The sequence below is a fragment of the Marinobacter sp. AL4B genome (assembly GCF_019916045.1).
Taxonomy (GTDB): Bacteria; Pseudomonadota; Gammaproteobacteria; order Pseudomonadales; family Oleiphilaceae; genus Marinobacter.
On record NZ_JAILWZ010000011.1, the window covers coordinates 1,153,429 to 1,211,099 of the forward strand.

51 protein-coding genes and 1 tRNA gene (2 of these 52 only partly in view) are annotated in these 57,671 nt (G+C 53.0%); 18 read left to right on the top strand and 34 right to left on the bottom strand.

Going from position 1 to position 57,671, the window contains the following annotated elements:
• From alr to rnr, 8 genes are all read right to left on the bottom strand, one after another.
• Positions 1–886: the 5' portion of an alanine racemase gene (alr, locus tag K5L82_RS09375; RefSeq protein ID WP_223133912.1), read on the bottom strand. Its footprint begins 188 nt before the window's first position; only the first 886 of its 1,074 coding nucleotides appear in the window; its start codon is at positions 884–886; the stop codon falls past the left edge of the window.
• Positions 886–2,292, bottom strand: a complete 1,407-nt coding sequence (gene dnaB / locus K5L82_RS09380) for a replicative DNA helicase (RefSeq protein ID WP_133007610.1) — start codon at positions 2,290–2,292, stop codon at positions 886–888. The genes alr and dnaB overlap by 1 nt, the downstream gene beginning before the upstream one ends.
• A 147-nt stretch (positions 2,293–2,439) precedes the next feature.
• A complete protein-coding gene (gene rplI, locus K5L82_RS09385) occupies positions 2,440–2,886 on the bottom strand; it encodes a 50S ribosomal protein L9 (protein ID WP_133006345.1) in 447 nt (148 codons plus the stop codon).
• Between the two features lie 20 nt (positions 2,887–2,906).
• Positions 2,907–3,773: a hypothetical protein gene (locus tag K5L82_RS09390; protein ID WP_223133913.1), complete on the bottom strand. Its 867-nt coding sequence runs from the start codon at positions 3,771–3,773 to the stop codon at positions 2,907–2,909.
• A gap of 25 nt (positions 3,774–3,798) precedes the next feature.
• Positions 3,799–4,029, bottom strand: coding sequence for a 30S ribosomal protein S18 (gene rpsR / locus K5L82_RS09395; RefSeq protein WP_008937282.1), 231 nt, complete (start codon positions 4,027–4,029; stop codon positions 3,799–3,801).
• A gap of 24 nt (positions 4,030–4,053) precedes the next feature.
• Positions 4,054–4,476, bottom strand: a complete 423-nt coding sequence (gene rpsF / locus K5L82_RS09400) for a 30S ribosomal protein S6 (RefSeq protein ID WP_223133914.1) — start codon at positions 4,474–4,476, stop codon at positions 4,054–4,056.
• A 242-nt stretch (positions 4,477–4,718) separates the two neighbouring features.
• The gene (gene rlmB / locus K5L82_RS09405; protein ID WP_223133915.1) at positions 4,719–5,456 is read right to left on the bottom strand and encodes a 23S rRNA (guanosine(2251)-2'-O)-methyltransferase RlmB; all 738 of its coding nucleotides are present in this window, start codon (positions 5,454–5,456) and stop codon (positions 4,719–4,721) included.
• Positions 5,457–5,481: 25 nt separating this feature from the next.
• Positions 5,482–7,932: a ribonuclease R gene (gene rnr, locus K5L82_RS09410; RefSeq protein WP_223133916.1), complete on the bottom strand. Its 2,451-nt coding sequence runs from the start codon at positions 7,930–7,932 to the stop codon at positions 5,482–5,484.
• Positions 7,933–8,186: 254 nt separating this feature from the next.
• Here rnr and K5L82_RS09415 point away from each other — a divergent pair.
• A tRNA-Leu gene (locus K5L82_RS09415) sits at positions 8,187–8,273 on the top strand.
• Between the two features lie 116 nt (positions 8,274–8,389).
• Here the strand turns inward: K5L82_RS09415 and K5L82_RS09420 are convergent.
• The 8 genes from K5L82_RS09420 to K5L82_RS09455 all read right to left on the bottom strand — a co-directional run bounded on the left by K5L82_RS09420 (position 8,390) and on the right by K5L82_RS09455 (position 15,363).
• Positions 8,390–8,791, bottom strand: a complete 402-nt coding sequence (locus tag K5L82_RS09420; protein ID WP_223133917.1) for a GFA family protein — start codon at positions 8,789–8,791, stop codon at positions 8,390–8,392.
• Positions 8,792–9,093: 302 nt separating this feature from the next.
• Positions 9,094–9,546, bottom strand: a complete 453-nt coding sequence (locus K5L82_RS09425; RefSeq protein ID WP_223133918.1) for a hypothetical protein — start codon at positions 9,544–9,546, stop codon at positions 9,094–9,096.
• A 76-nt stretch (positions 9,547–9,622) separates the two neighbouring features.
• Positions 9,623–10,894: a hypothetical protein gene (locus tag K5L82_RS09430; protein WP_223133919.1), complete on the bottom strand. Its 1,272-nt coding sequence runs from the start codon at positions 10,892–10,894 to the stop codon at positions 9,623–9,625.
• Between the two features lie 176 nt (positions 10,895–11,070).
• A complete protein-coding gene (locus K5L82_RS09435; RefSeq protein ID WP_223133920.1) occupies positions 11,071–11,973 on the bottom strand; it encodes a hypothetical protein in 903 nt (300 codons plus the stop codon).
• 82 nt (positions 11,974–12,055) lie between these two features.
• Positions 12,056–12,787, bottom strand: coding sequence for a hypothetical protein (locus K5L82_RS09440; RefSeq protein ID WP_223133921.1), 732 nt, complete (start codon positions 12,785–12,787; stop codon positions 12,056–12,058).
• Between the two features lie 39 nt (positions 12,788–12,826).
• Entirely contained in the window at positions 12,827–13,849 is a 1,023-nt protein-coding gene (locus K5L82_RS09445) for a hypothetical protein (RefSeq protein WP_223133922.1), read from the bottom strand.
• A 124-nt stretch (positions 13,850–13,973) separates the two neighbouring features.
• The gene (locus K5L82_RS09450) at positions 13,974–14,483 is read right to left on the bottom strand and encodes a hypothetical protein (RefSeq protein ID WP_223133923.1); all 510 of its coding nucleotides are present in this window, start codon (positions 14,481–14,483) and stop codon (positions 13,974–13,976) included.
• Between the two features lie 202 nt (positions 14,484–14,685).
• A complete protein-coding gene (locus K5L82_RS09455) occupies positions 14,686–15,363 on the bottom strand; it encodes an SAM-dependent methyltransferase (protein WP_223133924.1) in 678 nt (225 codons plus the stop codon).
• A 298-nt stretch (positions 15,364–15,661) separates the two neighbouring features.
• Here K5L82_RS09455 and K5L82_RS09460 point away from each other — a divergent pair, with 298 nt between their 5' ends.
• The gene (locus K5L82_RS09460) at positions 15,662–16,615 is read left to right on the top strand and encodes an IS110 family transposase (protein ID WP_223133925.1); all 954 of its coding nucleotides are present in this window, start codon (positions 15,662–15,664) and stop codon (positions 16,613–16,615) included.
• A 28-nt stretch (positions 16,616–16,643) separates the two neighbouring features.
• Here the strand turns inward: K5L82_RS09460 and K5L82_RS09465 are convergent, their stop codons facing one another.
• The 5 genes from K5L82_RS09465 to K5L82_RS09485 form a co-directional block, all read right to left on the bottom strand.
• Entirely contained in the window at positions 16,644–17,156 is a 513-nt protein-coding gene (locus K5L82_RS09465; protein ID WP_223133926.1) for a hypothetical protein, read from the bottom strand.
• A 1-nt stretch (position 17,157) separates the two neighbouring features.
• Positions 17,158–17,493: a hypothetical protein gene (locus K5L82_RS09470; protein WP_071266080.1), complete on the bottom strand. Its 336-nt coding sequence runs from the start codon at positions 17,491–17,493 to the stop codon at positions 17,158–17,160.
• A gap of 617 nt (positions 17,494–18,110) precedes the next feature.
• Entirely contained in the window at positions 18,111–18,536 is a 426-nt protein-coding gene (locus tag K5L82_RS09475; protein ID WP_223133927.1) for a GNAT family N-acetyltransferase, read from the bottom strand.
• A 100-nt stretch (positions 18,537–18,636) separates the two neighbouring features.
• On the bottom strand, positions 18,637–19,425 hold the full coding sequence (locus tag K5L82_RS09480) for an FRG domain-containing protein (protein WP_223133928.1): 789 nt from the start codon (positions 19,423–19,425) through the stop codon (positions 18,637–18,639).
• Positions 19,426–19,513: 88 nt separating this feature from the next.
• Positions 19,514–20,719, bottom strand: coding sequence for a hypothetical protein (locus K5L82_RS09485; RefSeq protein ID WP_223133929.1), 1,206 nt, complete (start codon positions 20,717–20,719; stop codon positions 19,514–19,516).
• Positions 20,720–21,117: 398 nt separating this feature from the next.
• On the opposite strand from K5L82_RS09485, the gene K5L82_RS09490 reads away from it, so the two are divergent.
• On the top strand, positions 21,118–22,080 hold the full coding sequence (locus K5L82_RS09490; RefSeq protein WP_316933383.1) for an integron integrase: 963 nt from the start codon (positions 21,118–21,120) through the stop codon (positions 22,078–22,080).
• Between the two features lie 232 nt (positions 22,081–22,312).
• On the opposite strand, the gene K5L82_RS09495 is transcribed toward K5L82_RS09490, so the two are convergent.
• The 3 genes from K5L82_RS09495 to K5L82_RS09505 all read right to left on the bottom strand — a co-directional run bounded on the left by K5L82_RS09495 (position 22,313) and on the right by K5L82_RS09505 (position 24,764).
• Positions 22,313–23,014: a glutathione binding-like protein gene (locus tag K5L82_RS09495; RefSeq protein WP_223133930.1), complete on the bottom strand. Its 702-nt coding sequence runs from the start codon at positions 23,012–23,014 to the stop codon at positions 22,313–22,315.
• Positions 23,011–23,625 carry a 2-hydroxychromene-2-carboxylate isomerase gene (locus K5L82_RS09500; RefSeq protein WP_223133931.1) on the bottom strand — a complete coding sequence of 205 codons (615 nt, stop codon included), beginning with the start codon at positions 23,623–23,625 and terminating at the stop codon, positions 23,011–23,013. Before K5L82_RS09500 ends, K5L82_RS09495 begins: the two co-directional genes overlap by 4 nt.
• A gap of 101 nt (positions 23,626–23,726) precedes the next feature.
• Entirely contained in the window at positions 23,727–24,764 is a 1,038-nt protein-coding gene (locus K5L82_RS09505; RefSeq protein ID WP_223133932.1) for an AraC family transcriptional regulator, read from the bottom strand.
• Positions 24,765–24,889: 125 nt separating this feature from the next.
• Between K5L82_RS09505 and K5L82_RS09510 the strand changes: the two genes are divergently transcribed.
• Both K5L82_RS09510 and K5L82_RS09515 read left to right on the top strand, forming a co-directional pair.
• On the top strand, positions 24,890–26,392 hold the full coding sequence (locus tag K5L82_RS09510) for an NAD(P)/FAD-dependent oxidoreductase (RefSeq protein ID WP_316933384.1): 1,503 nt from the start codon (positions 24,890–24,892) through the stop codon (positions 26,390–26,392).
• A gap of 2 nt (positions 26,393–26,394) precedes the next feature.
• On the top strand, positions 26,395–27,342 hold the full coding sequence (locus K5L82_RS09515) for an alpha/beta hydrolase (RefSeq protein WP_223133933.1): 948 nt from the start codon (positions 26,395–26,397) through the stop codon (positions 27,340–27,342).
• Between the two features lie 9 nt (positions 27,343–27,351).
• Here the strand turns inward: K5L82_RS09515 and K5L82_RS09520 are convergent, their stop codons facing one another.
• The gene (locus K5L82_RS09520; protein ID WP_223133934.1) at positions 27,352–28,266 is read right to left on the bottom strand and encodes a LysR family transcriptional regulator; all 915 of its coding nucleotides are present in this window, start codon (positions 28,264–28,266) and stop codon (positions 27,352–27,354) included.
• Positions 28,267–28,392: 126 nt separating this feature from the next.
• On the opposite strand from K5L82_RS09520, the gene K5L82_RS09525 reads away from it, so the two are divergent.
• From K5L82_RS09525 to K5L82_RS09575, 11 genes are all read left to right on the top strand, one after another.
• Positions 28,393–29,646, top strand: a complete 1,254-nt coding sequence (locus K5L82_RS09525) for an MFS transporter (protein ID WP_262492558.1) — start codon at positions 28,393–28,395, stop codon at positions 29,644–29,646.
• Positions 29,639–30,835, top strand: coding sequence for an MFS transporter (locus K5L82_RS09530; protein ID WP_223133935.1), 1,197 nt, complete (start codon positions 29,639–29,641; stop codon positions 30,833–30,835). The genes K5L82_RS09525 and K5L82_RS09530 overlap by 8 nt, the downstream gene beginning before the upstream one ends.
• 57 nt (positions 30,836–30,892) lie before the next feature.
• Entirely contained in the window at positions 30,893–32,122 is a 1,230-nt protein-coding gene (locus K5L82_RS09535; RefSeq protein ID WP_223133936.1) for an efflux RND transporter periplasmic adaptor subunit, read from the top strand.
• A 9-nt stretch (positions 32,123–32,131) separates the two neighbouring features.
• Positions 32,132–35,287 (top strand): efflux RND transporter permease subunit, encoded by a 3,156-nt coding sequence (locus tag K5L82_RS09540; protein ID WP_223133937.1) that lies wholly within the window; start codon positions 32,132–32,134, stop codon positions 35,285–35,287.
• Entirely contained in the window at positions 35,284–36,690 is a 1,407-nt protein-coding gene (locus K5L82_RS09545; protein ID WP_223133938.1) for an efflux transporter outer membrane subunit, read from the top strand. The genes K5L82_RS09540 and K5L82_RS09545 overlap by 4 nt, the downstream gene beginning before the upstream one ends.
• 76 nt (positions 36,691–36,766) lie before the next feature.
• A complete protein-coding gene (locus K5L82_RS09550) occupies positions 36,767–37,558 on the top strand; it encodes a DUF1499 domain-containing protein (RefSeq protein WP_223133939.1) in 792 nt (263 codons plus the stop codon).
• A gap of 211 nt (positions 37,559–37,769) precedes the next feature.
• Positions 37,770–39,110 (top strand): TolC family protein, encoded by a 1,341-nt coding sequence (locus K5L82_RS09555; protein ID WP_262492559.1) that lies wholly within the window; start codon positions 37,770–37,772, stop codon positions 39,108–39,110.
• Complete coding sequence (locus K5L82_RS09560; RefSeq protein ID WP_223133941.1) at positions 39,107–40,273, top strand: efflux RND transporter periplasmic adaptor subunit; 1,167 nt, start codon at positions 39,107–39,109, stop codon at positions 40,271–40,273. The genes K5L82_RS09555 and K5L82_RS09560 overlap by 4 nt, the downstream gene beginning before the upstream one ends.
• The gene (locus K5L82_RS09565; RefSeq protein ID WP_223133942.1) at positions 40,266–43,433 is read left to right on the top strand and encodes an efflux RND transporter permease subunit; all 3,168 of its coding nucleotides are present in this window, start codon (positions 40,266–40,268) and stop codon (positions 43,431–43,433) included. Before K5L82_RS09560 ends, K5L82_RS09565 begins: the two co-directional genes overlap by 8 nt.
• Positions 43,427–44,116: a response regulator transcription factor gene (locus K5L82_RS09570; RefSeq protein ID WP_223133943.1), complete on the top strand. Its 690-nt coding sequence runs from the start codon at positions 43,427–43,429 to the stop codon at positions 44,114–44,116. The genes K5L82_RS09565 and K5L82_RS09570 overlap by 7 nt, the downstream gene beginning before the upstream one ends.
• On the top strand, positions 44,109–45,410 hold the full coding sequence (locus tag K5L82_RS09575; RefSeq protein ID WP_223133944.1) for a sensor histidine kinase: 1,302 nt from the start codon (positions 44,109–44,111) through the stop codon (positions 45,408–45,410). The genes K5L82_RS09570 and K5L82_RS09575 overlap by 8 nt, the downstream gene beginning before the upstream one ends.
• Before the next feature lie 25 nt (positions 45,411–45,435).
• On the opposite strand, the gene K5L82_RS09580 is transcribed toward K5L82_RS09575, so the two are convergent.
• The 4 genes from K5L82_RS09580 to mpl form a co-directional block, all read right to left on the bottom strand.
• Complete coding sequence (locus K5L82_RS09580; RefSeq protein ID WP_223134038.1) at positions 45,436–47,379, bottom strand: hypothetical protein; 1,944 nt, start codon at positions 47,377–47,379, stop codon at positions 45,436–45,438.
• A gap of 142 nt (positions 47,380–47,521) precedes the next feature.
• The gene (locus tag K5L82_RS09585; RefSeq protein ID WP_223133945.1) at positions 47,522–48,661 is read right to left on the bottom strand and encodes an acyl-CoA dehydrogenase family protein; all 1,140 of its coding nucleotides are present in this window, start codon (positions 48,659–48,661) and stop codon (positions 47,522–47,524) included.
• Between the two features lie 136 nt (positions 48,662–48,797).
• Entirely contained in the window at positions 48,798–49,409 is a 612-nt protein-coding gene (locus K5L82_RS09590; RefSeq protein WP_223133946.1) for a flavin prenyltransferase UbiX, read from the bottom strand.
• Entirely contained in the window at positions 49,402–50,796 is a 1,395-nt protein-coding gene (gene mpl, locus K5L82_RS09595) for a UDP-N-acetylmuramate:L-alanyl-gamma-D-glutamyl-meso-diaminopimelate ligase (protein ID WP_223133947.1), read from the bottom strand. Before mpl ends, K5L82_RS09590 begins: the two co-directional genes overlap by 8 nt.
• A gap of 144 nt (positions 50,797–50,940) precedes the next feature.
• Here mpl and K5L82_RS09600 point away from each other — a divergent pair, with 144 nt between their 5' ends.
• Complete coding sequence (locus K5L82_RS09600) at positions 50,941–52,203, top strand: 6-phosphofructokinase (RefSeq protein ID WP_133006363.1); 1,263 nt, start codon at positions 50,941–50,943, stop codon at positions 52,201–52,203.
• Between the two features lie 89 nt (positions 52,204–52,292).
• On the opposite strand, the gene K5L82_RS09605 is transcribed toward K5L82_RS09600, so the two are convergent.
• Positions 52,293–52,535: a GrxA family glutaredoxin gene (locus K5L82_RS09605; RefSeq protein WP_133006364.1), complete on the bottom strand. Its 243-nt coding sequence runs from the start codon at positions 52,533–52,535 to the stop codon at positions 52,293–52,295.
• Positions 52,536–52,686: 151 nt separating this feature from the next.
• Positions 52,687–54,813 (bottom strand): methyl-accepting chemotaxis protein, encoded by a 2,127-nt coding sequence (locus K5L82_RS09610; protein ID WP_223133948.1) that lies wholly within the window; start codon positions 54,811–54,813, stop codon positions 52,687–52,689.
• A gap of 57 nt (positions 54,814–54,870) precedes the next feature.
• On the opposite strand from K5L82_RS09610, the gene K5L82_RS09615 reads away from it, so the two are divergent.
• Positions 54,871–55,296 (top strand): YqaA family protein, encoded by a 426-nt coding sequence (locus K5L82_RS09615; RefSeq protein ID WP_133006366.1) that lies wholly within the window; start codon positions 54,871–54,873, stop codon positions 55,294–55,296.
• Between the two features lie 2 nt (positions 55,297–55,298).
• On the opposite strand, the gene K5L82_RS09620 is transcribed toward K5L82_RS09615, so the two are convergent.
• From K5L82_RS09620 to K5L82_RS09630, 3 genes are all read right to left on the bottom strand, one after another.
• Positions 55,299–56,696: an ABC1 kinase family protein gene (locus K5L82_RS09620; protein WP_133006367.1), complete on the bottom strand. Its 1,398-nt coding sequence runs from the start codon at positions 56,694–56,696 to the stop codon at positions 55,299–55,301.
• 151 nt (positions 56,697–56,847) lie between these two features.
• Positions 56,848–57,486: a lipoyl(octanoyl) transferase LipB gene (gene lipB / locus K5L82_RS09625; protein ID WP_223133949.1), complete on the bottom strand. Its 639-nt coding sequence runs from the start codon at positions 57,484–57,486 to the stop codon at positions 56,848–56,850.
• Positions 57,486–57,671 carry the 3' portion of a YbeD family protein gene (locus K5L82_RS09630; RefSeq protein WP_133006369.1) on the bottom strand. 84 nt of this gene lie beyond the right edge of the window, so the window shows 186 of its 270 coding nt (coding positions 85–270); the start codon falls outside the window, past its right edge; the stop codon is at positions 57,486–57,488. The genes lipB and K5L82_RS09630 overlap by 1 nt, the downstream gene beginning before the upstream one ends.

The window sequence follows — 57,671 nt, forward strand, 5'->3', positions numbered from 1 at the left end:
GCCCAATGCGCAGCCCTAGAACGGCCGCAGGCGTTCCTGTGCCAGCATGGCGCGGATATCCATCGCCATACCCGACAGCCACCATACCCATTCGCGTTTCCGATTCCGCCACCCAAGCTGAACCGTAGCCTATCGATTCCCCCGGTTTGACGACTCGCGTTGTAATCAAAGGCGCCTCAAGCGTCATGACCGGCTTTAGCCCCAAGTCAGGTCCGGTTTTACCCATTATGGGAGACCCACCGTAAAGCATGATGCCCGGCCGGCTCCAATCGTAAAGCGGCTGCCCAGGCAGAAAATGCGCTGCGGAATTACCCACACTGCGCATCAGCGACGGCCAAGCCTGTGTAGCCTGCTCAAATATACGGGTCTGCTCCTGCGTCATGGAGCTCGAGGTGTCGTCGGCGCATGCAAAATGAGTCACGAAGCCTTGCAGTTCAGCTCGCTGCCCCTTCTCATCAAGTGTTGCCATGACGCCAGACAGCTCCGAAGGCCTGAAGCCTAACCGATTCATGCCGGTATTCACTTTCAACCAATACGCTGGCGCGGGACTTGTGGCTAACCACTCCAGTTGCTGACTGTTGTGCAATACCGGCTCGAAACCTTGCTGAAAACACAGCTCCAGATCTTCTCGCCGGTGCACCCCCTGCAGCATGACAACTGGCTGATGTAAACCAGCGGCACGTATCTCCAGCGCTTCTTCAAGACAAGCCACTGCATATTTTCGGGCATCGCTGGCCAGCGCCCGCGCGACCGCCTGAATGCCATGGCCATAGCCGTCAGCTTTGACCACCGCCATCGCCTGCGCTGAACCTGCTTTGGCTCGCGCCAGTTGGTAGTTGAACTTCAGTGCATCCAGATCAATTCTGGCAACAGTTGCGCGCGGCATTAATAGTCACCACCGTAATCGCCGTAATCCCCGTGGGCCAAGTCTTCGAACTTGGTGTACTTACCAATAAAGGCCAGCCGGAGAGTACCGATCGGACCGTTCCGCTGCTTACCAATGATAATTTCTGCGATGCCTTTATCCTGAGTGTCTTCGTTATAGACCTCATCCCGATACACAAACATGATCACGTCGGCGTCCTGCTCGATCGCACCGGATTCCCGAAGGTCAGAGTTCACGGGCCGCTTGTTGGGGCGCTGCTCAAGACTCCGGTTAAGCTGAGATAGCGCCACCACAGGGCAGCTTAGCTCTTTCGCAATGCCTTTCAGAGATCGAGAAATCTCAGAGATTTCCGCAGTTCGGCCTTCTGTGTTTCCGGGCACCCGCATCAACTGGAGGTAATCGACCATGATCAAGCCAATTTTACCGCCGTTTTCCCGGGCTATCCGGCGCGCTCGAGAACGCATTTCTGTGGGGCTCAGGCCCGGGGTGTCATCAATATACAGAGGCTTATCTTTCAGAAGGCTGACCGCCGATGTCAGGCGCGGCCAGTCGTCTTCTTCGAGCTTACCACCACGAACCTTGGTCTGGTCAATCCGCCCCAGAGAAGAGAGCATACGCATGGCCAGAGCATCCGCGGGCATCTCCATGCTGAACACCAGAATCGGCGTACCCGAACTGATCAGGGCATTTTCCACGATATTCATGGCAAAAGTGGTTTTACCCATGGATGGACGACCAGCAACAATAATCAAGTCTGCGGGCTGCATACCCGAGGTCTGGTCATCCAGATCCCGGAACCCTGTCGTCAAGCCAGTGGTTTGCTCACCCGATTCGAACAATTCCTCGATGCGGCTAAGCGTTGTCGCCAAAATCGGGTTAATGGCTTTGGGGCCTGACCCTTCTTTGGTGCGCGCCTCAGCTATCTGGAAGACACTGCGTTCTGCCTCATCCAGTATTTCACTACTTTTTCGGCCTAGCGGATTAAAGGCAGAATCGGAAATCTTACCGGACACCTCAACCAGTTGGCGCAGAACAGAGCGTTCGCGCACGATATCCGCATAGGCTGCGATGTTAGCAGCACCGGGGGTTTTCTCTGCCAATTCGGCGAGGTAAGAAAGGCCGCCCGCGTCTTCAATATCTCCGGCCCGCTCGAGAAATTCAGCCAGGGTAACGACATCCAAAGGTTCGCTTTCACTGGCGAGCCGCTCGACGGCACCAAATATCAAACGGTGATCCTGGCGATAGAAATCAGAGGCCGAAATCATTTCTGATATTTCGTCGAAACGTCGATTATCCAGCATCAGGCCACCCAATACGGCCTGTTCTGCTTCCACCGAATGGGGTGGAACTTTGATACGACTGGTTTCTGAATCAAGAGATGCAGGTTTAGGAGAAGGAGTTGCCATAGACACCAGACACGTAAGGAATGAAAACAGGACTACAAGAATACCAGAAACAAACAAGCCCGAAACCGTTTCCGGCTCGGGCTTGTTGTAGACCACTAAAAGCCTAGGCTTCCGCGGTCGCTGAACTTACCTGCTGAGATTAACCGATTACTCGGCAACAACCGCCAGCTTGATGGTAACTTCAACGTCAGAGTGCAGCTGCAGCTCAATGTCGTACTCGCCGGTGGTCCGCAGTGGGCCTTCTGGCAGACGAACTTCACTCTTCTCGACTTCGGTGCCGCCAGCAGAAACAACGTCTGCAATATCACGAACACCGATAGAGCCGAACAGCTTACCTTCGTCACCAGCCTTGGAGCTGATGGTGAAGGATCCGCCTTCCAGAGCTTCCGCACGGGACTGGGCAGCAGACAGCTTGTCAGCAGCGGTTTTTTCCAGCTCAGCGCGACGCTCTTCGAACGCCTTTACGTTTGCTTCCGTAGCAGGTACAGCCTTGCCGTACGGTAGCAGGAAATTACGACCGTAACCGGCCTTTACATTTACCTTGTCGCCCAAAGTGCCAAGGTTTGCAACTTTCTCGAGCAGAATAACTTCCATCTCGTTAACCTCTTCGTGCTTTATTCAGCCGGTCCGGTTGGCGCTATGCGCTCCCGAATATCCAGCCAGCTATCCACAAAAGCCAGAACCAACAACAGCATCATTAGATTCAGACCCAACAGCCCCAACACAATGTAAAACGCGAACAGCGCCTGACCGCCCCACTGCTTACGACCAACCACACCATGAACCAAGGCTAAACCTGCCACCAGTAGTGGCATGCCTGCAGCCCAGGCCACAAGTACCGGATTCAGTTCCAACAACGAGCCCGACACCATGGTTACAGCGCATACCACCGCGATGGCTGGCGACAATCTGAAGGCATGAAATTCTCGCTGGAAACCACCGGGGTTATCCAACCCTGCCTGCCAGGATCTCGCCAACAGGGCCATGGCAATCGCTATGGCGAAAGCCGAGCCCGCGATGCTGGCGCTCATCGCGCTTCGGATGATTCCCTCCAGATCGCTACCCAGAGACTGAACCACTTCAGCGTTGTATTGGTCGTAAAAATCGACACCTATCTGAACGAGTTCATTCAAAAGTGCCGAATACATCACAGGCATCATCAGCCCGCTCAGTATTGTCAGAAAGGCGCCGGATAACAGCGCGTTTTCCCAAGACAGCGATGCTCGGAAGACCGATGCAATCAACATCGTTTGCAGCAACACAAACAGTGCGGTTGGGTTCTGGCCATAAACGGCCCAACCCAATGCAGGCAAAAGTGCCCAGAGGCCAATAGTAAGCCCCTGCCGAATCCCCTGTCGCATTATGACAAGGGCCGTAACTGCTGCGCCTATCCAGAACAACAAAGGAACAATAGTAGAAACTACTGCAACTCCGCCGGCCTGCATGGGACCGCGCATTACATACTGTGCCAGTGCACGCATGGTCCCGGGTCCTGTCTATCTGTGCTTAGTGGTCGTGACTATCCGTATACGGCAGCAGTGCCAGGTAGCGGGCACGCTTGATAGCGGTAGCCAGCTGACGCTGATAACGTGCTTTGGTGCCGGTGATACGGCTGGGCACGATTTTGCCGGTTTCAGTGATGTAGCCTTTCAGGGTGTCCAGATCCTTGTAATCGATCTCTTTAACACCTTCTGCCGTGAATCGGCAGAATTTACGACGTCTGAAAAAACGAGCCATAACTTAACTCCTAACTCCGATGAATTACTCTTCTTCGCCTTTGGACTCAGTGCTCTGGCTTTCGCCAGACTCAGCCTCAGCCGAACGGCGTGGACGATCTTCTCCGCCGGAACGACGGTCCTCACGGGACTCAGCGGCTTTCATCGGAGACAGATCAGTAACGGCCTCGTCGCGACGCAGAATCAGCTCACGGATGATGGCGTCGTTGAAGCGGAAGTTATGAGTCAGCTCGTCCATCGCAGCCTGTGAACATTCAATGTTCATCAGCACGTAGTGAGCTTTGTGAATCTTGTTGATCGGGTATGCCAGGTGACGACGGCCCCAATCTTCCAAGCGATGTACCTGACCGCCATCTTCAGTGATGAGGCCGGTATAACGCTCGATCATCGCGGGCACTTGCTCGCTCTGATCCGGATGTACCATAAATACGATTTCGTAGTGACGCATGAGTTCTCCCTACGGGTTAAACAGCTTTCGGCTCAGATGATTCCTTTCGGAACCACTCCAAAGCATGGAAAGCAAGGAGGTGACAGCTAAGCTGCCGGCTTCTTTTTGCTTTGCTGACAAGGCTTTGTATGAAATTGCCTGATCAAAAGCGAGATTCTGATCCCCTGAATCCAGGCAATACAAAACCACCCCTTCTAAAAGGGGTGACGTATTCTATGCCCGCAAGGGTTATCGTGCAAGGATTAACCGGTTCGTTGGCGCAGCGCTTCGTAAAGACACACGCCCGTCGCCACCGAGACATTCAGACTATCAACATGGCCGTGCATCGGAATGTTCACCAACTGATCACAGTGCTCACGAGTAAGGCGACGCATCCCCTTACCTTCCGCTCCCATCACCAGCGCCACCGGCCCCTTAAAGTCAGCCTGAAACAAATTGGCATCTGACTCGCCTGCCGTGCCAATGAGCCAAACACCCTGATCTTTCAATTCGCGCAGAAAGCGCGCCAGATTGGTGACTCGTACAAACGGTACAGTTTCAGCGGCGCCACAGGCCACTTTCCTGGCCACAGGCGTCAAACTTGCCGACTTATCTTTCGGCACGATAACGGCCTGCACACCGACAGCGTCTGCAGTGCGCATACACGCGCCCAAATTATGAGGATCGGTTACACCATCCAGCACCAACAGGAACGGCGGCTTGTTGCTCGATGCCAGCTGCGCCAGCAAATCTGCCTCGGTCCATTCGCGACTTTCCGAGACTTTAGCTACCACGCCCTGATGCACACCAGACACTCGCTCGTCTAATTCACGGCGATGCACAACACTCCAGCGCACACCCAAGCCATCCAGCGCCTCGGTGACCGATTTCACACGTTTGTCCTGCCGGCCGGTTTGGATCCAAACGCGCAACAAACGCTCTGGCTCCCGCTTCAGCACTGCGTCCACGGCATGCCAGCCAAATACATATTCCTGAGACACTTGCGATTAATTCCTGTGTTGCTGGTTACTTGCGGCTCTTGCGCTTCTTACTGGCAGCCGCCGGCTTGTCTTTAGAGCCTTTTTTCGCGGCCTCTCGGGCAGCCTCGCTGGCAAGCCGCTCTTTCGCGCTGGCCGGTTTTCCAGACTTCCCACGCTTAGCGCCCTTGCCGGCTCGGTCACCTTTGTTACGAGGCTCTCTCTTGGCAATATCAAGCGCATCCCGGTCGGCGGTGCGCTTTTGAGGCTTGCTGGTCAGCTCCAGGTCGATCTTGCGATCTTCCAGCCCAACTCGAACAACCTTCACTCGCACTTCATCACCCAAGCGGAAGCTCACAGCCGTGCGCTCTCCGATCATTCGGTGCTTCGCCGCATCGTGATGGAAGTAATCGCCATTCAGGGTCGATACATGTACCAGCCCTTCAATATAAATATCGGACAACTCCACGAAGAAACCAAAGGGCACAACCGCCGCAATGACACCGGCGTATTCCTCGCCTACGTGATCTTTGAGGAATTCACACTTGAGCCAGGCCATCACATCGCGGGTTGCGTCATCTGCGCGCCGCTCAGTCATGGAGCAGTGCTCACCCAACTGTTCAACCTTGGCATAGTCGTAGGGGTAAGCCGCCAATTCAGCATCAAGCTGCTTGGGTGACACCACATCCTTTTGAACCTCGGGATTATGAATGCAAGACTTAATAGCCCTGTGCACAATCAAATCCGGGTAACGTCGAATGGGCGATGTAAAATGCGCGTAGCTGGCAAACCCGAGCCCGAAATGACCACTTTCTTCAGGGCTATAAACCGCCTGACTCAGCGACCGCAGCATCACCATCTGAATCACATGGGCATCCGACCGGTCGGCCACCTCAGACAACAGCTTCTGGTAATCCGCTGACGTTGGCCGATCACCGCCGCCCAACTGAAGCCCCAGCTCACTCAGGAACAACCTCAGCTTGCCTAAACGCTCCTCGGAAGGGCCATCATGCACCCGATACAGCGCCGGCATTTTGTGCTTTTTCAGGAAACGGGCCGTAGCCACGTTTGCGCACAGCATGCACTCTTCTACGATCTTGTGAGCATCGTTCCGGTGCACCGGAACGATCTCTTCGATCTTACGCTCCGCATCAAACACCACCTTGGTTTCAGTGGTTTCGAAATCGATCGCGCCACGTTCGGTACGCGCCTTGCGAAGAAGCTTGTAAAGCTCGTACAAGTTATGCAGGTGCGGCAACAAGTCTGCGTAATGCGCACTCAGCTGATAACCCTGCTCGGTGTCAGGATGCTCCAGCATGGCACTTACCTTGTTGTAAGTCAGCCGTGCATGACTGCGCATAACCGCTTGATAGAAGGTATAGCCACTGATATTGCCCGCTGCACTGATGGTCATGTCTGCCACCATGCACAAACGATCAACACTCGGATTCAACGAACACAATCCGTTGGACAGCTTCTCCGGCAGCATCGGTACGACGTGATCCGGAAAATAAACCGAGTTGCCACGCTCGAACGCTTCTTCATCAAGCGGAGAGCCAGCGCGCACATAATGAGATACATCGGCAATCGCCACGACCAAGCGGTAACCACCGCGAGGGCGCGGCTCACAGTAGATCGCATCATCGAAATCACGGGCGGACTCATCATCGATGGTCACCAGCCGCATATTTCGAATATCAACGCGGTTTACCTTGTCTTTTTCTTCAACTTCCGAAGGGATCGCCGCTGCTTGCTCGCCGACAGCCTCAGACCAGCCATGCGGTATCTCATAAGAGCGAATGGCAACGTCTATTTCCATGCCCGGAGCCATGTGTTCGCCCAACACTTCGACTACGCGCCCTGTTGGCTGGGTGCGCACGGTTGGCTGGCGCAAGATTTCAACAACCACATACTGACCGTGCACAGCAGCACCGACATTCTCGTCCGGAATCAGAATCTCGTGATTGATACGAGCATTTTCAGGAACGACAAAGGCAATGCCGCTCTCCTTGAAGAAACGCCCCACGGTTTGCTCGGTACGGTGTTCGAGCACCTCGACGATCACACCTTCACGGCGGCCACGGTCATCGACACGATCAACTCGCGCAGCAACTCTGTCACCATGAAAGACTTGGCGCATCTGACGCGCAGTCAAAAACAGGTCGGAACTGCCATCATCGGGTATCAAAAAGCCAAAACCATCCCGGTGTCCCGAGATCTTACCGGTCACCAAAGCGGCTTCTTCGATCGGCAAAAACGCGTTCCGGCGATTACAGATCAACTGCCCATCACGGCACATCGCAATCAAACGGCGGCGTAATGCCTCAACACCGGCCTCAGACGCCTGCCCCAATTCTTCACACAGGGTTTCGTGAGTGGCTGGGGCGCCACGTTCTTTCAGATGATTGAGGATAAACTCCCGGCTTTGGATGGGGTTATCGTATTTCTGGGCCTCACGATCAGCGTGAGGGTCCCGTATATTTTTTTTCTTGGAAACCATTCGGGTCCTTGTTATTCAGGCCGCAAACACTGCGGCAAAATTCATCAACTCATACAGTATAACGTTGGCATCTTAAACCTGCATGACAAGGGGGACATTAATAAGCATAAATACCGTCAAAACTTTTTTTCACTAAAAGGTTTGACAGGTCAGAACGGAATTATTAAAGTACGCGCCATCGGTTGAGGGGCACCCTTCAGCCTTGGCAGAAACGCTCGTTCTTCTCGAACAAACAGCGCAACTGCAAATCACCTGCCGAGGTGGTGAAATTGGTAGACACGCTAGCTTCAGGTGCTAGTGGGGGCAACCCCGTGGAGGTTCAAGTCCTCTCCTCGGCACCATTTCTTCCCTCAAGAAATGGCAAGCTTTATTCAAACCGTAACTCTTACCTATTAGAACGTTTCTGCCCTCAGGTTATGCTCGTCGTTTGGCCACGAACACCTGTCACGCCGATCGCTCAATCTGGCAGCCCTTCGAACTCCGGCACTTCCCCTAACCTCCCATCCCAACCAGCTTTACTGGATGAAAAAATGTGCGCTGTTGGCGCTATAGAAAGTTTAGTATCCAGGCACCCTGCGGGTACGACGAGCAAGCCTGCGCTCTGAGTATCTGGCAGTGCTGAACCGCAGAGCTTACAAAAGCTTTTGCTATGACGCGTGCCTGGCAGCGTAAAGGAAGTCACAGCATCTGCACCCGACCGCCAGACCAATTTAGCTGACTGTGAGAATAGGTTTGCCGCATGAGCCGAACCCGAATCCTTTTGGCAATGCTGACAATGACACAGGTAAAAGCTATCAAAGTCACCGGTTACCTCAAAGCTCACAGTGCCACACAGGCAAGAACCGAAATGATCAGACATAAAATTTCTTCCATGGCCTGTGGATGAAATACAAATAACGCATGGTTTTGTGGCGTATCGGCTGCACAGCGGAGGTGCGTCTGCCAAGGCCACTGGTTATACAGACTTCGCCACCAACATCTCAGTGGCGTCTTTCTGAAAACGGTAGTTCACACCTCTCAGCGAAAGACCGGCCCCAAGGGACTACATTCGCTAACTCCAACTCTGACTCTCCCTAGTCTGTATAACGCCAAGCTAAGGAGTGCCCTGACAAGGGCATCCGGTGGACGACCCTCGGGCCGGGAACGTACTTAAGCGATTGGCTATGTATTGGTTCCCGCAGTACGAAGTTTTCGGAATATCTTGGCTAATACGTGGTTACCAAGAATCAAGCCGAAAGACAAAATCAAAACCACACACCAACCATAATTTATCGGTGCCTGAGCGCTTAACTGAGTCACCACAACACTAAACGAGCGGATGAGCCAATAAACGCCAATCAAAAACACTCCTGCGGCTACAATTCCACTCTCAGGAATTATCGGCCCTGGTGTTTCGGTAGAAAAAGCTTTCTTGGAAATTTTCGGGGCTCTAAGCCATAAAATAATGCCAATACCGATAGGTACCAAGACGCCTGCAGCCAAATATTCAATGTTTGGTGAATTTGGTCCACTCCAGGCCCCAGGAACAAAAGCCAGAGGCACATAGTTTCCCACCGTGCTAAAGACCAAGTACGCGGCAAAAACTTTAATAACGATCTCGATGAGTGCTCTCATAGTCCTCTATGCATAACGCCTTGGGTAAGCTGCCGGTGCGGAGCGCAGCGTAGCACCGGTCAGCTTCACCCACTGGTTAAGTGGATTGACTTGCCGACAAGATCGACCTGATCGTAGACACCGGTTTTTGGCCATGAAAAAAAATTCTCATGAATATGCCATCCATTAGTGCCATGTCTTTACTACCATCGCCAATAAAAATTGATTTACCCCTATACTTATAGGGTTTGGCTCCCATTTGTTCTAACCTAGATGTTTCTTTATTTGTTCCTTCCCTAACGATCAGGCCGGCTTCTTCGCATTTTTTAAGCAATTTCTCTACAGAAACAGCCATGCAAATATGTTTGCGTCCAAAAAGTAAATCGAACTTATTAGCTACCGATATGTGATGGGAAAATATTGGTAATGCTAGTGGACTACGAACGCTATCAATCAAGCTCGCCCGAGGACTTTCGGCATCTCCACCACACTCATCGAACCATAGATTAAAAGCTATGTGACTACCCTGATACAATGGAGTGTCGGCATAGCACCCCACAAACAAGCAATCTTCAATAACGTCCAATGCCCAACCTTTATCCTCAGAGCGAGAAAGCAACGCGTTTAGCTCGTCATTCCATTCACTTATTGAGATGAATTCTTCTGGAATAAAAACCTTTTGACCGCTATCAGGGTCAGTACTTACCCCAGAGGACATAACTTCAGAAACGTGCGTCATTCGCCCACTTTGCCGCATCATTCGTTGCATTTGCTTAGCTGTATGTGGCCCCTCTTGAGATAAGAAATAATGGAGTGCTCTATCGCAACCCCTTTCACTGTAAAATTCTAAAAACTGGGAGATTTTGTGGTTTACCTTTCCTTCTTTTACTTCAAAAATAGAAAGACCTTTATGAGGATCGAACGATAAAATATCACCGACTTGAATGAAGGACGTTAAGTCAGATAAAAGGGGCATCGTATCCGGGTTGTCTTCTACTATTGAATTGGCTGCGTTAACAACCGAGCCAAAGTTTGATTGCTTTAAGTTTGGCTGCTTATTGCCTAGAAAAAAACGGCGAGCGTGGCATAGTTGCTCACCAAGTAGCTGCCAAGCGATTGAATCTGCAATGCTGCGGTAAAGAAGTTCTTCTGAAAAGGTCAAGTCTGAATCTGATTCAACACGTTGTACTATATAATTTTGAGCAGCGCGCATCCCTTCATGTGCCGCCGAATAAAATTTTATTTGTAGAGCCCGATCCTCTTTGAATTCGGATCTCGACCTTATATCCGGCAAGAGTCTCTTGGAACCACAACACGCCTTTTCGTATAAGTCACGGGCAAGGGGCTCCAACGCTGAATCCAGGGTCATAGGCCGAAGGGATTCCGCTGGATCATATTTCTGCCTTCTCTTTCGAGACCTTCTCTTACCCATGAATAACGTACCTACACTTAACGCCAGCCATAAGCGGCCGAAAAAACCGCCAGGTTTTTGAGGTCCAGCCGCCCGCCTCGCGGGCGGCGATGCTTGATGGCCTTGTTAGAAAATCAGACCTCTCGCCTGCACTCATCAGCCTCTTCTTGAGTAATCTCTATTTCGCTTACCCGCAGAAGTCCGGAAGCGATAGCTGGCTCAAAATCATCGAGCAATCGATCTGTCGAGCGGCCCCGAGGTTCTTCATTAGGCACATTCATCAAAACCAGATCCAAGTGTGCTTCTGCATTTTTGATATTGTTGTAGTGGTTCAGCTTAGAGAGCATTAAATACAGGCGTTCCCTAAACATAATGTGCATTCCACGGTTGGGGCGAAACTCTACGAAAACCTCGCTCTCGTCTTTCTTGTAATACCCATCAAAAATCGGTTGAAAATTACTGACTGGATCAATGCCGTGAAACTGAGTTACTAGTTTTGCCTCTGGTATTACATTGGAGGGATGGATACCCTTGCCAGAAATGTACTTATCCATTGCGTATTTTTCTATTTTACGCCAGTCGATTCGGTACTCTGGAGCGTTGTCGTTAGTTCTACGCTCTTGCTCATCAGTTTCTTTTGCCTGGACTTCCTGTTCAGATGCACGCTCTACTGTTGCTCTCCCTGCATGATAATCCCCATAAACATTAGTATGCTGTTGAGTCTGATTTTGAGTGCTAGAAATCGTGATCAGTTGCTTCAACAGTTCCGATTTATCCTTCTCAAGCTTTTCGACCTCTTGCTCCTTTTTCTTGACCTCTCTCGTGACGGAAAAAAGCTTTCCTAGCGAAAAATTATCAAAGCTCTCTGAAAGAATCAGTACAAGCAGGATGAGAAGAAGCGTCACTAAACCAGAAGAAATAGCCCCCTTAGGCTCGATCCAAAAATAGTTGAAAGATATCAGCGCCACGATGAATAAGCACAAACCAACTATCAGGATTCTGACGAACCAATTTTCTTTATTCTCTGGAGATTCCATAATCCTTCCTGTGAGTTTCTAACGCCTTGGGTATGCTGCCGGTACGAAGCGCAGCGTAGTACCGGTCAGCTTCACCCGCTTGTTAAGTATCTTTGGCGACACCAATAATAGTGTGACCTTTAAACTGTGATTTTGCTGTCTCAGTTAATCTGGATGATAGTTCAAGAAGGCTTTCTTCCAAGCTATCCAGTGACTCAATTAAAGCGTCGGTTTGAGATTTCATACCGTTGTATAGCCTAACACCAATTGCAGTTCTAATTTGCTCGTCGCTATACTCTACATAATCTTCGAACCCGGCTTTCTCGGCCAAAGGTTGAAGTTGTTTAAAATGCATTTCCGATCTGAGAGCAAAGCCGTCAAGCATGGCATTATAAGCCTCTTCAGCATTTGACAACTCAGCCATCAAATTTGGGTCATCGGAATTAAATAAGAAAGAAATCTCGTCGTAATTTATCGTGGTACTACTATTCGAGATACCAGCAATTGGCGGAATCGCTAAAAAATACAGCGGATCGGCCCTGAAAGGGCTCACGAACTGCTTCGAAATATTGCGGACCTTACCGAGCTTTCTTGCAAGCGTGAAGATAGCTCTGTTGGCCGCTTCAACTCGTCTGATTTCTTCCGCTTGAAGGTCTCTCTTATTCTGGAGGTGAAATGCATACCAAGCGCCTGAGAAAGCGGCAAGTAGAGTCGTAAAGGACACTACGAAGTCTCCAAGCCCAGTGAGTTCAAAGTCAGCACTGAGGTTTATTCCGAGAAAAAAGCCAGCTAGGCAAAAAATAATAAACAGAATTACCTGATGATCTCCCTTCATAAACTTCCTTAAAACTTAACGTCCAAAACAGAGGCGCTTTTATGCGTCCGACTGCTTTTGTTTGTTAGGCCAGTTCAACGACGATGATAGGAGACTATGAGCGCTTCTTATATCTTTGAATTGCTCCAGTCCCATCACTAGCCCCTTAGATCGCTTTAGTTTAACTTTTGGATGCACTTGATTGCGTGTAGAACGCAGAAATTCGGCCATTTTGTTTCCACTAAAAGTAAATCCACCTACTTTGTAGTCCGGAACCCAACCTGCAGAGGAGCAAACTTTAATAAGTATATCCAAGGGCCAAGTGACAGGGTTTTTAGACTTCAAATCCTTATTCGTCAACTGCAGTCGATCCAAGGTTTCTCTTACTTTTTCTTCGTTTTCCAAGCAAGTGACTATCAGTCTCGCCTCAATCGCCGATCCAAGCATTACTGAGGCAGCCAAATATGCACCTGCTTTTTCAGCTCGATCCGCTTCATCTTCGTATGAATTGGCGAGAGACTGCAATCTCGGCTTATCACCACTCAGAAATATCGATTTTCCACCAATATGATGGAGTCTATCAAATTCTTCTCTGTTGCTCAGATACAGCTCTTTTAAATCGTCAGCCCCAAACTCGACAAATGTTTCGAGTAATTTCCGCTCCATCTCGCTGTCATAATCTGAAGATAGAAGACGATATTCTTCTGGAGCATCCGATATTAGCCAGAACTGATCATCAGTAAGTCCATACGCTTTTTCTACTGTTTTCATTTTTTCAGCTATAGGGTCTAGAACTTCAGCATAAACACCATTGGACCATCTAGACTCGTGAACTTGGTTTTCAATAACGAAGCATTTGTGAAATAGAAGCTCGTGCTCTGATATTTCACCGGCATCATACCTAGCCTGAGCAATGGAAATGTATAAGCGAGCTCGACTTTCAAGTGCTGGAAGGTCATTTAGGTTAAGTTTCTCGGGAAAATCTGCTTCATCAAGTAACTTTTCCAGTGCTAGGGCTTTCTCCGCACGACGCTGGAAATGACTTATTGCTTTTTCAACTTTCCCTGAGCCAGCATCACTCATTCTCTTTCCCCTGCACAGTTACTTGGGAGCCTAACGCCAGCCAGCATGCGCGGCTATGGAATGTAGGCGAAGCCGCAATGTAGTAGACGTCGCCGTGCCTGGCCTTGTTAAAAATGTCTGACGCTTACTCCGACCGTGACATAAGGCGTGCAATTACATTGCGCAAGTTCTCTACAGGTTCTTTTTCTGGGCCTGCAACGGAAAGATAGAGAAACGAAGACTCCCCCTTCTGGCCAACACATTTTACTGCGGCCCTGTTGGATCCAGAGTTACCGTATACATAGGTGCCACTACGAACAACAGCGGTAAAGTTTAGAGACTTAAGAGTCGTAACGCCCCTATCTGAGCAGGTTTTTGCATTTAAATTCAATACTTTGTGATGCGACCAAAGCTGTGGAGGAGACTTATTGGACTGAGGTAGAAGTGATTCTTGGTCGGCAGCAAACCATTTTCGAAACCCAAGGCATTTCGTGAACCACTTTTCCTTGAAGTCCTTAACTGCCTCGTTCCGGTTCCACACCATTCTGTTCACGGGAACTAGAAGAGCATCCGCGACCACCACTTTTGCAAAAGCCACTGACTCAGACATTGCAATCATCTCATCATCAGGCACACCATTCTGACGGGCCTGCATAATATTCTCTGCTAAATACCCGACCAGTTCGCACGAGGGTGTCTCGCGATCCTCTGCTAGCGTTGACATAGAGTGCAGTAAGAGGAGAGCAGCAAGACCTCTATAAATAAGTGGCATTAGCCCAAGTTCCCATTTCGTTTTTAACGCCTGGCTTTGCGGCGTACCGGAGCGCAGCGTAGGTGCGTCCGACAACAGCCATTGGTTATACGGACTTTGCCACCAACATCTCAGTAGCACCTTTTTGAAACCGGTAATTGACAGGCTGCAATGTGACATCAATCCCATCGCCGGATAGTGCGGTCATTACCTGATCCAAATGCTTCGAGACCTCTCCGTCCAAGGATACAATAGGGAAGACACGGACTTCGGTCGCCACTCTGCAAAGCTCCCGCATTGATTTGAGGTGAGCTGTCCCATCCACATGGTCACTGTAGAGGAAAAGGTAGTGGGAGCAGAGTGCCAAATCGAACTCGGAGCCGGAAAATGACAGCGATGGCAAAGACGCTGATACATACCGCCCTTGCTGACAGCCTGCCTCAAAGTCAGCCAAGAACCTCGACATGGCATTCATGCGAACCTCGCCAAGATGCTCGACGCTACTCAGTGACTCCCAAATATACTTGTCTGCGTCCTGCCGCATCTTAGTCATGATTTCCGGGTACACTTCATCAATCCGGCGACGTATTTCGTCGACCTGAAACTGGTAAACCGGATCACAAGACGTGACCTGGCACCCACGGTCGGTTGCCTCTACATTGAAGCTCGCGGGGCCATCACCACAACCAAGGATTCGCTTGCTCAGGTCACCCTCGGATAATCCGAACATCGCCTGATATTCTTCAAAAGACCGGCCCCAGGGGACTACGTTGATTAACTCCAAACCTGACTCTCCTTAGTCTGTATAACGCTTGCAGCATGCGCGCCTACGAAATGGAGCCGAAGGCGCAATGTAGTAGGCGTCGCCGTGCCTGCACTTGTATGGATAATTTCTGCCGTGTTTGGGTAAATTGAGGCCCACCCCCAGTGGCCGCTGGGGCCTTCATGCAGCAGCTCGATGCTTGACCGGCTCCTCTGTCGAGAGACCGATAACCAGTGTGTAGCGCTGCATGACTCTCAAGCGATAACTCGAACAGTCATCGGGGCCTCGAGCCCGTATAGCAAGGCAGAGTCAGCTTATTATGAACAACACGGAAATCCAAACCCCAGTCAATGTCGGTGTCGATGTCGGTAAAGCCAATCTGGACATCGCACTTCATCCTTCCGGGCAGTTCTACACCATCCCAAATACCGAAGCGCATATTCGCCGCTTTGTCCGTATCCTCAAAAATTACGCGATCGAACGCATCGTCGTGGAAGCCTCGGGGCGGTACGAACATGCGCTGGTTCAAGCCTGCGATCAGGCTGATTTGCCCATCATAGTGGTCAATCCCATCAGTGTCCGACGCTACGCCCAGGCCATCGGCGTGCTCGCCAAAACCGACCGCATTGATGCTCAGGTCATTGCGCAATACGCCGCCACATTGAAACCCGAGATCAAGCCTATTCCCGACAAAACCTCCCAGAAGATTAAGGACTTACTGGTCAGACGTTCTCAGCTTCTGGAAATGTCCACCATGGAGAAAAACCGTCTCCAGATCTTGCCGAAATCCCTTCACCGGTCGATCAAAAGTATGCTCAGAATGCTCCAGAGCCAGATTGAAACAGTCACCCGGCAGATTGAGCAAGAGGTGGCCAAAGTGGATCAGTGGCGTACCAAAATGGAGATCATGACCAGCGTGCCTGGCGTTGGAAAAGTGCTCGCCTACACCTTCCTGAGTGAACTCCCAGAACTCGGTTCACTGAACCGCAAGGAGATCGCGGCGCTTGTCGGCGTAGCGCCCATCAACCGAGACAGTGGCAAGCTCAACGGCAAACGAAGGATACGAGGTGGCCGCCACAGAGTCCGCACCGTGATGTTCATGGCCATGCTCTCATCCATCCAGTGCAACCCGGTGTTCAAACGCTTTTATGAACGCCTGAAGGCCCAGGGCAAGATCCCGAAAGTCGCCCTCATCGCCTGCATGAGAAAGATGATTGTGGTGCTCAATACCATGATCAAAAACCAGGAATCATGGCGGGGTGAAATGGCTTAATTTATAGAATTGACACCACAGTCACTGGTTATGGCTTTTTGGTATTTTCGATAGCATCCAGGATAGCCATATCGTCAAATGGCTTATCAAAATAATCCGTCTGCTCCAAAATATTTTGGACATTCGTTGGAAGCTCAAGATATTTCTTTTTCAGCCCCCAAGTAGATTCACCAAAAACCAGTAATTTTATATTCTGTACAATCTCTTTTGGTGTACCGGAAACATCAGCACCCTCCAAAACAGCAATTGCGTAAGCCAATTCAGTCAACTCTGGCTTTTCGCAAACTTCCGAAACAAGCGAGCTACGTGTGATAAGAAAAACTCTAACATCCTCGATACTGTAGCTACGCAAATGTTTGATCACTGACTCATCGGGTAAAGGGCGGCTAGCCCCTACCTGTTCACACCGCTCCACTGCTTCTCCATATTGGGCGATTCTTTCAGAGATATACCGATGTGCACTAGCTTCGTCATTACCGCCAGCAAGCGCAGAAGTGGCGGCGAGTAGTAAAGGGCATGCGAACTTGAAATTGATTTTCATATTAGTAGCCCCCGCAACCATTATCCACGGCTTCCCAGAATTGGCGTTGCTCGTATGACAACCCTGCTCTGAGTCTTTGCATTTGAGCAATTTTGGATATGGTTTTTCTTACAATAGGCTGAATTTTGCTCATAGACTGCGCGAACAAAACCCAGTCGGTGGAATGAACGTTGAAGGTTACTTGCGCAGAGTTATTGCCAAGAAATATCGTTGTTAAAACACCAGCAGGTAAAAGAATCTCAAGCATGTTTCCATTGCGCTGAGCCTTCCTTATTGCCTCCAGTGCTTCCTGATCTTCAGAGTCCAGCTTCAATCCCGAAATCGTAGGACAGTCCATTGTATTTTCTCCTTTCCATGGTTTTTTCCAAAACGGATAGTACCCAGTGGCTTACAGTCCGGCAACCACCGCCATAACGCCAGCCATAAGCGGCGCCCTGACAAGGGCGTCCGGTGGAGGGCCAAAGGCCCGAAAGAACCTTGATGGCCTTGTTAGGCAGGCTACGAACTCCCTGACCCACAGAACCAAACTCCAGTAATGAACCCCACAACCATGCCAATCAGCAATGTTCCGATAACTTGCGAACTAATCTGCTGAGCCAACCCTCGCCACCAGGCAGCACGGCCCTCCCTGAAAGCTTTCTGCTCATGCAGCTTCTGGGATCTCTCCTTGTACACCTGCTCCATTACAGCTCTAGCGTGAGCCTGGTATTTACCCGACGGCGACGACAGAAAAAGCTCGAGTTCTTTCAGTGGAGCCTCTTTTGCCTCTTTTCGAAAGTGCTCATGCTCTTTCTCAATGCTCTCCGCTTCATAGTCACAAGCGTGACTGAGGCGCTCATACCACTGCATACCGTCACCTTTAATACTGTCGGACTTCCATAGCTCTCTTTTATTCGCCTAACGCTGAAGCACAGGGGCGTCCGGTGGCCGTAGGCCACGTACTGCTGCGCCTTGTTATAAATTGAACTCGAAAACATGCTGTTGCTTCAATAATTTGAAGCCTTGTGCTTGGTAAAAATTGTGGGTGGCTTCGCGCTTTGAATTACTGCGAACTCGGACGGTAACACCCAATGACTTGGCCCAGGTGATAGCTTCCGCAACCAACTTAGAACCAATTCCTTCACTTCGGTGCTGCTCATCAACTATAAGGCCAGCTATTTCAATAAATGGTGCCACTCCAACCCGAACCGCCAAATATGCGTGCAGCCAACCAACAACCGCTTCACCTAAATCCGCTACCCATATCCGATGGCCGTCTGAGTTTAAAAGCAGACCCAGTGAATCGCCCGATTGATGCTTTGATTCAGAGGAAGGCGTCAGCACATGCGCTAAACGCTCGATTTCATGTTTATCTGCCAACATTGCCGGCCTGATGCTCACAAGTCCTCCGGTAAGGATTTATAACGCCCGGCTCACGCGCCGGTTTGGAGCCGCGAAGCGGCGGAAAACCGGTCGCTGTGCAGCCGATTGTTAAACGAATTTACCACCGATGCATGCCGCTAATATCTTCTGAGACTGAATGGTAAGAGGAAAATCCATCGATATCCGGGAATAGAACAGAGCGATCAATATCAAAGACCTGCGTAAGGATTTCCAATGACTCTCGTTTAAGCCTTGGTGTGATCTCAAACAGCCTGAACGCACCTTCCTCGGGAAAGACTAAACTACCGCGAGAACTGTCGGAAACCGCACTGTATATAAATTGGCTGTGCTGAACCGCTATTCTGGGCGAAATGCCTGGCGGTTCCCAAGTGATGAGCGGATAGTCTCCAAGGTCAGCTACGATTTCCGCATAGCTTCTATTCTCAAGCTCTTTTTCATAGCCACCCAAATACCAAGTATCAAAACCAATCAAGAGTCCAGACTTGCTTATATTCTCTGCGCACGCAAACCATAAACCGACCAAGGCATTTCTTGTGAAATCAACCAGCCTGGTTGCGGCGCCATGATGCTGTAATCTGGCTAGAAGCTCGAAATCAGTTAGAACTCGACCCTCGGAGTATCTGTACCCACGATGTGTCGCCTGCTGGAGAAGGTTACTTTCATACCTGATCAGGTCTTTCTCACCATCCCCAGTTTGATAATTCGAAGAAGCTTTGAGACGCCGATACCCTGAACTATCAATCTTCCAGCTTACATCGCTCTGCCCCCGCCACATCCATACCCTGTGGTTATGCTTTCCACTAGGCTGACAGATCTGGGAAAAAAGCTCCTGAAAGCTCGCCGGACGGAGAACCTTGCCGTGAATTTTATGGTTTAGTTCTTTCATCGTATCCGTTTAACGCCCGGCTCACGCGCCGGTTTGGAGCCGCGAAGCGGCGGAGAATCGGTCGCTGTGCAGCCGATTGTTACATGTTTTAGTTTGCGGGTTTGTACCAGCCATCAATCGAGGCCTGAACCTGAGATCTTACATAGGATTCGGAAGGCGGAGACATGTCCCTAAAAGGCGTGAGGCTCAATGTTGATTCTGGTACCAACGCAATTGAACTTATCCTCCTCAACCTTTCCTCGCAGGGTTCGTTAACATGACTCCAACGTTCACGATATAACTCGCTAATTTTGTAGTCGATTGCCACTGAACAGCTGTGAGAATAGATTCTTCGCTGCTCGCCCCAGAAATCTGAGCTTTTAAGTGACGAAATTTCTCGCTGAGACCAATCTTCCTTTTCTCCTCTCACCTTAAAATGAAAGTCGATGCAGCGTTCAACCATTTCATCGCCCATGGTTAATGCTCTGCCGAACTCAGCTTCCCAAGATTGGAAGTTTGGTTCGGGACACTGAAGGACAGATGCATTTTCCTGAATCCCAGTCTTGAACTCATCTAAAAGACGCAGCTGAACATTTCGATATATTTCGCTTGAGGCAGAATTCGCCTGCTCTTTCAGCTCATCAAGTTTCTTTTCTACAAATCTTATCGGCTGAATAAACGCGGCTTTTAGTTCATCTGCAACAGCGTTCACCGAGTCACGCTTGAAAATACTAAATACATTGCCCGTGTTATTTACAAGGAAAACGAATTCCATGGACAATGGGATTTTACCGAGTAGCCTGCGTCGCTGCTGCTCATAAAGCTGATCCTCCGCATCAGCCAGCGCCTCAGCAGTAGTCTTAAGCTTTTCCCTTGAAGTTTGTTCTCGAATTGCTAATTGCTCTAGTGCCTTCTCAGTCTGCTGCTTCTCCGAGCGAATTCGGATCAATTCATTTTCTAATTCATCCCTATCTGATTCTAGTGAGGAGAGCTCCTCTTGAGTCCGTTGGATTTTGTTAGCATAGCTGTCTATCTCTTGCTCCCAGCGCGACTTCTCGATTTTGAGGCGGGCCAAATCTTCTGTTAATTTTTCCTTTTGAAATACGGGTACTACCGTATAGAAGTAGCCCCACAAAACAACTGCAAGCATTAAGACTTGGGAGAGGTTGGCGAAAATAGTGCTAAATTTTTCGAAACTGGATGAAGAGCTATTTTTACCCTCACTCGCGGTTTTGGCGATTTGGGTTAAAGCCTTTTCTAAGTCTTCATTTGAAGAAATAGGCTGGTTTCGTCGAAAATTCCGCTTCAGCGCCATTTTTCTCTCTTAGCCAACTCAGGTTTGGTTATGTATGTGGGTGAGCATGTAACAGCTTATTAGCTTGAATTCTTATTAAACCGCAAACCCACCACCTCATTTAAAACTGCGTCACAGCTCCAATAATCGTTCTTTTTCATCGTTTTACAAGCCTAGTTTTGCGGTCGCAACCAGCCTCGCCTCTGTCAAAAGTTTGCACGCGGGTTTAACGTGCACGTTTTTGCAAGTTAAATCCAGGGGATCTAAAAATTCCGCTTATTAAACAGTCGCCTACAGAGGTGCTCTGTGAAAAGTGTGCAGCATTGTGCAAATTAAACCGCAAAAAAATTAGCATTTTTGGGGGCTTTTAATTATAACTGTACATATATACAGCTATTTAGCCAAGGAGGGCGATTATAGTGAAATCACCGTTTCTGGAATCGATTCGCACAGAGATCAGAACAAAACAGTACAGCTACCGAACCGAGAAGTCCTATCTCTACTGGGTTCGCCAGTTCATTCTGTTCAATGACAAGAAACACCCGGAAATAATGGGAAATTACGAAATTGAGCGCTTTCTGAATCACCTGGCCGTCAATCGTGGAGTTAGCCCAGGCACCCAAAACCAGGCACTGTGCGCAATAATTTTCGTCTACAAGAACGTGTTGAAACGGGAGATCGAAAACCTTCAGTACAAGATGACCAAAACACCTCGGCGAATGCCGACTGTTCTCAACCCCGAAGAAGTTGCATCGATTCTTGGTAATCTGGAAGCTGAATATTGGCTCATCACCGCTCTCCTGTATGGTTGCGGTTTGAGAATCAACGAAGCACTTTCGCTGCGCATCAAGGATCTCGACCTGAAAAGCCGGAGCTTACTGGTGTTTAACGGGAAGGGCCGCAAGGACCGATACACACTCCTACCGGGCAATCTCAGAGAGAGCGTTAAACGCCAGGTCGTCCATGCCCGGGAGGTACATCAGTCCGATATCGCCGATGGATTCGGGCTCACATCAGTTCCGGGTTCACTGCATAAGAAGTATGGACCAGCGATGAAAGACTTCGGGTGGCAGTACCTCTTTCCTTCTTCAACGCGTTGCCTTCATCCCATTGCTGGATACGTTTGCCGGCACCACCTTCATCACTCAACGTATTCCCGACAGTTACGACAAGCCGTTCAGTCTAGTGGGATTACGAAGAGAGTAACGGCGCATACTTTCCGGCATGCCTTTGCAACAGAGTTATTGCGATCGGGAAGCGATATCCGGACAGTTCAGGAGATTCTCGGCCATAGCGACATTCGCACGACCGAAATCTACACGCACGTTATTGGCGATAAACGTGCAGGAACGGTGAGTCCATTTGATCGTTTGCCAGAGTGAGAACGACCAAATTACGGCGTCCATCTGAGCGGAAATTCAGTTGAAACGGGAGCAGTGCGAATGTTCGCTTTTGTGTAAAAGCTGAGAAAGATCGGCTTGGTCGCAAAGTGGACATTCAGATGGATCAAATTGCGAACCACGTAATCCGCCAACAAAGGAAGGCCTGAATAACCGCTACTCCACTCCCGTATCGGAATGGTTCGGAAAACAACGAATATCCAGACGCGATGCCCTATGTTTGTTTTTTAACACCCGCCGTTTGGCCGAACAGACGCTTTTTCCCTTCATCGGTGACCGCTGGGCGAGAGGACCAGGGAAGCCCTTTCTCGTAGGCCGTGACCACTGCCGGCCTTGCCTGCATGGCGCGGAACCACCGCTCAAGATTGGGGAAGTCAGACAGGGTTTGCTGTTGCCGCTCGTGAGGAACGATCCAGGGATAGATGGCCATGTCGGCGATGGAATAGTCATCAGCAATCCAGTCCCGGCCTGCCAGACGGGCATCGAGTACTCCGTAAAGACGGTTGGTTTCATTGACGTAACGATCGATCGCATACGGAATTCGTTCAGGGGCGTACTGGACGAAGTGGTGATTCTGGCCCGCCATCGGCCCCAGCCCTCCCATCTGCCACATCAGCCATTCCAGCACGGTTTTCTTCCCTCGGAGATCGTCCGGAAGGAAACGACCGGTTTTTTCCGCGAGGTAAAGAAGGATGGCACCGGATTCAAACACGGTAACAGGTCTACCACCATCTTCAGGGGCGTGGTCGATGATGGCGGGCATACGATTGTTGGGTGAGAAGGCGAGGAATTCCGGTTTGAACTGGTCTCCGGCACTGATGTCCACTGGATGGATTCGGTATTCCAGCCCCGCTTCCTCAAGAAATGTGGTGATTTTATGGCCATTAGGCGTGGGCCAGTAATAGAGGTCGATCATTGTTTCATACCGCGTTGGGATTCCAGAGTCTCCGCTAGCAACTCAATCCGGTCCTGACCCCAGAACTGTTCCCCATTTAACAAGTAGGCCGGCGCGCCCAGCACCCCTTGGTCAACCGCGTCTTCAGTGTTGCGGTCGTACTGCTCACCAACAGCGACTGACCCACTTGCCGCCACCAAAGCTTCGGCATCCAGTTGTAGGCTGCTCAGAATCTCACGAATCACGGCTTCGTCCGCGATGTTCTTCTCCTCCGCCCAACAGGCTGCCAGAACGAGCTGAACAAACTCGCCAGGGTTTTCGCCGGCTTGTTGCAGGGCAATCACGCACCGGTCTGCCAGGCCGGGATCTGTTGGAAAATGCGCAGGTTTGAGGTTGATCGCCAGGTTGCGTTTCTTCGCCCATCGCCCGATTTCGAGCAGGCGGTACTCCTGTCGGCATACCGGGCGTTCAGGGAGAGGTTTCGCGCCGGAATTACCAAATACTTTTGCCAGTCTAACCGGCTTGAAGTTGACGTCAGCGCCAGCGGTTCTGGCTGCCTCAAGGAATGCGCGGTGGCCAAGATAGGTAAATGGGGAAATGCAGGTAAAGTAATAATCGATCTTCGGATTCATCGCTTTCAGCTCCTAGACAATCACGGTTTTTCCATCCGACCACCACTCTAGCTGATTATTGAGCAATCACTCAATTTAATTTGGCACTACCTCTCAAAACGTCAGCACGAACGCCGGCCATGCTCCATAAGTTCGCCCGCTCGTTTCGCAGCCGGCGTCGTTCCATACCAGCGTTTATAGGCGTTAATAAAGCTGGTCGAACTTGAGTAACCTAGCCGCTCGGCCACCTGCTCCACCGACAATTTCGGCCCCGCCAGGTATTCCTCAGCCAACGCCTGCCGGACCTCGTCACGAAGTTCCGCAAAGCTGGTGTTTTCCTGGGACAAATGCCGACGAAGGGTTCTCGGAATCGTGTTCATGGCCTTCGCCACCTCTTCCATGCCGGGCATATCCCTGGCCTGACCGGCCAAATACTGCCGGATCCTGGCCGAAAGCCCTGCCCTCTCCAACCGGTGGTTCAACAGTGCGTCACACTGTACCTCTGCGGCACTACGAGCCAACTCACTCGCCTGCGGCAAAGGCTCATTGAGCTGGTCGCGATCCACAACCATGTCATTACCGGCTTCCCCAAAGCGCGGCTGGACCCCATAGAAAGTCTCATAGGGGGCAACATCCACCGGCGTTTCGAATTCAAAACACATGTACTTAATGGGCGAAAAATTCCTGAAGATGTCGGTCTGCAAGGTAACGCAGCAGGCACTGTCACGCTCGACAATGAACCGCCGAAGTTTTTCTGGAATCCCTTCAGCCCGAAAGCGAATGTAGACCTCGCGATCCCGATCTTTGAGTTCAATCGCGCAAAAGGCGAAGGTCAACTGGACATATTTAAGCCCGATTTCAATGGCGTCTCGCAGCGTACTGCTGCTTACCAACGCAAACCCCAGCGCGCCAAAAGCATTAAAGTGATAGCGCATACCGGCCAGCACACCAAGCCCAGGCACATGGCCAAGTCCATCCACCATATTAGAAATCAACCGCAACTCTTGCCGAGCCTCAACCAAGGCCTCGGCCGATCGCAGTTGAGCAGCACTGATACCGGTCCCGGCAAGCACCTTTGCCTCCGGCATGCCCAGCTCGACCGCAAGGTCTGTCAATATACGGGCACTCACGACGGTACGCTGGATATCCCAGATAGACATACCTTTCCCCTTAACACCATTATGTCCGTTTTTATTGATATTTTGTCCTACCCGATGGTCGTCCGGCAAGAGCTCCCCTCCTAAACTGGCCCAATCTTCCAAGACTTAATGGCAAGGAACGGGACGTGAGCGAAAAAGACAACAACATCAAGACGACACAATGCCATACCCTGATCATCGGTACCGGCTTTGGCGGCCTTGGCATGGCCATCCAACTGAAGAAAGCGGGTATCGACTCTTTCACCATTCTGGAAAAGGCGGCGAGCGTTGGCGGAACCTGGCGGGATAACACCTATCCCGGCGCGGCCTGCGATGTACAGTCTCACCTGTACTCCTATTCCTTTGAGCCAAAGAGCAACTGGAGCCGAAAATTCGGCCTGCAACCTGAAATTCGTGCGTATATGGAAAGCTGTGTTGCCAAATACGACCTTCAGGATCACATACACTTCAGCCAGGAAGTTGAATCAGCCGCGTTCAACAAAGACAGTGGCCTCTGGATTATTGAAACCAAAGGTGGCGACCGCTACGAGGCGACAGCACTGGTATCCGCAACCGGGCAACTAAACCAACCGACTTATCCCAATATTGAAGGTATCGAGAGCTTCAAAGGCAAGGTCTTCCACTCGGCCCGCTGGGATCATGACTACGACCTGACGGGCCGGAAGGTTGCGGTGATCGGTACGGGCGCCAGTGCAGTCCAGTTTGTTCCCCAGATCGTAACCAAGGTGCAAGAGCTTAAGCTCTTCCAACGCTCTGCAGCATGGGTTATCCCAAAACCGGATCGCCCGTTCACAGGGTTCGAGCAATGGGTGTTTGAATCCATTCCGGCTGTGGATCGCATATACCGATCCATGATCTATTGGAAGAACGAAAGCCGGGCACTGGCCTTCACACGATTCGGCTTTCTGCTGAACGTTTTCAAATGGCAGGCCAAGAACCTTGCCAAGAAAAAAATTAAAGACCCGGTAAAACGGCAACGGATCATTCCTGACTACCCGGTTGGCTGCAAACGGGTGCTCATTTCCAACGATTGGTATGACGCGATCAATCAGGACAACCTTGACCTGATCAACGATCAGATCGCGCGCATTGAAGAGCATGCCATCATCACCAAGGACGGCACACGACACGAAGTGGATGCCATCATCTATGGCACCGGCTTCAAGGCGACTGACTTCCTGGCCCCGATGAAAGTGACCGGCTTGGGCGGACTGGATCTTAACCAGGCCTGGAAAGAGGGTGCCGAGGCGTATAAAGGCATCAGTGTTTCCGGATTCCCGAACCTATTCATTCTGTACGGGCCCAACACCAACCTCGCCCACAGCTCTATCGTATTCATGCTGGAATCCCAGATTCGCTACGTGACCCAATGCATCGGCATGCTTCAGGACCCTGGCCTGCACTACATGAACGTCAAGGCAGGGCGACAAAGCGAGTACTCCTCCCGGATTCAGGAGAAGCTTAAAGGAAGCGTTTGGGAAGCCGGCTGCACCTCCTGGTACAAAACCGCATCAGGAAAGAACACCAACAACTGGCCAGGGTTCACTTTCAGCTATCGCTTTATAACAGGAACTTTGGACCTTCACGACTACGAACTGCAGCCGCTCTCGACTGCTTCGGAGACTTGACCATGGAGCGCGTACTATCCTGGGGGATACGTCTGATGATCAAGCCGGCACTGTCGGCGCGCGTTCCCGTCTCATTTCAGCGGTTCTGGGGTCGTGTCGCCGCAGCCACACTTCGCGGCCCCAAGGGGGCAACGTACCGCTCAACCCGACTGAGCGATGTACCCACCCTTTGCGTTCTTCCGAAAACGGCTGAGCCCGGACGGGCCGTACTCTATCTGCATGGCGGCGCCTATGTGATGGGAGGCTTCGCCAGCCACCACAAACTTGCGGCTGCGGTGGGCGATGCTGCAGGCGCCCAGGTTTGGCTGCCGGACTACAGGCTGGCGCCGGAACACCCATACCCAGCCGCCCTCGATGATGCATTTGCCGTTTACTGCGCCTTGCTGGAACAAGGACAGCCACCAGCCAGTCTCAGCATTGCCGGCGATTCTGCCGGCGCGGGACTCACCCTCGCCCTGGCAGCCAAGCTACGGGACAACGGCATCCCGCTTCCAGCCTCGCTGACGCTTATCTCACCGTGGGCCGATACCAGCCTTGGTGGCGACACCATAACCAGCCACAGCCATCGTGACCCAATGCTGTCCGAGGGCTGGCTGCGCTGGGCTGCCGAGGCTTATCAAGGGGATGAATATGCCGCCTCCCCCCTTAACTCAGACTATTCGGGCTTTCCGCCCATACTGATTCAAGTGGGCTCAGAGGAGATCCTGCTATCCGACGCCCAAAGAGTAAAAGAAAAAGCACAGGCCGCTGGCGTTGACTGTGTCCTGACCCGATTCGATGGGCTCTGGCATGTTTTTCAACTGCATTACGGCTGGATAGAGGCCGCAGACTCAGCCATTACTGCAATCGGCGAGTTTACCCGGGCTCACACCCAACAGGATGCCCCGGAAAGAAAGACCCAAGGCCAAACTGGCGCTTTCAACGGGCCCAAAAAGATCAAACCCCGCTAATTCACAGCCCTACTCGGTTTCCATTTGCACTTTGATCTGCTCTAGCATCTGACTGACTTCCTTAATAAAGGCTTCGACCGTCGGTCGAAGCGGATGCTGCATATAGTGAAGTTCGAGTGCTATTGGCGGCTGAGTTGGGCTCGGCGTGATAAAGACGCAGCCGTCACTTTGAAGAAAACGAATACAGGCCGGAGCAATAGCCACCCCTATGCCGCTGGCTACTTGGCTGAGCAATGTCTGCATCTGAGCAGGCTGCCGTATCAGACGAGGGGAAAAGCCGGCTTCGCCGCAAGCATTGATAATCCTATCAAACAGACCACTGGCCTGCCCTCGCTCAAACAGCACGAAGTCTTCCTTGGCCAATTCATTGAGTGCAAGCCGCTTGCGCTTGGCGAAGGCATGTTCTTGGGGGAGGATTGCCATTAAGCGATCCTGATAGATCAATAGGCTGGTCAAACCGAGAGGATCAGGCTTAGGCAGCGGGCGCGAAAACCCCAGATCAATCTCCCGACGAGCGAAGGCTTCAAGCTGTTGTTGTGCTGTCATCTCGAAAAGTTCTATGTGCACATCGGGATAACGGCGGCTGAATTGTTTGAGCAGAGTCGGCATGAAGCGGGCGGTCGCAGAACTCATGTAACCGATTCGAAGCTGACCGCTTTGGCCGCTGGCTGCTCGCGTCACCCGCTCACGTGCCTCGACCTCAAGCGCCAGCATACGCCGAGCATCCTCCAGCAACACCTCACCCGCTGCCGTAATCTTCACCTCCCGAGTGCTGCGCCACATCAGAGGCGTGCCGAGCTCTTCTTCCAGATCGGCAATCTGTCGACTGACGGCCGGCTGAACCGTGTGCAGCTGTCGTGCAGCAGCCGAAAAATTTCGTAACTCCGCCACTGCCACAAAGGTTTTAAGGGTTTTGAGCTCCATAATGCATTCCGAATTAATACATATCAGGTATAGATTGAATACTATATCATTATTTCTGTTATTAACTAAAAGTCGTTAAAGTCGCCGTATTGCTCACTACTTGGGCATATTCACGGAGGCGTAAAAATGTCATCAACACACTCTACCGAGGGATTATCCCAACCGTCTCACGGGGTAGATGCTCCCTCTACTTTTCTTTTGTTACTGATGGCGACAGCGGTGGCCTTCACGGCAGCCAACCTTTACTACTACCAGCCATTATTACCAGCGCTGCGTGATGGCTTATCGTTAAGCGATACGCTGTTGGGCCTGGTGCCGTTCGCCACACAAGCCGGTTATGCCGCAGCCATCCTCCTGATCTCGCCACTGGGCGATGTCATACCACGCCGCAAACTGATTGCACTATTGTCTTGCCTGCTTGTGTGCTCGCTCGTGTTGCATGCCACTGCCGTGAGCGGTTTGATCTTGGTTATAGGCACGTTTCTGATGGGCTTGGGGGCCAATATCACACAACAACTGATTCCATTGGCTGCCTCCATGTCATCACCACAGCAAAGAGGCCGGGTGCTAGGCACAATGATGAGCGGCCTGACGGTAGGTATTTTACTGTCACGGGTGCTCAGCGGCAGCCTCGCCGAGTACCTGGGTTGGCGAGCCGTATACTGGATGGCCGCCTCCACTGCGCTGGTTTGGGGACTGTTGCTGTGGCGTCTATTGCCAATTGAAACCTCGCGAGTTAACGGCATGCGTTATCCCGCGCTGATCGGTTCTATGGTGAGTCTCTTTCGCAGGCACTCACTGTTGAGAGTCTCGGCACTCACCGGCGCGCTGTGGTTCGCCGCCTTCAACGCCATATGGGCCAGCCTCGCGCTGCACCTGACGAATGCGCCACTCGATTTGAATCTTCAACAGGCGGGCCTGTTCGGCTTTGCTGGTATGGCTGGCATTATTGGTGCCAAAGCGTCCGGTCGGTTGGTCGTGCCCTTGGGCACCTGGAAGACTATCTTCCTGGCGCTGATGGTACTACTGGTCGGCACCTTGGTGTTGTGGGGCTATCAATATTCACTGGTTGGCCTGGTCATCGGCATCGTACTGATAGACCTTGGCGTTTTCGCCGCCCAGGTGCCCAATCAGGTGCGGGTATTCGCCATCGAACCATCAGCCCAGAGCCGTCTGAATGCCGTGTATATGTTGTTTTACTACCTGGGGGCTGCACTAGGCTCCGCCGCCGGCGTTCAGTTGATGACGGCGTACGGCTGGCCAGGCGTGATGGGGCTCACCGTAGTGCTATCGCTGGGCGCATTGCTTCTGCACATTGCAATGCGCAGAACAGATCCAAGCGCCACACCCACAACAAACCAGGATCTTCGTCATGGTTGATATACCGAACACCCCACCTGCCTCCCTTTCCACTCGTGGACGCTTTGTCCTTCTGGCCGTGGCCTGCCTGACCATCATGGTGGGTACGGTAGTAGCGCCTGGCCTGGCCATTATTTCATCTGCGCTCGGCGTTAGCGCTCACGCCAGCTGGCTCATCACCCTGCCAGCTCTTGGCGTGATTCTCTTTGCGCCGTTAGCAGGAAGACTGATCGACCATATTGGCCCCTACTCTGCTCTTCAGATGGGGCTGGTAAGCTACGGGCTATTGGGCGTAGCCGGGGCTATGCTGCAAAGCCCGGTGCTGGTGTTTGCCGACCGGGTGTTACTGGGCGGAGCTACCGCCGTGGTGATGGTCTCTGGTACCAGCCTGATCTCGCATTGGTATCAGGGGCAGGAGCGCCTCAAGATGCTGGCCCATCAGGGCATGGCTATCGAGCTAGGCGGCGTATTGTTCCTTCTGACCGCTGGCGTTCTGGCGGAGATCGGCTGGTACTGGCCCTTTGCGATCTATTTCTTGGCTTGGGTCATGCTGTTGATGTTGCGCGCCTGGGTACCGAGTCGCGCACCGTCTGATAAGGAAGCTGGGGTAGCTGCGGATGCCGCCTCCGGTGCTGGTATGGGAAGGGTTTATCTAGCAGCCCTGGCAGCGATGATGCTGTTCTTCACGCCGATTGTGCTGATACCGCTGGAGTTATCCAGCATGGGATTGCGCGAGGCGGAAATCGGCTTCTTCCTGGCAGCCATTGCGCTGGTCGCGGTAGCGACGGCCATGATGCTGCCCCGCATTGTCGGGCTTATTGGCGAAAATATGACTCTGCCGCTGGCCTTTGCAAGCTTTACAGCCAGCTTAACCCTGTTCGGCATGGCCGAAGGCATTCGAATAATGAGTTTTGGCGCACTCTTTTCTGGCATCGGCTTCGGCTTGTCGATTCCGCTGGTTAACCACATGACAGTGGAGCGCACACCGACTGAGCGCCGTGGCCGCAATTTAGCTTACCTGTCGATGGCCATCTTCTCGGGCCAGTTTCTAACGTCACTGTTGGAGTTCTTGCCAAGGCAAGCGGCGCTGGTCTTTATTGTAATGGCGGGTGTCGGGAGTGCCTTCACTCTGGTCTATCTGCTAATTTGGTTGCAGGAGCGCGTGGGTAACGACATCGCAGCGTCAACCAAGCCCAGGAGGAAAGCGTGAATAGAAAAACTCAGTTTGCACTCTAAACCCTCGCCCAAGTACACAGAGAAAAACATCATGATTCGAACGTCCGGCGCCTCCCCTGTAAGCCCTCGTCCAGTTTGGGCTTTACCAAACACGGTCACGTTGGCAGCACTGCTGGTATTAACGCTTGCCGCCTGCACTCAGGAGCCAGCTTCAGCCCCTGAGGATCCACCACCAATGGAGGTCGTAGCGTATACCGTCGAGAGCAGCCAAGTGCCTGTTTCAAGAGAGTTGACCGGGCGTGTGGTTGCCGCTGTTACTGCTGAAATTCGGCCACAGACGGGTGGGATCGTGCGCAAGCGCCTGTTTACCGAAGGTAGCGAAGTCGAAGCAGGGCAAGTGCTGTACGAGATAGACCCAACGTCTGTTCAGACTACCGTCAGGGATGCCGAGGCAACGCTTGCCAGTGCTAAGGTGGCCGTCGTCAGCGCCAAGGCCAAGGCGATGCGTTATCGCGATCTGGTCAAGATTGAGGCCGTCAGTCAGGAGAGTGCAGAAGAAGCTGAAGCTGCCTACCAACAGGCGGTCTCGGCGGTTGATTCTGCCGAGGCCAACCTGGAGTCTGCCAGACTCTCTTTGTCTTACGCCAACGTTACTTCACCCATCAGTGGCCGCATAGGGCGCTCTTCGGTAAGCGAGGGTGCATTGGTCACGGCCAATCAGTCGACAGCACTTGCCACCGTGCAGCAGCTGGACCCGGTCTATCTGGACGCGACGCAATCGGCTGAGGAATTTCTGTATATCCGACAGCAATTCGAACAAGGCAAGATCAAGCTTGCGAATGGCGACCCTGTAGTAAGGCTCATCAAGCATGACGGAAGTCTCTATGAATCGGTCGGAACGCTGGAATTGGCTGATGCCATTGTGGATGAGACCACCGGTACAGTAACGGCCCGCTCGCGATTCCCCAACCCGAACGGCGAATTGATTCCCGGTATGTACGGGCAGATCCGGCTTGAGGGTGCCGTCTTGCAAAATGCATTACTGGTGCCGCAGGTGGCTATAAGTCGCGACGTGAAAGGTAATGCGCTTGCCTACGTAATTGATGAGAACAACACGATCGAAGAACGAACTTTGACCACAGGACAGACGTTAGGTGATCAGTGGGTTGTGGAAAGCGGTTTACAGGCGGGCGAACGGGTTGTTGTGGAAGGCTTGCAGAAAGTTCAGGCCGGCTCCGTGGTGAGCGTCGCTGAAGAGACGGAGGCGGCGGATGGCTCAATCTCCACCTCAGAGACCTCTGCACCACCGGCTACGGAGTGATCTCACATCATGTCACAATTTTTCATTGATCGCCCTATCTTCGCATGGGTACTGGCCATCGGAACGATGCTCGCAGGTTTGATGGCTATCAGCTCGATGGCCGTGTCGCGCTACCCGGCCATTTCACCGCCCACCGTTTCTGTCAGCGCGACATACAATGGCGCATCTGCCAGTGCGGTGGAAGAATCGGTTACACAAGTCATCGAAGAAAACCTCACCGGCCTGGATGGACTGCGTTATATATCGTCCTCATCCAGCTCGTCCGGTTCAGCCAGCGTACAACTGACATTCGAGATCGGCACCGATCCAGACACGGCGCAAGTACAAGTACAGAACAAGGTACAGCAGATCACATCAACATTACCCGCATCAGTCCAATCGGAGGGTGTGACGGTCACAAAATCGGGTGACGAAATGCTGATGGTTCTGGGTCTGGTGTCCAGTGATGGCAGCCTGACGACGGCAGACCTGGGAGATTATCTTTCCAGCAATCTGAAAACACCGCTAAGCCGTGTCGCAGGCGTTGGCAGCGTCGGCGTTCTGGGCTCGCAGTACGCCATGCGAATCTGGCTGGATCCGGTGAAACTGAAAGAATACAAGCTCACACCCGCCGATATCAGTAGTGCGATATCGGCACAAAATACTCAGGTCTCGGCCGGTCAGCTCGGTTCTTTGCCGGCTGTCGATGGGCAGCAACTCAATGCAACCATCACGGCTCAGAGTCGCCTACAAACGGCTGAGGAATTCGGCAACATCATCCTCGTGACCAGCACAAGTTCGGCCACGGTGCGTCTGTCTGACGTGGCCGAGGTCGAATTGGGCAGCGCCAGCTACGATATCAAGAGTACCTATAATGGCCAGCCAGCCGCGGGTATCAGAATCATGCTGTCAACGGGAGCCAACGCGACTGAAACAGCCGCGGCGGTCAACGCCGAAGTGGAAAACTTGTCGGCGTCTCTGCCAGCCGGCATGAAGGTAGTCACCACCTACGACACCACCCCCTTCATCGAGGCATCCATTGAAAGCGTGATTCACACCATGATCGAAGCCGTGGTGCTGGTGTTTGTGGTCATGTTTCTTTTCCTGCAGAACTGGCGTGCAACGCTGATTCCTACGCTTGCCGTACCGGTGGTTCTGCTGGGCACCTTCGCTGTGCTCTCGGCGTTTGGTTACAGCATCAACACGTTGACGATGTTCGCTATGGTGCTAGCGATCGGTTTGCTGGTGGACGACGCCATCGTCGTTGTTGAAAACGTCGAACGGCTGATGGTCGAAGAGGGCCTTCCCCCCCTGGAGGCAACGCGTCAATCCATGCGCCAGATTTCTGGGGCATTGATTGGTGTTGGCCTGGTGTTGTCGGCCGTATTTCTGCCAATGGCGTTTTTCGGAGGTACGACCGGGGTTATCTATCGCCAGTTTTCCATCACCATCGTCTCAGCCATGACGCTCTCGGTGCTGGTGGCATTGATCTTCACGCCAGCACTGTGTGCTACCTTGCTCAAGCCAACATCTGCAGGCGGGCATACATCAAGCAAACTGTTTGGTGGTTTCAACCGTCTGGTAGCCCGAACCACGGCAGGCTACGAGTCAGGCGTAGCACGTGTGCTCAAACGCGGCGGACGCTTCGTGTTGCTCTATGCACTCTTGGCTGTCGTGCTGGTTGTGCTATTCATGCGTCTACCGACTGCATTTGTACCTGATGAGGATCAGGGTACTTTGTTCGTGAGCATTCAGTTGCCCGCCGGTGCCACGCAACAGCGGACTGACAAGGTGATTGAGCAAGTAGAGCAGTATTTTCGCGAAAACGAAGAAGACTCGCTGGCCTCGACGTTTCTGGTGGCTGGGTTTGGGTTCAGTGGCAACGGTCAGAATTTAGGCACAGGATTCATTCGTCTGAAAGATTGGTCTGAACGCACAGAGGATTCTCAAAGTGTCGCGGCTATCCAAAACCGTGCCATGGCGGCACTTAGTCAAATCAAGGATGCGCAGATCTTTGTTCTGGCGCCGCCGTCCATTTCTGGCTTAGGTTCCACCGGTGGCTTCACAATGCAGCTGTTGGACCCGGGAGCCCAGGGCACCGAAAAACTGACCGCCGCCGCCAATGCGTTGGTGATCGCTGCCAACAAGGATCCGCGGTTGCAAGGTGTCCGTATCAGCACCCAGGACGAAACCGCACAATATGTGTTGGATGTCGACAACGCCAAAGCTGGTGCGCTGGGTGTCTCGGTCAGTGACCTAAACAGCGTGTTGTCTATCGCTTGGGGCGGAAGTTATGTCAACGACTTCATTGACCGGGGCTCTGTCAAGAGGGTGTATCTGCAAGGCCGTGCCGATTCAAGAATGGTGCCTGAGGATCTGAACAAATGGAGTGTGCGCAACAACAATGGCGACATGGTGCCCTTTTCGGCTTTCACAACCGGCCGATGGACAACCGGGGCCCCCACTCTCTCACGCTTTGACGGAGAATCTTCTATTCAGATACAGGGTGATGCTGCCGCAGGCGTAAGCTCGGGCACCGCCATTACCGTAATGGAAGAACTGGCGGCGACAGTGACGGAAGGCTTTGGTGTGGCCTGGAGCGGCTTGTCGTATGAAGAACAGGAGGCAGGTTCCAATGCCAGTACTTTGTACCTGTTCTCATTGTTGGTGATATTTCTGTGTCTGGCCGCCCTGTACGAAAGCTGGTCCGTTCCTCTATCAGTATTGCTGGTGCTGCCTATCGGTGTATTGGGTACCGTGCTGGCCACGCAGATACGTGGACTGGAGAACGATGTGTACTTTCAGGTCGGCCTGCTCACGATCCTCGGACTGACGGCCAAGAATGCCATTCTCATTGTTGAATTTGCCAAGGCGGCCGTGGACGAGGGGCAAGAGGTAGTCGCCGCCACACTGTATGCCTGTCGCCAGCGACTTCGCCCTATCGTCATGACATCGATGGCTTTTGGCCTGGGTGTTTTGCCGCTGGTCATTAGCTCCGGCGCAGGCTCGGGTAGCCAGCATGCAGTAGGCACAGGCGTCATCGGCGGCGTAATCTCTGCCACCTTGCTGGGCATTTTCCTGGTCCCATTGCTCTACGTGCTGGTACACAAGCTGTTTACACGCTCCAGCCCCACCTTAACAACCAACGATCCAGTCCCCACCACTACACGCCAGGAGGCGCCATGAACATCTCTCGCCTCTCACTACTAAGTGCAACCTTTGGCGTTATCCTGACGGGTTGCGCCAATCTCGCACCTGAGTATATCCAGCCCCCGGCGCCAGTTGCTTCAACGTGGCCAACGCCACAAGTCGACGAGGCAGACGCGATATCTGTAAACGAACTCGGATGGAAGGAATTCTATGGTGACGAACGCCTGCGTCAGCTCATCGAGCTGGCGCTAAACAATAACCGCAGCTTGCGACAGAGCGCTCTTGCGGTCGAATCAGCCCGTGCTCAGTTTCAGATCGCTCGTGCAGACACGTTGCCGACCGTTGATGCGGCCGGCAGCAATACCGCGCTGCGCTCTGATGGCAACACTACTCATACCTATAGCGCCACTTTGGGTATCAGTGCTTTCGAGCTGGATTTCTTCGGACGTCTCAACAATCTTCGCGACCAGGCGTTGGAGACCTATCTTTCCAACGAAGAAACACTCCGCTCCATGCGCATCACTCTGGTCGCAGAAGTTGCCACCGCCTACTTTACGCTGGCGGCCGATCAACTACTCCTGCGGTTGGCGGAAAACACACTCGAAAGCCAACAAAAGTCACTGGACCTGACTCAGAAAACCTTCGACATTGGCACTGCATCGGGGCTGGATGTTGCGACCGCTCAAACCAGCGTTGATACAGCGCGCGTTGATATTGCGATTTACCGAACGCAAGTGGCTCAGGATCTCAATGCCTTGACACTGCTTGTCGGCCAGCCAATTGATCCCGCCCTGGTGACGCGGGGTTCTGGCGATCCCATCACTGCCCCCCTCGCACCCTTGATAACCACTGTCGCGCCATTGGCGGAGTTCCCATCCGAACTGCTGCAGCGACGCCCTGACGTGTTGGCTGCTGAGCGCACTCTGCGCGCGGCACACGCCAATATTGGTGCTGCCCGTGCGGCGCGCTTTCCAAGTATCTCACTGACGACGAGTGTCGGTACCTCCAGCAGCCAGTTGTCTGAGTTGTTTGGCGGCGGCACCGGGCTGTGGAGTTTCATCCCGTCAGTGTCGGTGCCCATTTTTGACGGCGGCTCGGGAGAAGCTACAGTGCGCGTTGCCGAAGTCGGGCGCGATTCTGCGCTGGCAGAATATGAGTACTCCATCCAAACCGCTTTTCAAGAAGTCTCAGACGCATTGAACGAGCAGAGCAATATGAAAGAGCTGGTGGCAGCACGCCAATCACTGCTCGAGGCTAATGAAAAAATTTACCGCCTGACAGAAGCCAGCTATCGCAAAGGGCTTGAAAGTTCGTTGTCTGTCCTGACGGCACAACGCTCCTACACCGACGCGCAGCAAAACATGATTGCAGCGCGATTGGCGGAAGCCAGTAACTGGGTCACCCTATACCGTGTGTTAGGCGGTGGCTGGCAGCCTTGATCATCGCTCAATAATAAACAGAATTTTTTCACCCTTAGCCATTTAACTTGAAGTCCTAAGTCGGAGACATATTTGAATGTCTGATATAAAAGCCACGAAGTTTCTATCGACCTTTGCGCTGATTGCCAGTGTACTCAGCGTCCTTGTCATGGCAGCCGTCGTGTTGGCTTATCGTGGCGATGCTTTCACTTTCAGAGAAGCCTCGGGATATTTACGTACCGTTGCTCAGATCAGTGTGTTTATAACGGGCTTCTGTATCGTTGTCGCGCTGTTATCCTGGAAGAAAAGAGCGTCGCTGCTCAAGGCTCTGGCCGCAATTGCAATCGTTCTTGCGCCTCTGCTCGTCTTGAAAATGAACATGCCGTCGGGTACTGCCCTTTTCGGCGTTGCACCCGCCGGGGCTCCTCCTGGGGCTGGCGCAAAGGGATTAGTTGACCCGAGTAAGGCACCGATCAACGACATCAGCACGGATACACAGAACCCACCCGTTTTCTCGGCTGTCGTTGCATTGCGCCCTGCAGGTAGTAACGCGATTGAATATGCAGGGCAATCTGCCGCTGCAGCCCAGGCTGCGCAATACCCTGATATCAAACCCATCGATTCCTCGTTGAGCAAGTCCGAGGCTTTCAACCGCGCATTGGAAGTGGCGAAAGACATGGGCCTGGAAATAGTCGCGCAGGATGGCGGCAGCGGTATCATCGAGGCAGTTGCGTCCACCCGTTTTTTTAATTTTCAAGATGACGTCATCATTCGCATCAATGAAAATGCGACAAGTAGCATCGTCGATATTCGCTCTCACTCGCGTATTGGTCGCAGTGATCGCGGCAAGAATGCCGAGCGTGTCAGAGAGTTTATTGAACAATTCTGAGCGTAATAACCCCCTCGATGAGTCGGTCGGCTGATCGGAGGGATCAAGCCCAACGCTGCCGATCCCGCTCGGCCAAAGAAAACCCATGAAGACCTTAACCCTTCGTTAACCAGCCTACAGATAGTCTGAACCCAGTCGCTTACCGCAGATTCCGCTGCGCCCGATTGGGTTTTTGTTTATGTGTCGCTTCCCCTGCTTGAAAGTAATACCGATGGTGCTGATCTGCCTGGCTACTGCCGGCTGCAGTTCCTTGTCCACAAGCCCGGATTATCTGGCTCAGGCCGATTCTGACCGCCAGAACCTTGCCTCCTGGTCTGAGCTGGATGAGGGTTCCGAAACAGCCTACCTGAATGATTTGGTTAACAGCGATGATCTGAGCGCGCTGATTGCCGAAGCGCGTGCGGCCAATCCGGATCTAGGACAAACGCTGCTTTCCCTCGAAATTCTCCAGGCTCAATACCGGGCGACCCGGGCTGACCAGCTCCCCGAGGTCGAGGCTGGCTTCGGCGCCAATAAAACGGAAGACCTCGATACTTCCTACACCGGCAGCATCAGCGTCAGCTGGGAACTGGATTTGTGGGCGAAGATTTCTGATGAGGCGTCGGCAGCTGAGAGCGATGTCGCCGAACAGCTGGCTCTCTACCAGGCTGCCCGGGATACGCTCGCAGCCGAGGTTATGCAGGGCTGGCTGAAGCTGGTTAATCTGAATCGATCTGTTGCTATCGCTGAACAACGCGTGGAACTGTTTGAAAAAAACGAACAGTGGATTCTTCAGCGCTACCGATCCGGATTGGGTGACCTTGAGGACCTCGACAGTGCCCAAAGCTCGGCAGCCAGTGCCCGAGCGACGCTGTTTGCCACTCAGGAATCCCTGCAGCAGCAACAAAGAGCTTTGAACCTGTTGCTCGGCCGGAGTTATGGCAGCACGGCCATTGCCACCGACTACCCGCAAGTTCTTTTGCCCCTTGCCGGCCTGGCCGACCAGACGTTACAGCGCCGACCAGACCTTAAAGCGGCCTATCTGGCCATAGAAGCAAGCGACTTTCGTACGTCTGTTGCCTACAAAGAAATGCTGCCATCGATCAGCCTGGGAGCGGCTCTGAGCGACACAGGCACATCACCAGGCGAGGCTCTGTTGAAAAACCCGGTTTGGTCATTGCTCGGTCAATTAACGGCGCCTTTGTTTCGTGGCGGTGAGCTGAAAGCCAATGCGGAAGCCGCCGAACTGACCACAGCCAGGAGCTATCAGGCATACCGGGAAACCTTACTGAACGCAGTGCAGGAAGTTGAAAATGCAATCGGCCAGGAATCAAGCCTGGCCAAACAGCAACAGCAGATAGACAGCGCATTGCTGAGTGCCCGTCGCAACTATGAGCAGTACCAGCAGAAATACCGGAATGGTCTGGTTTCTGTACTCGACCTACTCGAAGTGCAACGGCAGACCTTTGATCTGGAATCACAACTTAACGACTTAACCTACGAGCGCCTGAGCAACCGAATCACACTCGGGCTTGCACTGGGGCTGGGCATCAAGGAGACCGATCAGTCATGATCCGACCATACGCAAAATGGCTTGTTTTGTTGGCCGCCGTTGGCGTGCTGATCACCGTATTCCTTTATAACGGTCAGAAGCTTCAGGAACAGGAAAGTCGATCACTGCCCGCGAAAGAGGATGGTGGTATTGCACCGGATGTCGGTGTTATTCCGGTAATAACAGGCTCTCATTCCGTCAACGTTGAAGCTTTTGGTGCGGCCAGATCGCGATATGAGATAACGCTGACTGCCCAGGTTTCCGGCCAGGTCTCTGAACTGGCAAGCGCGTTTGAATCCGGACGTATCGTCAGCAAGGGCGACCTCCTTTTGGCATTGGAAGACAGCGATTATCGTGCAGCGCTTGCCAGCGCAGAAAACGATCTGGCCAGTGCGCAGGTAGATCTTCTCGAGGCCGAAAGAGAAGCAGAGCAGGCCGTTCTGGAGTGGAAGGCTTCCGGAATGACCGGCGAGCCTGACTCTCCATTGGTGCTGCGTGAACCTCAGGTAAAACAAGCACGGGCGGCAGTCGCTAACGCCGAAGCTGCGGTAATCAGTGCCAAAAAAGATCTGGCACAAACCCGTGTTAAAGCGCCTTTTGACGCGCTGGTTGTCAGCCGCTCAGTTTCACCGGGCAGCTATTTGCAGGCCGGTAACGACATAGCTGAACTCTACAGTGCGGAACGAGTCGAGATCTCTTTGCCTTTATCTCAACTCGACTGGCAGAAGCTGCCGGATATCGAAGTTCTGGATAACGGTGAATGGCCGGTAAAGCTGGTTTCTGTTGAAACCGGACAGCAATGGCAAGGTTATATCCAACGCACGCAACTGCACCTGGATGAGACAAACCGACAGCAGTCAGTGATCGCAGCTTTAGATCGGCCGCTGGAACAGGCCAGCATGCTGGCGCCCGGCACATTCCTCAGGGCAGAAATCGAGGGCCGTGAACTGAACGATCTCTGGCGCCTGCCTTCGTCCTCACTCAGCCAGCGAGGGGAAGTCTGGTACGTAAACGATGGCATTCTGGCCAGATTCTCCGCAGACCCGGTTGCCAGTGATGAGCAGGCCATCTATATCCGTCCACCGGCCTCGCTTTCCGGCCAAACTGTGAACGTGCTGACGCATCCATTGAGCACCTATTTGCCAGGCATGGCTGTTCATCCGGTGGAGGCGTCCGATGTCTGATCAAAGCTGGAACAAAGGCATCATACCCTGGTTTGCCAATAACCCGGTTGCGGCCAATCTCTTGCTGGTTCTGGTCATTGGCCTGGGTGTTCTCCAGGCCGGAGACCTGCGCAAAGAAGCATTCCCGAGCATCGAGCCGGACAGCCTGACCATCTCGGTCACTTACGACAGTGGCTCAGCCCAGCAGTCGGAGGAAGGGCTGGCCATCAAGATTGAAGAACAACTCGAAGATGTTAACGGTATTGATGACATCACCAGCACATCGACTGCCAGCGGCACGACAGTCACGGTCGAAAAGCAAAGTGATTACGACCTGGATGTGCTGTTACGAGATGTCAAAAACAAGGTAGATGCCATTTCCACGTTTCCGGCCGACGCTGAAAGCCCGGTTATTGAAAAAGCGGAACGTGAAGAGCACTCGCTCTGGTTGCAGCTCCATGGCGAAGCAGACCGTCACACCCTGCAACAACTGGCCGAAGAGCTGAAATCTGACTTGCTTGCAAAGGCTACCATCAGCCGGGTCAGCAAATCGGGTTGGCTTGACCCCATGATGTCGATAGAGATTGATGAGGGGCGACTACAGGCCTACGGATTATCCCTGTCCGATGTCGAAGATGCGATCAATCAGGGTTCGTCCAGCACGATGACGGCGGTCCTTAAAAATGAACAGGTCTATCTGCAACTGAAAGCTTCGCAACAGGCTTACCTTAAAGAAGAATTTGCAGCCATTCCTCTGATTACCAGCAGCGATGGCGTGATTGTTGCCCTGGGTGATGTCGCCTCCATAAACGACACCTACGACGATGATACCGCTGTGTTATCCCGCTTTGCCGGTGAAAACAGCGTTGCCCTGCAAGTCATCACTACTGGCCTGGACGACATCACCGACACGGTTGAAGCCGCTAAACAGGTGGTCGAGGAATGGCATGGCAACGGAGCTCTGCCACAGGGCGTAGAGCTTACCAGCTGGTACGACAGGAGCACCTCGATCAGTGAGCGGCTGGATCTGCTCGTTAGCAACGCACTGACCGGCATTTTGATGGTGTTCGTTCTTCTGGCGCTGTTCCTGAACCTGACGGTGGCTTTCTGGGTCTCCATGGGGCTGCCCTTTATCTTCTTCGGAACGCTGTATTTCATGGGCGACCGGTTTACCGGTCTTTCACTGAATGAGTTCACCACCTTTGGTTTCATCATGGCCCTGGGGATTGTCGTGGATGACGCGGTGGTCGTGGGCGAAAGCATTTATACCGTGCGCAAACAGGAAGGCGATACCCTTCGCAATACCATTCGAGGCACCCTGCGAGTGGCGGTGCCCACGCTCTTTGGCGTGTTCACCACCGTTGTGGCCTTTTATTCTCTGTCGAATCTCAGCGGCAGGCTTGGACAGATCTACGCCCAGTTCGCTGCCGTTGTCACTATTTGTCTGTTGTTGTCCATTGTTGAGTCGAAGCTCATTCTGCCGGCACACCTGGCACACCTGAATACCCACCGTAGAGCCAGTGGAAACCCGTTCCTTGAAGTCTGGCGACGCATTCAGCAGGGAGCCGATTCCGGGCTTCAGTGGTTCAACGACCGGATCTATAAAGCGGTGATCGACTGGGCGCTCGCATACCGGTATGCGGTTTTGGTTTTATTCCTTGCGCTATTCGCGCTGGTTATGGCGATGCCTTTCAACGGAACCGTCAAAACCAGTTTTTTCCCGAACATACCTGGCGACACAGTCCGGGCAAACATCAGCATGGAAACCGATGCCAGTTTTGGCCTGACTCATTCCGCCCTGCTTGCTCTGGAGCAAAAAGCTTATCAAGTGGATGAGCAACTCATAAAGCGCGCCAACGTCGACGCAGAGACCGGCATCGCCAACCTGCAGGTACTTTCCGGGAGCGACCAATCCGGCACAGTTACGGTAGAGCTGGCGCAAGATTCCCCATACGATCTCAACACGTTTTCCAACCAATGGAGACGTAGCGCTGGTCTGCCTGAGGGGGTGCGAACCCTGAGCGTCGCGAGCCGGCGCGAAACGGTAGACGCGCTTCGGATTGAACTCAGGGCTAATGACGATGAATTGCTGACAGCAGCCGGACGGGACATAAAGGAACAGCTCTCAACTATCCCGGCGGTCAGTGGCATTGAAGACACTATCGAAGCCAGCCAGCCCCGCCTGCTCCTTGAACTCAACGCTCAAGGAAAAGCCCTGGGCTTGAGTACCGATAATCTGGCCCGGCAAGTGCTCCAGGCCTTCAGTGGTCAGGTTGTTCAACGCTTCCAGCGCAGCAACGACGAAGTAGAGGTTAAAGTCCGCTACCCGGAGGGCGCCCGGGAAAACCCGACTGACGTACTGAATGCCAACATTCGTACAGACGACGGCACCGTGCTTCCACTGTCCAGTGTTGCCAACGTCACCTACGGCTACTCCCGGGACATCATCACTCGCATTAACGGTAAGCGGGCGCTTTATCTCTCTGCCGAGGTGGACAAGGACATGCTGTCTGCGTCCGAGCTGGTCGCCAGTCTGCAGCAGGATCTGGTTCCGACACTGGAGCGGCAATACCCGGGGCTGGATATCAATTTTGCCGGTGAAGCGGAGCAACAGGCAGAAACACAGAATTCTATGGTGCACGTGTTCATGATCGCTATGCTGGTCATCTACATGCTGCTGGCAATCCCCCTGAAATCCTACATTCAGCCCGTCCTCATCATGACCGCCATTCCATTCGGAATTGTCGGAGCAATCCTGGGGCACTGGATGAACGATCTTTCCATCAGCATTCTGTCGCTCAATGGTATTATTGCGCTCAGTGGTGTTGTCGTGAATGACAGTCTTTTGCTGGTGTCTCGCTACAATGAACTGAAACCCGATGCAGATCATCAGATCGAAGCGATCAGTAAAGCTTGCAGGAGCCGTCTGCGCGCGGTTCTTTTGACGTCATTCACAACCTTCGCCGGCCTTGCGCCTTTGCTGTCCGAAACATCAGCGCAGGCACAGTTTCTGATACCGGCCGCTGTGGCATTGGGATACGGCATTATGTTCGCAACCTTCATCACCCTCATTCTGATACCGGTCCTGGTCGCTATTCAGCACGACGTGACCGAAAGGTTCACAGATATTCGCCGCTGGTTTACTGTGAAGCCAGGTAAACAAGAGTCCGATCCATGCTGAAATTGTTATTGGCCGAAGACGATCTCGACCTGGCTCAGACGTTGGTGCAATACCTGGAGCTGGAGGGGTTCATCTGTGACCATGTCAGTAACGGTATTGCAGCGCTCAATCTGATCGAACAAAACAGCTACGACGTGCTGTTATTGGATATTAATATGCCTCGCCTGAACGGCCTTGGGCTTTGTCAGCGTTTGCGGGAGCATGGCAACGATACCCCCGTACTGATGCTGACAGCGCGTGACCAACTTGACGATAAGCTGCAGGGGTTTAACGCCGGCACCGACGATTATCTGGTCAAACCCTTCGAAATGGAGGAGCTATTGGCCAGAGTTCGGGCGCTTTCACTCAGACGCAGCGGTCAGATTCAAAAGCTCACCTGCTGTGATCTTCAGATGAACCTCAGCGAGAAGAGCGTGCAGCGAAACGGTCAGGCCCTGAGACTGTCGCCCACGAGTTGGCGCCTACTCGAACGCCTGATGCGTGCCTCGCCGTCCCCGGTATCTCGTGAGGAGTTGATGGACGCTGCTTGGGGGGATGACCAACCCGATAGCAACAGCCTCAAGGTTCATATTTACAACCTGCGCAAGGCCATTGATGGTCCCTTTGACAAGCCGCTGCTGCACACCATCAGCGGAGCCGGTTTTGCTCTCAAACCTCCCGGAACAGGCAAAACAAATGCGTAGAGCGGGGATTAGCCTCAGAGCAGTTCTGATAGCGTCTTTTCTGGCTTTGGGCCTTATCCTGGTTGCAGCCTACACGTTGGTCGCCAAGGAACATTTTATCCGAGGCCTGGATGCGGCGATGGCAGGCAATATGGAAAAAGCAGCTCGAACGTTCAGTGAGGTGTTTGGCGCAGAGGAAAGCGAACAGGTCAGAGAGTTCAGCGGTTTTGATGTTGCAACACAATGGAGCGACATGCCGGATTATGCTCTTCGTGCTTTTCCGAATGGGCCGGGCAAGTCTGACCAATTATTCAAGCAAGAAGATAGCGCCTGGTTCAGCCGTCCGAAATCAATCGTCTTTGCAATGCGGGACAACACCGCTCACGGCCCACTTTACATGAGTCAAAAAGTGACACCTCGACAAGCGTCGGAGGTGCTACCGCAAGCCTCTCGGCAAAACCGAGTGTTCTCGCTGACCGTCAGTATTCTGGTGATTGGTTTCGTTTCGATCGTTGGCTGGCTGCTCCTGAGGCACGTCTCTCGCCCCATGGCTGCGTTGCGCGCCTGGACTCATTCCCTCGACAACGACAAACTCTCGGATCCGGTGCCGGATTTTTCCTATCCTGAGCTGAATGAAATGGCGGAGCTTATCCGAAACAGTCTCTCCTCGGTGCAGCAAGCGGTAGACCGTGAGCGGCGGTTTCTCAGACACGCCAGCCACGAACTCCGGACACCCATCAGCACCATCCGTTCCAACATCGAGCTGCACCGAAAACTGACGCAGAAACGAGAAAAGTTCGAGGACGAGCAAAACATCGTCGATCGTATCGACCGTGCGAGTCTGACCATGAAACATCTTACCGAAACGCTGCTCTGGCTGAATCATGAGCCAGATATGCCCCTTCAATCCGAGGCTACCGACTTACCAGAGCTGATACGGGAGCTAGCTGCTGAAATGTCGTATCTTTTGGCTGGGAAGCCCGTAACCACGGAGATTCGCACCACCCCGTTTAGCTGCACGATACCTCTGGTGCCAGCACGCATTATTCTGAGCAATTTAATTCGGAACGCCTATCAACACTGCTGGGAGGGCACCGTCGTTATCGAGCAACAAGGGAACCGTATTTCGATCAGCAACCCAGTAGAGTTAGAAGGGCCTATTGAGCCCATAAAAACAGCCGAAAATACTGGATACGGGCTCGGACTGGAACTGACGACAAAGCTCAGTCAGCGGATCGGATGGCACTACACAACCACTCGCCACGACAATCTCCATTGCGTGACTGTGGAAATTGGAACCCGGCCCCTCCTATAAGGTCTGAAAACCTGGTCCGACCGGGCTATTCAGACACCTCGCTTTCTAACCCTTCGATTAAATAATCCGTGAGGGTTTTATACACGTAAATTATCTGTGCAAATGCAACTCCAGCCCTCTCCTGAACAGGCTCACCGCATGTCGATACTGTTCCAGCACGTTTCAGCTCAGCCTGCTGAACGTAGTTCACCGTTTCCGCAGTTACATCGCCCTGATTCAGATTCGGGTAAGACAAATGCCACCGAAACGCGCCATCGGCAGAATCTACACGTTCAAGAGTCGCTACCGCTGAGTTTTGCACAGGATATCTGAGGAGCCGCTGCACACCCAGCTCTTCGAACACTTCAGAATTTTGGTTCGTGTAGGCGCGATGATCGTACTCATAGGCACGCTCATAAGCGTTCTCACCCTCAAAAATAGTAACCCCGAACAGCCGGGTCACATAGGCGTCCTCCGGGACCACCGGTGCGTCCTCAGTACCGGCTGGAACACAGGTATCACCCGTCTTCGCATTCTTGAAAACAACCGCACGCTCCGCCGTTGCTTCGCCATTTTCAATGCGATACCCACTGATTTTACTTCCTTCCCACGCCTCAGCGGGCGAATTCTGAGCGATCAGTGATAGGGTTCTATCCGGGCGCCCTGAGACCGATTCAACAACGGCACTCTTATCCGACCAGCTCCACTCAATTTCAGCACTTCCGCCTAATTCGGTACTGTCTGGTTCGACACCATGCGTCGCCTTATGGCACTGGGTAACAGTGTCAAAGTAAGCACGTTTATTTGACCAATCAAACACGATTCGTTCATGCACGCCGCCCTCTTCGTAGAAGTCGTGACTAAGCCCGGACAACGACGCTCCAGGCAGCCACTGAGTGTTCAGTGCCGCCATGTAGCCATCTACTTGCACCAACCGCATCAGTTCAGGCAACGATGGATCCATACAGCCCTGACTGGAAACCGACAACAACTGTCCAGCTTCCGAGTAGTCGAACATCAGCTCGGCAGAGGGGCTCAGATCTCTCGCGGGCAACGTGCTGGAACGATCTGAGTGCGCTGCGATGCTTGCGCCTATCAAAAGCACCGGATTACTCAGCTCAATGGGAACAACCGGCAAATCCAGTGCGCTCGGGTCCACGTTGGCGTAATTCCCCCCGGATGCGGCTGCATCGACCCGTTGCATTACCTCTGCGGCATTCTGAACTAACGAAATTCCGAGGAGTCGTACAGATTCGGCTGACAGGAAGCGTTCTTTACCCTCACGGCCATCTTTCGCCAGAAACGCGTTGTAGTCATCCGGAATCTGGCTCGCCATAAAACGGGCCAAAGCTCGGGCGTAGGCATGGGCTCTGTCATCGCTGGCGAGCACATAATCTTTCAGCAAATTCAGCCCGTTCAGCTCAGCATAGCGCTCCGGAGAAACAGTACCAAGCTCCGGGCTGATGGATTTCCCCACCACCGCGCGGTAACGGGCCAGCGTGGTCAGCGGCGTCACGTTGGTCACGCCAGGGCTGGCCGACATCAGATAAGCCCGCGCGACTGCGACTTCACCGTTACGGGTTTCTTCCAGAGTTTTGCCGGGCAACGCCAGCGCATACAAAGGGTAATCTCGGGGATCTAAATTCTTGCCCAAAGCACCCGGGACGTCGAACTCCGAGATATCCAGATCAAAGCGCCCGCCGGCAGCGGTCATGGCCGTGGGCTCGCCATTTGCCAGCGTGTAAGTTCCACCGTTAGCTAACACAATTTCTAGCGGGCCCTTGCTGTATTGCCCATCGCCATCCAGGTCCAGCCAGACGCGAGCGTTGCGAAGGTAACCATCAATAACCCGCCCCGAATACGGTGTCGGCTTGCTGTAGCTCACACCATCAAAATCACGGCCATCAACCGGTAGCTGGTCGGACTCTTCACCACATCCAACGAGCATTAGTGTCAACAGGGGAACGGAAAGACTGAGCAGGCGTTTCATCACGGCAACCATTTATCCTTGTTAGAAGGTTGTGCCGTTACTGTAGGGAATACCGAAGCCGGAGACCTTGACCGGCTTGGCAAATTGTAAAGTTTGGTAAACGACAGGCCTGATCACTCGAAGCCTGTCGTCTGGAGGGACGTTAGAAGGAGCGGGCGACGATTTCTTTCATGATTTCGTTGGTGCCTGCGTAAATACGCTGCACGCGAGAATCGGCCCAGGCACGAGCAATGGGGTATTCCCACATGTAGCCGTAACCGCCGTGCAACTGAACACACTCGTCCATAACTTTACACTGCAGGTCGGTGGTGAGCTGCTTTAGCATGGCCGCCGTTGGAATATCCAGTTTCTTCTCCAGGTGGAGTTCCAAACAACGATCCGTGAATACTCGAGCAGCCGTGATTTCAGCTTTCAGTTCCGCCAGTTTGAAGCGGGTGTTTTGGAACGCAATCACGGGCTTTCCGAATGCTTTACGCTCCTTCACATAATCCAGTGTCCATTGCCATCCGGCTTCTGCAGATGCTACGGCGGTCAGTGCAACTTGCAAACGCTCTGCAGGCAGCTCCTGCATAAGCTGAAAGAAACCTTGCCCTTCTCGAGCACCCAGCAGGTTCTCAACCGGTACTTTTACATCCTGGAAGAACAACTCAGAGGTATCTTGAGCTTTCATCCCCACCTTGTTCAGGTTCTGCCCTTTCTCAAAACCTTCTGAAGAGGATTCAACGATCAGCAAACTGGTGCCCTTGGCTCCTTCCTTCGGATCCGTTTTAGCGACAACAATCACCAAATCGGCAAGCTGGCCATTAGTGATGAACGTTTTCGAGCCATTCAGGACGTAGTGATCACCGTCTTGGAAAGCGGTCGTTTTCACGCCCTGCAGATCGGAGCCAGCACCGGGTTCTGTCATGGCGATAGCACCAATCATTTCACCGGAAGCCAGTTTCGGAAGATACTTCTGCTTCTGCTCCTCAGAGCCGTAGTTAAGGATATAAGGCGCCACGATGTCCGAGTGCAAAGTCCAGCCAATACCCGACAGGCCGGCTTTTGAAATTTCTTCCATAACCACAGCCGAATAACGGAAATCTACACCGACGCCGCCGTACTCTTCTGGCATGGTCGGACACAAGAAGCCCAGCTCACCCGCTTTACTCCATAGCTCACGGCTTACCTGGCCATCTTTCTCCCACTGTTCATGGTACGGAGCAGCTTCCTGTTCCAGGAATTTACGAACGGAATCGCGGAAACCTTCAAGATCAGCGTCAAACAGAGTGCGTGGAATCATTGCAGAACCTCAAGTGTCGAGTTGGTTGGTTTTGTTCTTCACCCAGTCTGTGACGAGCGGTTTTTTTGCTCAATGGTGAAAACCATCAATCGGTTTGGCCAAAACCAACGCAACCATCAATCGAGTTCAGATATTCTTATTCGCCCCAGCGAGGCACAAGCTTTTGGGGAAAGCTCAGGTGATCGAGAATCCGCGCCACCATGAAGTCCACCAAGTCATCAACCGACTGCGGCTTATGATAAAACCCGGGACTTGCCGGCATGATGACGGCGCCCATGCGAGTGAGCTTGAGCATGTTTTCGAGATGGACTTCTGAATAGGGTGATTCGCGCAGTACCAGAATCAGCGGTCGGCGCTCTTTCAAGGCCACATCGCCTGCACGTTCAATCAGGTTGTTACTGGCACCGGTAGCCAATGCCGAAAGCGTTCCGGTACTGCAGGGGCAGATCACCAACGGGGCCTTTTCGCCAGAACCGGAGGCCGGAGACGAAAACCAGTCTTCACGGCCAAACACCTGAATCTGCCCCTCTTCGGCACCGGCATAAGCGGTGAAAGCCTCAGCCATGGCCGGCGGTGAGCCCGGCAGGCGAAAGTTGGTCTCAGTGGCAATCACAATCTGCGCTGCCCGGCTGACCATCACATTCACCCGGCAACCATTGGCCACCAGACATTGAATCAAACGCAACGCATACTGGGCACCGGACGCTCCGGTGATAGCAAGATTAACGACCTGCGGAGCCTCAGCCACGTACTTTCTCCAATTCCGCTACCAGTTTACGGTGAATACCACCAAAGCCACCATTGCTCATAATGACAATGTGGCAGGTTTCCGGCAGTTGTTCCAATGCTCGGGCGATCAGCGCCTGCACAGAACCCTCGACACTGTGATGGTCCAGTTCGCCGTGTTCTGCCCGCCAGCTTTCCACCAGTTGCGGCAACCAATCCATCTCACTCAGATTGCCCCACAGCACACGGTCTGCCGCGGCGGTGCTGGGAATCAGGGTTTGCTGATGCACGCCCTGCTTCATGGTGTTCGACCGGGGTTCGATAATCGCCAGAATGGGTTCGTCGCCGACTTGATTCCGAAGCCCTTCGAGCGTAGACGTAATTGCCGTAGGGTGGTGGGCAAAATCATCGTAGACGGTCACGCCACCCACTTCACCCACCAATTCCATGCGGCGCTTCACACCGGAGAACCGGCACAGCGCCGCCACGGCATGATCGGGTGTAACACCCACATGACGCGCAGCCGCAATGGCTGACAGAGCGTTGCGTACGTTGTGTTGGCCGGTTAAACCCCACTTTAACACCGCCACCGGCTGTTCGTGGTGAATGACCATAAACTGGCTGCCATCTTCCCGCAGCAGCTCTGCGCGCCAGTCGGTGGTGCGGGAAATCTCGCTGCCAACAGAGGTATCCTGAACCGGGCTCCAGCATCCCATGCCCAACGCGTTGTCCAAATGCGCATCAACGGCGGGGCGAATAATCAGGCCTTGCGACGGCACCGTGCGCACCACGTGATGAAACTGGCGCTCAATGGCCTCAACGCTGTCGAAAATGTCGGCGTGGTCGTATTCCAGATTGTTCAGAATCAATGTGTTTGGGCGGTAATGAATAAACTTGGAGCGTTTGTCGAAAAACGCACTGTCGTATTCATCGGCTTCGATCACAAAGAAATCGCTGGTACCTAGCCGTGCAGACACCGGAAAATCCTGCGGCACGCCGCCCACCAGATAACCGGCATCAAACCCGGCCTGATCCAGAATCCATAACAACATGGACGTGGTGGTGGTTTTACCATGGGTGCCAGCAACGGCCATCACCCACCGATGCCTTAATACCTCTCGCGACAGCCACTCCGGGCCAGACATATAATCGATGCCACGGTTAAGCACCGTTTCAACTTCCACATTGCCACGGGACATCGCGTTACCGATCAACACCAAATCAGGCCTGGGCTCCAGATTCTCCGCTCGATAGCCTTCCATCAGCGCTATACCTTGGGCCTCAAGCTGCGTGCTCATGGGGGGATAAACACCTTGGTCGGAACCGGTCACCGTATGACCCAACTCCCGTGCGATCACGGCCAAACTGCCCATGAACGTGCCACAGATGCCCAAAATATGTATATGCATTAGGGTATTGCCTCCGATTTGAATCCTGCCAAGCCTCTACCATACTTTCTGCGGGGTCAAGAGTCGGCATCCCCTCATGAAAAACGGCCGTGTTTGGCGTATCATTCGCGCCAACTTTGAACCAGCAGGAGGCTTGAGCCCGCGATGGCGATCAAGAACGCATTTTATGCCCAATCTGGCGGGGTAACCGCCGTCATTAATGCCAGCGCATGCGGCGTTATCCAGACAGCACGCAAGTACCCGGATCTGATCGGCAAAGTATACGCCGGTCGCAACGGTATCATCGGTGCACTGACCGAAGAACTGATCGATACCAGCCTGGAGTCTGACGAAGACATTCAGGCCCTGATCCACACCCCGGGCGGTGCGTTCGGCTCTTGCCGCTACAAATTGAAGAACTTTTCTGAAAATCAGCGTGAATACGAACGACTGATCGAAGTGTTCCGTGCCCACAACATCGGCTACTTTTTTTATAACGGTGGTGGTGACTCCCAGGACACCGCTTACAAAGTCTCTCAGCTGGCCGACAAAATGGGCTACCCGATCACCTGCATCGGTGTGCCTAAAACCGTCGACAACGACCTGCCCTTCACCGACTGCTGCCCGGGCTTCGGCTCTGTCGGCAAGTACATTGCCACCTCGACTCTGGAAGCCAGCCTGGACATCAAGTCCATGTGTGAAACCTCCACCAAGGTGTTCATTCTCGAAGTTATGGGTCGTCACGCGGGCTGGATTGCAGCTTCCGGTGGCTTGGCAGGCCAGGAAGAAGGCGAGCCACCGCACATCATCCTGTTTCCGGAAGTTCCGTTCGACCGCGAGAAATTCCTGGCACGGGTTGATCAGTGCGTGAAGGACTATGGCTACTGTGTGGTGGTGGCCTCTGAAGGCGCCCAATACGACGACGGCCGTTTTGTTGCCGATGCTGGCGCCAAAGATGCGTTCGGCCACACTCAGCTGGGCGGCGTAGCCCCGGCTCTGGCGAATATGGTCAGACAAGCTCTGGGCCATAAGTATCACTGGGCCGTCGCTGATTATTTGCAGCGCTCTGCTCGTCACATTGCTTCGGCCACTGACGTAGAACAAGCTTATGCTGTCGGCGAAGCCGCGGTGGAAATGGCTCTGGCTGGCAAGCAGGCTCTGATGCCAACGATCGTACGTGATCAGGTCAAGCCTTACCGCTGGTCAATCGGTGAAGCCAACCTGAGCGAAGTGGCGAACCAGGAAAAGAAAATGCCCATCCACTACATTACCGATGACGGCTTCGGCATCACTCAGGAATGTCGTGACTACCTGCAGCCACTGATCGAAGGCGAAAACTTCCCTCCGTTCGAGAACGGCCTGCCAAAGGTTGCCAAGCTGAAGAACCAGCTGGTTGAGAAGAAGCTGAAAACGGAATTCAAGCTCTGATCAGCGAGACCTGAACGCAAAAGCCCGGTGACTGAAAAGTAACCGGGCTTTTTTGTGACACTCTAAACAAGCATCCGCTCGTTGCGTACTTAGACCCCGTGCTGGCGCACGTAGGCGAAAAACTCATCACTACCGCCCACATACTCGGAGCCGACCAGAATCTGCGGCACCGTGTAAACCGGCTGACCTATCCGTTCCGCCACATCCTGCTTGCTCAAACCCTGCTTTACCATATCAACCCAGGTGTACGGAATGTTCTGGGATTCACACAGGTCTCTGGCTCGCAAGCAAAACCCGCAACTTGTACGCCCGTAAATAGTGACCTGTTCCATAACAACCTCCTGCAACAAGGGTTAACCCTTGCGGTGAATAAGAAAATAACGTCAATTGCGTTGAATGATGACATGTGCAGGAAAAATTAAAAATTGATCCTGCACATAGTGCTCATAGTAAGTACCGATACTGAGCCGGTGGTGACCCAACTCAGGTTTTCAGGCGCTCTAACTCCCCGTCCAGCACCTGGACCTGTCCGTCCAGCGCTTCGCCACTTTGACGAACCCGCTGCGCCAATTCGCGCAGGTCCGTGGCCGCATCCCCGATCTGGGTCAGGTTGCGGTTGATCTCTTCACTCACCGAGCTTTGCTCTTCTGCCGCCGTGGCCACTTGAGTAACGTGCTCGACGATCACGGCAATGCGATCAACAACCGTGGCCAGAGAGTGGGCTGCTTCCTGCGTGCCATCCACAGCGCCTGAGGCACGGTCTACCCCATGCTGGATCACCGACACAGCTCCCGTAACATCTCCTTTCAACGCTTCGATCATATCGCTGATTTCATCGGTAGATTCACGGGTTTTCGAGGCAAGGCTTCGCACTTCATCCGCCACCACCGCAAATCCTCGCCCTTGTTCGCCAGCCCGGGCAGCCTCAATGGCAGCATTCAGCGCCAGCAAGTTGGTCTGCTCGGCTATGCCACGAATCACTTCAATGATCCGATTAATCTCTTCACTACGCTGCTCCACATGCCCAATCGCAGAACTTGCCTGCCCCATATCATTGGCAAGCGCGCCCACCTCTTTGACTGCTGAGCCCAAGGTGTCCTGGGTAAACTGGATGCCGTCGCGGGCAGCACGGGCATTATCTGCCGCTTCACCCGCAAAACCAGCCACCTCGCCTGCTGCTGCGGACATCTCATTCATTGCGGTAACCACACTATCGATATCACCGTGCTGTTGGCCGGTTTGATCATCAATGTCGCGACTGACCGCCCCCATATCCGTGGCCTGGGCTCGCACTTTGACATTAACCTCTTTCAGATCACTGATCATTTCTCTCAGGCGGGTGAGGAATTGGTTGAACCCGCCGGCGAGATCGATGAGTTCCGCGTGGGTATCGATATCCAGCTCGCGCGTAAGATCACCCTCCGCACTGGCCAGATTCTGCATTCTGTCGCGGATTTCATTCAGCGGCCGGGTCACCGAACGTACCAACAGAATCAACAACACGATGGCCACCAACACCACGATCGTTGCAACCATCGCCTGTCGTGTCGCGGTGTTTGCTACCTCGGCCGACAACAAGCCGATAATGTCATTCACACTGGCAAGAGCGACCTCCCGGGGCGCCTCGATCAACAACGACCATTGGCTACCCGGCAGCGCGACCTTAACAGGATACGCGACAGCAAGGGTGTGTCCGTCATCGAAACGACCATCCGTTTGATGCAATTTGGTGAATGTCGATGCCAGTTCGGGCAGAGCCTCCTGCAGCGGCCGTCCCAGATATTTTTGGTAATGGCTGGAAGCGGCAATAAGACCTCGCTCACTCAACAGCGTCACTCTCGACTCGCCCTCATACAGCTCCCGGCTGACTTCTTTCACCATGCCCTGTAACGTGGTGAGGTTGATGTCGATGCCAACCACACCAGCGAATTGCCCCTCGCTTAACACCGGCACGATCAGGCTGGTCATCAACTCTGTATACCCTTCCTCGATTTCGTAGTCGTACGGCTCCAGCAGACACGGCTTGAGAGAATCCATCGAACACAGATACCACTCAGCCTCGCGATCACCAAACTCGTTGCGCGCATCCAGATACTTTTCCGACGAGTCTTCGGTGCGACTGAATTCAATCTCGCCTTCCGGGTTTCTGAAATAGTAGATATCCAGTGTGCCGGCATCGCTGCTGTGTTCTGCGGCGCCGTCTTTGAAAAACTCATCCAGCCCATCGTATGCATTAGGCTCGAATTGGGCATAGATAGCACTCAGATGCGGGTGTGCTGTCAGCACCGCTCCAACCGTATCCTGCAGCGCCCATCGGCTCATGCGCCCGTACTTATCATCATCGATATTCTGACTGACCAAAACCCGAAGCATTTCCGGTACCTGGTAAGCCGTTTCAAACTCGCCTGCCACCAATTCACCGTATTGGCCAGCGGTTGCACCGAGTTGCTCCATCACAATACCCTGTACGGTATCGCGCGTGTCAGCGGACAGACGCTCCTTCATGTCACCCAGCGACCATTGCGCCGTCAAAACGATACTGAGGCTGAGCAGCAATAACAGTGCGATCACCAGGCCGTATAGCTTGAAACGGAGCGAAAGGTGTTTCATAGAAACCAAAACCTATTAAAGTAAGCGTTAAAACCCATAGTAGAACATGGAGCGCCCATGGCGTACCTGACCCTGTTTTTGACATCCTTTGCGGCCGCCACGCTGCTACCCGCGTATTCCGAGATACTGCTAGGCACTTTGGCCAATCAAGGGCTGCCACTGTTTTGGCTTTGGCTCGCGGCCACCCTAGGAAACACATTGGGCTCTGTTGTTAACGGGGTTATCGGCCGGCAAGTCGATCGCTTTAAAGACAAACGCTGGTTCCCGATTAGTGAGATGCAACTGCACAAGGCCCGAAACCGATTTAACCGGTACGGGCAATGGTCACTGTTACTCGGCTGGCTACCATTGGGCGGGGATGCCCTGACACTCATTGGGGGCGTGATGCGAGTGCCCTGGCTGAACTTTATTGTTTTGGTAGGAATCGGCAAAGGCCTCCGCTACGCCCTCGTCATCTGGGCGGTTCAGAAGGCCTTCAGCTAGTGTTACTCGGGATAGAGATAACGCCGCAGACTGTCTTCGCCGTTAAATTCCGAATACAACACGGCGATAAAGGTATAAACGCCAATCAGCTTACGGTTCAGGAACACAAACTCCTTGGGCGGCACCCGAAAGTACCGGCTGATGGCCGAACGGGCAGCCTGCTTGGCAACTCGGGACGGTAAGTCGCTTTGTCGCCAGCGGTATTCACCCTGGCTGTTTACCGCGTAATCGGGCCACTGGCTTCGATCCTGGGCCAAGGGTTCCAATACCGACATACACACGGAGCCAAACTTTTCCAAAACAGCTTCTGGCCATTCACGGCTCATAAAGTTGAGCGTCACACCACCATCGATGACGGCTTCGAGATCCCCTTCATAGGAGGCTTTGATCATCTGAATGACCGGCGCGAGGAATTCGTCGGAATAACTTTGCACGGCACCGAAATCGAGCAACACGATTTTGTCCTGCCCGCTGTCTTCACCCGGTTCGTTGGCAATTCGAATTCGATAGTTGCCAAAGTTTGGGTCGGTCTGAATTTCACCCCAATCGAACAGCTCACTGAAGAACAACTCTAGGGCCGCTTTCCCCAGTGCGCTGCGCCGTGGCTGTGGTAATGCGGCTACTTCAGGAGAGCTCACGGAATGACCGTGTTCGTAGGTGGAAGCGATGATATGATCGGTCGAATACTCCTGCAGCACCCGAGGTACAACGAATCGTGTGTCCTCACTGAGCATTGTTCGGAATTTTTCAGTGGTGCGCGCTTCCAGCCGATAATCGACTTCGCGGTGCATCATCTCTCGGACTTCTTCCAGCCAGTCATTAAACTCCGGGCCAAAGCTAACCAAGCGAGCTACTTTCAATAATTGGGCCACTGCGTTCAAATCACTGTCTACGGCATCCGCTACCCCCGGATACTGAACTTTCAACACCAGTTCCAACCCATCGTGTTTCCGAACTGCGCGGTGTACCTGTCCCAAAGACGCAGCCCCGATAGGCTCTGGATCAACCTCCAACTCGGCCAACCGGTCAGCACCCATTTCGGACTTAATCACACGCTCAATGGCTGACCACTCCAGCGAAGTGGTCTGATCTTCCAACGTGTGCAGCGCTTCGGTGACTTCGTCCGGCAGAAAGTGTTCCCCGTAAAGCGCCATCACCTGGCCAATTTTCACCACACTGCCTTTGAGTTTGCCCAGCTCGTCCACCAGAAAACGGGACTGACTAGACAGCATGGCACGGTGCCGCTGATCGCGGTTTTCTTTACTGCTGAACCAGTTCGTGGCCATGTGGGAGGCCATGCGGGTACCGGCGAACAAACCGGCCTTGGTCAGAGACAGGCGGCGCTCAAAGCTACCAGTCTTGATGCGAGAAACAGATTTTCCGGACTTTTTGGTAGACATGAAGAACCTGTCTTAATGTGAGGTGTTCGAATATGTGGTCAGTTAAAGATACCGCCCAACAACTCTCACGCTACATTATATCGACACTGCGCGCAGACCGCTTATCCCGTCCGCCCCACGAGGATTGTTATACGGGCCAATGTGTGCCGCTTCACCAGCCCTGTTTGAACTCGACGTTCTGCCCGTTTAGCCCGCTAATCAGCTCTTTAACCAGATGCTGTTCCACGTCGTACACCGACACATCCGGCACAAAATGACTGACCTGCGACATCGACATGCCGGCATACCCACACGGGTTGATGCGCGAGAATGGTTCCATATCCATGTTCACATTCAAGGCCAACCCATGAAACGAGCAGCCTTTTCGTACCCTCAATCCCAGCGAGGCGATTTTTGCACCGTTGACATAAACACCCGGCGCATCAGGTCGGGGCGCTGCCTCGATAGCGTAATGGGCTAAGGTGCGGACGATCGCCTGTTCAATCTCATCAACAAGCGTCCGAACGCCCAACTTGCGCCGAGTCAGATCAATGAGCAAGTAAACAACCAACTGCCCGGGACCGTGATAGGTAACCTGACCTCCCCGGTCCACCTGGATAACCGGAATATCACCCGGCAAAAGAATGTGTTCAGCCTTACCTGCCTGCCCTTGGGTAAACACTCTGGGATGCTCGAGGCACCAAAGCTCATCAACCGTGCTTTCATCGCGGGATGCGGTGAAAGATTTCATCGCTTCCCACGCTTCCATGTACGGCTGTTGCCCTAGAGAGCGGACGATAAGATCTGTCATCACAGCACCATGTGAACGCGGCCAGTAGCCTTCAGTTCTTCGAACAGCGCTTTAAGCTGTGGTTCCCCGGTGGCCACAATCTTTACCCGAACCGAGCAAAACCGACCGTTCCGGCTGTCATTTACGGTTATGTCAGCCTTATCAATACCCGGCGAATGCTTCTCGACAATGGCCGTAACCACATC

What these genes read in the sequence shown, in the direction of transcription:
- K5L82_RS09520 (WP_223133934.1), bottom strand. Translation starts at nt 28,266, where the DNA reads ATGGAGCTCAAAACCCTTAAAACCTTTGTGGCAGTGGCGGAGTTACGA.
- K5L82_RS09605 (WP_133006364.1), bottom strand. Translation starts at nt 52,535, where the DNA reads ATGGAACAGGTCACTATTTACGGGCGTACAAGTTGCGGGTTTTGCTTG.
- K5L82_RS09585 (WP_223133945.1), bottom strand. Translation starts at nt 48,661, where the DNA reads ATGATTCCACGCACTCTGTTTGACGCTGATCTTGAAGGTTTCCGCGAT.
- K5L82_RS09465 (WP_223133926.1), bottom strand. Translation starts at nt 17,156, where the DNA reads ATGAAAATCAATTTCAAGTTCGCATGCCCTTTACTACTCGCCGCCACT.
- rplI (WP_133006345.1), bottom strand. Translation starts at nt 2,886, where the DNA reads ATGGAAGTTATTCTGCTCGAGAAAGTTGCAAACCTTGGCACTTTGGGC.
- K5L82_RS09500 (WP_223133931.1), bottom strand. Translation starts at nt 23,625, where the DNA reads ATGAATCCGAAGATCGATTATTACTTTACCTGCATTTCCCCATTTACC.
- K5L82_RS09610 (WP_223133948.1), bottom strand. Translation starts at nt 54,813, where the DNA reads ATGAAACACCTTTCGCTCCGTTTCAAGCTATACGGCCTGGTGATCGCA.
- K5L82_RS09620 (WP_133006367.1), bottom strand. Translation starts at nt 56,696, where the DNA reads ATGTCTACCAAAAAGTCCGGAAAATCTGTTTCTCGCATCAAGACTGGT.
- K5L82_RS09575 (WP_223133944.1), top strand. Translation starts at nt 44,109, where the DNA reads ATGCGTAGAGCGGGGATTAGCCTCAGAGCAGTTCTGATAGCGTCTTTT.
- K5L82_RS09440 (WP_223133921.1), bottom strand. Translation starts at nt 12,787, where the DNA reads ATGAAGGGAGATCATCAGGTAATTCTGTTTATTATTTTTTGCCTAGCT.
- K5L82_RS09535 (WP_223133936.1), top strand. Translation starts at nt 30,893, where the DNA reads ATGATTCGAACGTCCGGCGCCTCCCCTGTAAGCCCTCGTCCAGTTTGG.
- lipB (WP_223133949.1), bottom strand. Translation starts at nt 57,486, where the DNA reads ATGACAGATCTTATCGTCCGCTCTCTAGGGCAACAGCCGTACATGGAA.
- K5L82_RS09540 (WP_223133937.1), top strand. Translation starts at nt 32,132, where the DNA reads ATGTCACAATTTTTCATTGATCGCCCTATCTTCGCATGGGTACTGGCC.
- K5L82_RS09480 (WP_223133928.1), bottom strand. Translation starts at nt 19,425, where the DNA reads ATGAAAGAACTAAACCATAAAATTCACGGCAAGGTTCTCCGTCCGGCG.
- K5L82_RS09615 (WP_133006366.1), top strand. Translation starts at nt 54,871, where the DNA reads ATGGCGTACCTGACCCTGTTTTTGACATCCTTTGCGGCCGCCACGCTG.
- K5L82_RS09460 (WP_223133925.1), top strand. Translation starts at nt 15,662, where the DNA reads ATGAACAACACGGAAATCCAAACCCCAGTCAATGTCGGTGTCGATGTC.
- K5L82_RS09485 (WP_223133929.1), bottom strand. Translation starts at nt 20,719, where the DNA reads ATGGCGCTGAAGCGGAATTTTCGACGAAACCAGCCTATTTCTTCAAAT.
- K5L82_RS09495 (WP_223133930.1), bottom strand. Translation starts at nt 23,014, where the DNA reads ATGATCGACCTCTATTACTGGCCCACGCCTAATGGCCATAAAATCACC.
- rpsR (WP_008937282.1), bottom strand. Translation starts at nt 4,029, where the DNA reads ATGGCTCGTTTTTTCAGACGTCGTAAATTCTGCCGATTCACGGCAGAA.
- mpl (WP_223133947.1), bottom strand. Translation starts at nt 50,796, where the DNA reads ATGCATATACATATTTTGGGCATCTGTGGCACGTTCATGGGCAGTTTG.
- K5L82_RS09425 (WP_223133918.1), bottom strand. Translation starts at nt 9,546, where the DNA reads ATGAGAGCACTCATCGAGATCGTTATTAAAGTTTTTGCCGCGTACTTG.
- K5L82_RS09565 (WP_223133942.1), top strand. Translation starts at nt 40,266, where the DNA reads ATGTCTGATCAAAGCTGGAACAAAGGCATCATACCCTGGTTTGCCAAT.
- K5L82_RS09560 (WP_223133941.1), top strand. Translation starts at nt 39,107, where the DNA reads ATGATCCGACCATACGCAAAATGGCTTGTTTTGTTGGCCGCCGTTGGC.
- K5L82_RS09525 (WP_262492558.1), top strand. Translation starts at nt 28,393, where the DNA reads ATGTCATCAACACACTCTACCGAGGGATTATCCCAACCGTCTCACGGG.
- rnr (WP_223133916.1), bottom strand. Translation starts at nt 7,932, where the DNA reads ATGGTTTCCAAGAAAAAAAATATACGGGACCCTCACGCTGATCGTGAG.
- K5L82_RS09390 (WP_223133913.1), bottom strand. Translation starts at nt 3,773, where the DNA reads ATGCGTGCACTGGCACAGTATGTAATGCGCGGTCCCATGCAGGCCGGC.
- K5L82_RS09505 (WP_223133932.1), bottom strand. Translation starts at nt 24,764, where the DNA reads ATGTCTATCTGGGATATCCAGCGTACCGTCGTGAGTGCCCGTATATTG.
- K5L82_RS09470 (WP_071266080.1), bottom strand. Translation starts at nt 17,493, where the DNA reads ATGGACTGTCCTACGATTTCGGGATTGAAGCTGGACTCTGAAGATCAG.
- K5L82_RS09420 (WP_223133917.1), bottom strand. Translation starts at nt 8,791, where the DNA reads ATGTCTGATCATTTCGGTTCTTGCCTGTGTGGCACTGTGAGCTTTGAG.
- rpsF (WP_223133914.1), bottom strand. Translation starts at nt 4,476, where the DNA reads ATGCGTCACTACGAAATCGTATTTATGGTACATCCGGATCAGAGCGAG.
- K5L82_RS09530 (WP_223133935.1), top strand. Translation starts at nt 29,639, where the DNA reads ATGGTTGATATACCGAACACCCCACCTGCCTCCCTTTCCACTCGTGGA.
- K5L82_RS09545 (WP_223133938.1), top strand. Translation starts at nt 35,284, where the DNA reads ATGAACATCTCTCGCCTCTCACTACTAAGTGCAACCTTTGGCGTTATC.
- K5L82_RS09550 (WP_223133939.1), top strand. Translation starts at nt 36,767, where the DNA reads ATGTCTGATATAAAAGCCACGAAGTTTCTATCGACCTTTGCGCTGATT.
- K5L82_RS09450 (WP_223133923.1), bottom strand. Translation starts at nt 14,483, where the DNA reads ATGCAGGCCCGTCAGAATGGTGTGCCTGATGATGAGATGATTGCAATG.
- dnaB (WP_133007610.1), bottom strand. Translation starts at nt 2,292, where the DNA reads ATGGCAACTCCTTCTCCTAAACCTGCATCTCTTGATTCAGAAACCAGT.
- K5L82_RS09580 (WP_223134038.1), bottom strand. Translation starts at nt 47,379, where the DNA reads ATGAAACGCCTGCTCAGTCTTTCCGTTCCCCTGTTGACACTAATGCTC.
- K5L82_RS09445 (WP_223133922.1), bottom strand. Translation starts at nt 13,849, where the DNA reads ATGAGTGATGCTGGCTCAGGGAAAGTTGAAAAAGCAATAAGTCATTTC.
- K5L82_RS09435 (WP_223133920.1), bottom strand. Translation starts at nt 11,973, where the DNA reads ATGGAATCTCCAGAGAATAAAGAAAATTGGTTCGTCAGAATCCTGATA.
- K5L82_RS09515 (WP_223133933.1), top strand. Translation starts at nt 26,395, where the DNA reads ATGGAGCGCGTACTATCCTGGGGGATACGTCTGATGATCAAGCCGGCA.
- K5L82_RS09600 (WP_133006363.1), top strand. Translation starts at nt 50,941, where the DNA reads ATGGCGATCAAGAACGCATTTTATGCCCAATCTGGCGGGGTAACCGCC.
- K5L82_RS09555 (WP_262492559.1), top strand. Translation starts at nt 37,770, where the DNA reads ATGGTGCTGATCTGCCTGGCTACTGCCGGCTGCAGTTCCTTGTCCACA.
- K5L82_RS09570 (WP_223133943.1), top strand. Translation starts at nt 43,427, where the DNA reads ATGCTGAAATTGTTATTGGCCGAAGACGATCTCGACCTGGCTCAGACG.
- K5L82_RS09430 (WP_223133919.1), bottom strand. Translation starts at nt 10,894, where the DNA reads ATGACCCTGGATTCAGCGTTGGAGCCCCTTGCCCGTGACTTATACGAA.